This is a genomic window from Paracidovorax oryzae ATCC 19882, from assembly GCF_000687165.1.
GTDB lineage: Bacteria > Pseudomonadota > Gammaproteobacteria > Burkholderiales > Burkholderiaceae_C > Paracidovorax > Paracidovorax oryzae.
In genome coordinates this window covers 55,578-113,248 of sequence record NZ_JMKU01000020.1, presented here as the reverse complement: position 1 = coordinate 113,248, position 57,671 = coordinate 55,578, and the positions used below count along the sequence as shown (strand labels likewise).

Genomic DNA, 57,671 nt, shown 5'->3' with positions numbered 1-57,671 from the left:
CGGCCTGGGCCTCCCGGCACACCACCGCGCCGGCCATCTGCAGGTCGAGCCCGAACTGGAGGTACTTGCTCCCGCTCTCGTAGTAGAGGATGCCGGGATGGTGGGGCTCGCAGAAGATGCGGAAAGGATCAAAGCCCCCGGACACCATGGTGCCGTCGATCACCAGCCAGCGGTGGCTCCAGTCGCGCCCCTGCAGCGCCCGGGCCAGCCCCTGGAAGTCGAACCGGGGCAGTTGCCCGATGTTGGCCATGGGATCGGCGAACACCACGCGGCTGTCGGTGCGCTCGACGCATTCGACCAGGGTATCGACGCCCCAGTCCGGGGCCACCTCGACCTGCACGTTCGGCAGCGCCTCCAGTTGCTCCAGCGCCTCGAAATAGAGGTAGGGCACGCGTGCGATGCGCAGGGCGCCGCGCTCCTGCCCGAACACCTCGCGCACCAGGAAGCTCTCAATCGTGGAGTACGCCGCCTGCCCGCTGGACGTCAGCAGGGCGCAAAGCCGCCCATGGTCGAAGCCCATGGCCTGCACCATCGCCAGCTCCAGATCGCGCAACGCCACCGAGCCGTAGCGGTCGTAGTTGACCGATGCAAGATGCTGCTCCGCGGGATCGAGGAACATGACCTCCGCGCTCTGGTCCGTGCTGGCGCTGCACCAGGCCAGAGCCGACCGGGCCAGCGCGAACTGCTGCAGCAGAAGGCGGTACCGGCCGGCGACCTGCCGGCCGGAGAGCCCGGGCTCGCGGCAGGCATCGATCATGAGGCGCGTGGCCTCCAGTGCCCGGGCCATGAAGGGCTGGACGGCGGCGTCCTCCTCCAGCCCCTCCTTGCGGACATAGTCGCCATGCCGCTGCAGGACGTCCTCCAGATCCGCGAGCGCCGATTCCACATGGTTGACCAGGTTGCGCCAGAGCGGCGCCAGGGTGCCGTCGACTTCGCCCTGCGCTGGCTCGGCCTCTGGTGTGGCGAAGGCACGGTCGCCCGGCACGTCCACCGGCGACGCCGCCCCCTTTCCCATGTCCAGCTCGATGCCGAGCGAAATCGAGCGCAGCCCGTTGAGCTTGCGCAGCGCGGGGTCTGAAATGTCCGTGCTCAGCACCCTGGCCAACTGGGGCACGGAGACATTTCCCCCGCTCAACACCAGGAGCACGTCCCCTTCCAGGTCGTCCATGCCGCCGTGCAGCAACGGCGACAGCCCGATCACTCCCGCGCCCTCGGCCAGCAGGCTTTCCTGGTGGAGCAGGGTGAGCATGGCGGCCTTGATCTGCGCTTCCTCCACGCAATGGAAATGGGGGTCCAGCGACTGGATCACCGGCCACAGCCAGTTGTCGGGCCCGTGTTGGATGGCCAGCCCGTCCGCCACGGTCGGCATGGCCGCGCCGAGCATCTCCGGGCCTGAGAACCGGCGCCCCTGCAGCCGTCCGAAGACCGAAGGCAGCACCGCGTGCAGCCGGGCACCCGGCCAGTACCGGGCAGCCATGGCGCCAAAGCCGCTCAGCAGCCCTCCGCCGCCGAACGGGACGATCAGATGGTCAAAGCCGGATGGGCGCTGCGCCGCGATTTCCGGCACCAGCGATCCCTGGCCGGACACTACGTCCGGGTGATCGAACGGAGAAATATAGTGGCCGCCCGACTGGCGGGCTTCCTGCAGCGCGGCGGCATAGGCATCGGCGACATCGCGGCCCGTCTGGACGACCCGCGCACCGGCGTTGCGCAGGCGCCGGATCTTGACCTCCGAGGCCGCCATCGGGACATAGATATTCGCCTGCAGCCCGAAGTGGGCAGCCACAGTGGCGATCGCCAGTCCATGGTTACCGGCGGACGCGGTCAGCACGGGAACCCCGCGAGGAATGCGCCGCAGGGCATTGAAAGCCCCACGGATCTTGAAGGATCCCGTGCGTTGCAGGCACTCCATCTTGGCCCAGACACGGCGCCGGCCGCTACCCAGCCATTGCAGCTCGGTCAGCGGAGTGCAGACGGCGAAGCCGCGGACCGCGTCGGCATCCTCCGATGCCCGGTGCTGCAGGGCCTCCAGCTCGGGATCGACGGCAAACGAAAAAAATCCACCTTTCAAATTAAACTCCCGGAGTTAATAGATATTTAAATCATATTCATATAACCCCGAAAAAATCAGATTGGACGGATTTAAAAGCTCAAATTAAAATTAATCCTCGGATTAATACAAAAATTGCAACACAATATTATTATTGCGTCGCGGCGCTCAGCCGCCCGCCACCATCTGCAACTCGCCCGGCTGGGGAAGAACCAGCACATTGCCCGTGCCGGCAATGAGTCCGTGCTCGCGCAGGTGCCGCAGCACGCGCGAGAAGGTTTCCGGCGCGATGCCGAGCTGAGCGGCGATAAGGCGCTTGCGCTGGCTGAGGGTGACGCGCAACGCGCCGCCGTCGCCGGGCTCCGCGTGGCGCAGCAGCCATTGGGCGCATCGGGCTTCCGCATCCTGCGCCAGGCGGCTCACGGCCAGTTCGGTCTGCTGCAGGTAGCCCGCGGCCATGTCGCGCACCAAGCGCTGCACCGTGTCCGGCAGCAGCGCCACTTCGTTGCGGAACGCTTCCAGGGGCACGCGGCGCAGCTGCACGCGCGAATCCGCCACCATGTCCACGGGGCAAGGCTGGCCGAGCAGGGCTGACGCGGCATCGAGCCAGAAAGGCCCGTCCACCGCACCGAGCTGGTGCCTGAGCAGCCCCTCCTCGCGCACTCCGAAGACGACGCGGCCACTGTCGAGGTGCAGCACCGAGGCAGACTGCTGGCGGCGCTGGCGCAGCACCTGGCCTGCGGCGGCCACCTCGCACGGCACGGAAGGATCGGTGGAAGGGATGGGGAACATGGAGCGCACTGTGGCGCGCCCGCGCCTGCGGCGTGTTGAGCGAGGTCAAAAGCGCCGCGCGCCCCCTGCCGCAAGGTGAATGCGAGTGCCCATCCTGCCGGCACGGTAATTGCACGTAACGAATGGCAACCTCCGGAGAGGGCGCGCCGCGGTCCGCCGTGGTGCATCCATCCGATCCTTTCTCTTTGTTTGTCTTTGTCGTTGTGGACAGGAGTCTTATGAAAAAAAACCTGATCGCGCTGGGCGCCGCGCTGCTGTGCGCCGCCGGTGCCCACGCCCAGAGCTCGGTGCAGCTCACCGGGCTGTCGGATATCTACGTGGGCTCCATGAAGATGGCCGGCGACGCGGACCGCCGCTCGGTGGTCAACAGCGGCGGGCTGACCACCTCGTGGTTCGGCTTCAAGGGCACGGAGGATCTGGGCGGTGGCCTGAAGGCCAGCTTCCAGCTGACGTCGTTCCTGCAGGCCGACACCGGCACGCAGGGCCGCTTCACCGGCGACACCTTCTTCTCGCGCGATGCCAACGTCAGCCTGTCGGGCGACTTCGGCTCCGTGCTGCTGGGCCGCTGGATGGCGCCCAACTTCCTGCCGTCGGTGGTGGGTAACCCGCTGGGCGATTCGTTCACGTTCTCGCCGCTGATCCTGCACATGAACGTGCCCCTGTTCAACGGCACGGGCTGGGCCGCGACGACACCGGCCGACACGGGCTGGAGCAACCAGATCGTGTACAGCACGCCGAAGATCGGCGGCTTCACGGCGAACATCCAGTACCAGTTCGGCGAGCAGGCGGGCAACAACAGCCGCAAGAACGTGGGCGCGAACTTCTTCTACTTCGGCGGCCCGCTCACGGTGACCGGCTTCTACGAGCGCGACCAGATCGCCAACCCCGGCCAGGGCGCCTACCTGGGCACGACCAAGAAGGACTGGATGCTGCTGGGCGCCTACGACTTCCAGGTGGTCAAGCCCTTCCTGAGCTATGGCGAGACCAAGGCGGACAACACCGACAACAAGGCCAAGACCATGCAGGTCGGCGCCTCCATCCCCACCGGCCCGTCGGGCAAGGTGCTGGTCGAATGGGTGAAGACCGAGATGACGCAGACCGACATCGACCGCAAGACTTTCACCGTCGGCTACGACTACTTCCTGTCCAAGCGCACCGATGTCTATGCGATGCTGATGAACGACCGCATCACCGCTCAGACCAAGGGCAACAGCTTCGGCGTGGGCATCCGCCACCGGTTCTGACCCGCGGTTTCTCCAGGGGAAAAGAGCGCGGGAAGCGATTCCCGCGCTCTTTTTTCATTGCATGGGGCGCCCGCTGCGCAGGCGGTCAGATCTTGCGCGAAAGGTCCCACATGGCATCGACCAGCAGGTCGATGTCGCGCGCGTCGTGCCAGAGGTGGGTCGAGACGCGGATGCCGTAGTGGTTGGACGGCGCGCCGATGACGGGGAAGTCGGCGCTGCGGATCACGAAGCCCTGCGGGTAGTCGCTCAGCATGCGCGAGACGAAGGCATTGGCCTTCTGCGCGTTCATCACGTCCGCCTTGTTGGGGAAGGGATTGAAGGACGTGAGCGCGGACAGCAGCTTCGGGTCGTCCTTGGGCGAGTACAGCGCGTCGATGCCCCAGCGCTCGGCGATCTTTTCCTTGAGGTAGGACGAGAGCGTGAGGTCGTAGGTCTCGATCTTCTTGCGCCCGATGCCGTCCCACTGCGCGCAGGCCTGGGCGAGCGCCATGAACATCGGCGTGTGCAGGCTGCCGCAACTGGTGATGGTGGCGGCGATGTCGTAGGTCTCGGTGCCGTTGGTGGTGCGGTCTTTCGCGGCGTAGGAACTCGTGTGGACCGGATACCACCTGGGCAGCGGCAGCGGGTTGGAGGCACGCATCTTGTTGCGCACGATCAGGATGCCGGTGGAGCCCGGGCCGCACTGCCACTTGTGCCCGGCGCCGGACATGAAGTCCATGCCCAGTTCCGCATAGTTGTAGGCCATCATGCCCGGCAGGTGCGCACCGTCCACGATGCTGATGAGGCCGTGCGCCTTCACCACGCCCATCAGGTCGGCGATCGGCAGCATGGTGCCGGTCTTGTAGGTGGGCGACGACCACATCATCGCGCGCACCCGCTTTCCCTGGGCCTTGAGCGCGCGGATGCGTTCGTCGAACAGGTTCACATAGGTGGCCGCGGTCTGGTTGTTGCCCACGGGCATCTCGATGCGCGAGACCTCGATGCCGTAGCGGTCCGTGGCGATCTTCAGCGGCGTGTCGCCGCCGCCGTGCTCGTGGTTGGTGGTCACGACCACGTCGCCGCGCTGCCAGTCGATGCCGAGGATGGCATGGCACATGCCCGACGAGGTGTTGGCGGAGAAGGCGAGTTCGTCCGCATCCACGCCGAAGCCCGGCGCCACCTGCTTGCGCAGGTCGAGCAGGTTGCCGTAGCCGCTGCCCGAGTCGGCGGCCTTCTTGCGGTTCTCTCCATCGAAGACGTCGAGCACCAGCTTGGGCATGGAGCCGCCGGTGCCGATGTTCATGTAGGTCTTCTCGGGCTTGAGGACGAACATGTCCTGCACGCCGGTCCAGAAGGCCTCGTCGCGCACGAGCTGCTCGCGCAGCGCCTCGGCGGCGGTCTGCGCGCCGCTGCTGCCGCAGGCGGCGACCAGGGGGCCGAGCGTGGCGGCGCCAGCGCCGTAGCCCATCATGCGCAGGAAGTCGCGGCGCTTGGCGCTCCAGCGCGCCAGGCCGGCGGCCTCGGGCTGCATGGGGACATCGCGGGCAGCGCCACCGGCCGCCACGGGGGAGGTTTCGATCATGGGAGTGCTCCTGGAATGGGGGACTGCGGGCGCGTTCAGCGGCGCCCGACGATGGCGGCGATCTCGATCTTCACGTCGCGCGGCAGCCGTGCGACTTCCACCGTGGCGCGCGCGGGCGCCGCGCTGCGGAAGTACTCTCCGTACACCTTGTTCATGGCGGCGAATTCGCCCAGGTCCTTCATGTACACGGTGGTGGACAGCACGTCCGCATACGACAGGCCCTGGGAGCGCAGCTTGGCGCCGATGAAGTCGAGCACGGCGCGGGTCTGCTCCTCGATGGTCGCGCCCTGCACCGCGTTGCCGGCGGCGTTGAGGGGCAGCACGCCCGAGAAGTACAGCGTGTTGCCGTGGGCCACCATCTGCGAGTAGGGCCCGATCGCGGGGTAGATCTGGGCGGTGGAGAGCACCTCCCGCTGGGCGGGTGCCGCGCAGCCCGCCAGCAGCACGGCCGCGAGCGCAGTGCCGCACGGCGCCAGGCCCCGGGACAGGGGATTCCGAATATCCATGACATTCCTTCCGTTCAACGACGCAGACGTGGCATGGAAATACCTTTCCATACCGCAACGCGGCCCTCCGCAATATTCGAACCGGAGCGGATCGAATATCGATGGAAAGGAGGGGCGCGAAGGAATTCTGTGCGGGCGCCGGCCGGAACGAAAGCACATTTTTCCCTTACGCAGGATTACGCAGAACGGTTTGCGCAGTACTACGCAGGTCATTGCACGGGACGTGGGCACGGCACGCATCCTGCTGTCCATCCAGGAGGCATCCCCCAGGTGCATCGCGGTTTTCCGATGCACCACCGGCGGGCGCACCGGCACATCCAGGTACGTAACAGCACCGGCACGGGGAACCGCCTCACCACGGCGGTGCGATTTATCCTTTCTCGATCACCAAGGCAATGCAAATCCCTGCTGTATTCCCGAAACCCCATGTGCCATGCATTTTCACGGTACTCATCCGTATTAACAGGTTGTCACCGTGAGATGGAATACCGGGCATCACCCCCATAGCCGCCGATGCACTTTGCCGGTATCAGGCGAAATACTTCTCCCCACTTCGCGAGACAGACCATGCAACTGCGGCTGAAACTCCTGCTGCTATCCACCCTGCCCATCCTGGTGGCCCTCGGTTCCGTGGCCGCGACAGCACGGCACCAGACGCTCCGGCTGGCGCAGCAGGAGCGCGAACTGGTGGAGACGGCCTACCTGCACAGCAAGGAGACCGAACTGCGCCATTACGTGCAGCTCGCCCAGAGCGCGCTCGCACGCATCGCCGCCGAAGAGGCCGACCCCGTGGAGCGCCAGCGGCAGGCACTGGCGCTGCTCTCGCGCATGCAGTTCGGCCGGGACGGCTACTTCTTCGTCTACGACCGCGAAGGCAACGTGCTGCTGGACGCGCGGCACATGGGCCTGTCGGGCGTGGACCTGTGCGATCCCGGCGACCCGCGCAGCGAAGCACCGGCGAACCGGATCCTGGCGACGGCGCGCCAGGGCGGCGGGATGGTGCGCTATGACTGGCAGAAACCCTCTTCGCAGCTGATGGCGCCCAAGCTCGCCTATGTCACCACCCTGCCCGGCTGGGAGTGGATCCTGGGCACGGGGCTGTACCTGGACGACGTGCAGGAGACGCTGCGCCACATCGACCGGGCCGCGCAGGAGAACATCGACGGCACGCGGCAGCGCATCTACGGCATCGCCGCGCTGTGCATCGTGCTGATCGGGCTCGCGGGCCTGGCACTCAACCTGAGCGACCACCGCGTGGCCAGCGCCAAGCTGCGCCGGCTCGCGCAGCGGGTGGTGAGCTCGCAGGAGGAGGAGCGGGTGCGGGTGGCGCGCGAGCTGCACGACGGCGTGGTGCAGGTGCTCGTGTCCTCGAAATTCCTGCTGGAGACGGCGCAGGTGCAGTGGGCCGCGCGCGCCGCCCACGCCCCGCGCGACATGCTCGACCACGGGCTGGAGCGCCTCAACGATGCCCTGCTGGAGATCCGGCGCGTGTCCCACGGCCTGCGCCCCGCACTGCTGGACGACCTGGGGCTCGCGCCCGCGCTCGCGCTGATGGCGCAGGAGGTGGAGGAGCAGGGAGCGTTCAGCGTGCGCTTCGTGCTGCGCGGGCCGGCCGGGCCCCTGCCCACCAGCCACGGCACGGCACTGTTCCGCATTGCCCAGGAGGCGCTCACCAACGCCCGCATGCACGCGGGCGCCACCCATGTGGAGGTGGCGCTGCGCTTCACGCGCTGGCGGGTGAGCCTCTCGGTGCGCGACGACGGGCGCGGCTTCGACATGCAGCGCGTGCAGCGCGACGGCCAGGGCGGCATCGGCCTGCGCAACATGCGCGAGCGCATCGAAGGCCTGGGCGGCCGCTTCGCCATCGCGTCGGGCCGCGGCGGCACGCGCATCCTGGCGGTGCTCGACCGCCGGGAGGCCACCGCCGCCGGGCCGGCTGCCGGCATCGAACCCTACCAGGTGCCCGCATGAACGCCGAGCCCGGCCGGGATCCGATCCGCGTCCTGCTGGTGGACGACCATCCGCTGGTGCGCGACGGCGTGCGCATGCGCCTGGAAGCCACGCCCCACATCCGCGTGGCCGCCGAGGCGGGCGGCGTGCAGGAGGCCCTGGAACTCGCCGCCGCCGTGGCCCCGGACATCGTGCTGACGGACATCCGCATGCCCGACGGCAGCGGCATCGAGCTGGCCGCCGCGTTCCGCGAGCGCTTTCCGCTGGTGCGCGTGATGGTGCTGTCGATGCACCAGGATGCCGAATACGTGCGCCGCGCCGTGGGCCTGGGCGTGCGCGGCTATGTGCTCAAGGATGCGCCGGCCGGCCAGCTGGTGCAGGCCATCGAGACGGTGCGGGCGGGCGGGCGGCATTTCAGCGAAGGCGTGCGCGCGCTGGTGGACGGCGGCCAGCCGGCGCTGCCGCAGGCACGGTCGCTCACCCCGCGCGAGGCAGCGGTGCTGCGGCTGCTGGCGGAGGGCCGCTCCAACAAGGACATCGCCGAGCGGATGGGCACTTCGGTGCGCACGGTGGAAACGCACCGGCTCCACCTGCGGCGCAAGCTGCGCATCGACGGGCAGGCGGCGCTGGTGAAATACGCGGTGGCCTACGCGGACCTGCCCACTTAGCGGAATCCCCACCGTGGCACGGAACATGTCACTCCGATGTCATGGGCCGGGGATAACTTCGCGACAATTGTGTATGACTGTAACGACCGCCCCCGTCCATGACAGCGCTTTACAGGCGGTGCTCGCTTCGCTGTCGCCCGCGGTGCGGGACGGCGCGGGCCCGCTCGTGCGGCTCATGCGGGGCGGCGGGCTGTACTGTGTCTTCCAGCCCCTGGCCGATCTGCGCGAGGGCAACGTCTATGCCCACGAGGCCCTGATCCGCGGCCCGGCAGGCACGCCCCTGCACACGCCCGACCGACTGCTGGAGGCCGCGCTCTCGGAAGGCGTGCTGCAGGAGTTCGAGCTGCTGTGCGTGGCCATCGCCCTGCGGCAGTGGGGCGCGTCCGGCGGCGCCGGCCGCCTGTTCGTGAACATCAGCGCGGACGCCCTGGTGAGCGGGGTGTCGCTGTGCCGCGGCATGACCCTGGCCGGCGCGGCCCGGGCCGCGGGCGTGTCGGCGGAGAACGTGGTGCTGGAGATCACCGAGCACGAGCGCGTGGGCGACATGGCCTCGCTGCGCGAGGCGCTCAAGCAGGTGCACGCCTGCGGCGCCCGCATCGCGCTCGACGATTTCGGGGATGGCCGCTCCAGCCTGCGGCTCTGGTCCGAGACGCGGCCGGACTTCGTGAAGATCGACAAGTACTTCGTGCGCGACATCAGCGCCCATCCCGGGAACCTGCAGATGCTGCAGGCCATCAAGGGCATCGCCGACGTGTTCGGCACCACCCTGATCGCCGAGGGCATCGAGACGCAGGACGACCTGCGGGCGCTGCGCGACCTCGACATTCCCTACGGCCAGGGCTACCTGCTGGGCCGGCCGGCGCCCGGGCCGCGCGGTCGGATCGAGGCGCCGGCCCTGGACGCCGTGCGCGACCGCCGCGTGGCCATCCTGCCGCACCGCGGCCAGAACGCGCGCCCTGGCATCCTGCGCAACCTGCTGGTGGTGCATGCGCCCACGGCCACGGCCGAGACCAGCAACGACACGGTGGCCGGCTTCTTCAAGGCGCATCCCGAACTGCATGCCCTGCCGGTGCTCGACGGCGCCCGGCCCGTGGCGCTGATCAACCGCCAGCAGTTCATGAACCACTACGCGACGCTCTACTTCCGCGAGGTGCACGGGCGCAAGGCCTGCGCGGCCTTCGCGAACCCGGCCCCGCGGGTGGTGGAGCTCGACTGCGACGTGGACCAGCTCGTGGGCATCCTGACATCGCAGGACCAGCGCTACCTGAGCGACGGGTTCATCGTCACCGACAACGGCCGCTACGTGGGCCTGGGCACGGGCGAGCAATTGGTGCGCAGCGTGACCGAGGCCCGCATCGAGGCGGCGCGGCACGCCAATCCCCTCACCTTCCTGCCGGGCAACATTCCCATCAGCCTGCACATGCAGCGGCTGATCGACAGCGGCACGGAGTTCGTGGCCTGCTATGCCGACCTGAACCACTTCAAGCCCTTCAACGACTACTACGGCTACTGGCGCGGCGACCAGATGATCCGCCTCGTGGCGAGGCTGGCCGTGGCGCACTGCGATGCGCAGCGGGACTTCATCGGTCACGTGGGCGGGGACGACTTCATGCTGCTGTTCCAGAGCGGCGACTGGCTGCAGCGCTGCCAGCGCATCGTGGAAGACTTCGCGCGCGAGGCGTTCCAGCTGTTCGACGACGCCGCGCGCGCCGACGGCGGCATCTGGGCGGAAGACCGGCACGGGGTGAAGCGCTTCTTTCCCTGCACGACGCTGGCGATCGGGGCGGCGCGCGTGGTGCCGGGCACCATGCGCCACGCCGAGGAAGTGGCCAATGCCGCGGCGCTGGCCAAGCACGAAGCCAAGGGCTGCGCGAGCGGGCTGGCGTGGCGCACGGCGGAACGGTCCGCTCCCCAGGCGCACGCCAGCGGGTCCATACCGCTGCGCGCCTGGCAGGGATCGGACGCCACGGCCGCAGCGTCCGCCTGAGCGGCGGGTGCGGCCCGCCAGCGGTCAGCGGGCCGGCGCGCCGCCCTCGAACCAGCGCCGCACGAGATCCCGCTCGGCATCGGTCATGCCGGTGGCATTGTTCATGGGCATGAGCTTTTGCACCACCGCCTGCTGGTAGATGGCCTGGGCATGCTGCGCCACGGATTCGGCGGAATCCAGGCGCAGGTTCTTCATCTGCACCTGCTCGCCGTGGCACATGTAGCAGCGCTGCGCCAGCACCGGCTGCAGCTGGGCGTAGCCCACGGGCGCGGCGGCGGCCGCGGACGATGGCGCCGCCGGCACGGCGGGCGCCTGCGACAGCCGCAGCCCGGCGATGGTGCCGACGATGACGGCACAGCCCACCAGCGCATAGGGCAGCGGGTGCGCGTTGCGGCCCAGCTTCCAGCCGTGGCGCATCACGAAGAACTGGCGGATGGATGCGCCCGCGAACATCATCAGGATGAGGATGAGCCAGTTCTGCGGATGGCTCCAGGTGAAGCTGTAGTGGTTGGACAGCATGCAGAACAGCACCGGCAGCGTGAAGTAGGTGTTGTGCACGCTGCGCTGCTTGCCGCGCTTGCCGTGGACCGGGTCCACCGGCTGGCCGGCCTTCATCTGCGCGATCACCTTGCGCTGGCCCGGAATGATCCAGAAGAACACGTTGGCGCTCATGCTGGTGGCGATCATCGCGCCCACCAGCAGGAAGGCGGCGCGGCCCGCGAACCAGTGGCAGGCCAGCCAGGAAGCCGCGCACACCAGCACGAAGACCAGCGCGCCGACGATGGCATCGCCGTTCTTCCTCTGGCCGAAGACGCGGCAGATGGCGTCGTAGAGCAGCCAGAACACGGCCAGGAACGCCAGAGCGACCACGACGGCGGTGGCCGGCGCCCAGTCCATGCGCGACTTGTCGATGAGGTAGGTGCTGGCGCTCCAGAGGTAGGACACGGTGAACAGCGCGAAGCCGCTGATCCAGGTGCTGTAGCTTTCCCAGAAGAACCAGTGCAGGTGCTTCGGCAGTTGCGGCGGCGCGCCCGCGAACTTCACCGGGTGGTAGAAGCCGCCGCCGTGCACGGCCCAGAGTTCGCCGCTCACGCCCTGGCGCTTCAGGTCCTCATCGACCGGCGGGGTGAGGCTGGAATCGAGGAAGACGAAATAGAACGACGACCCGACCCAGGCGATGGCGGTGATGACATGGACCCAGCGCAGCAGCAGGTTGGCCCAGTCGAGGAGATAGCTTTCCATGGTGGCTCTCAACTTCGTGCGCGGCCCGTTGCATCGGGGGCGGCCGCGCGGCAACCTGCTCACCACGGCGGGCGCTCTGAGCAGCGGGAAGGCCGCGCACCGGATGCACGCCCTCCCCCGTGGGAGCGACGGCATCGCCTTGCACCGCTGCGACCTGTGGCCCGAGTGTATGCAGGTTCCGTTCCCGGCGCGACGGGAGAGGCCCGGATGGCGTCACCCGCGCGGCAGGGGCGGCAGGGTGGCGAGCAGCTGGGCCGCCACCGATACCGCGATCACTTCCGGCTCCTTGCCCGCGATGCCCGGCAGGCCGATGGGACAGGTGACGTGCGCCAGTTCCTGCGGCCCGAACCCCCGGGCTTGCAGCCGGTGCGAGAACGTCGCCCACTTGGTGCGGCTGCCGATGAGCCCGACGAACGGCAGGTCGCCCTGCGCGCGCTGCCGCGCGAGGCAGGCGGCGACCACGTCGAGATCCTCCGCGTGGCTGAAGCTCATGACGAGCACGCGCGAGCCCGGCGCCAGTCCCGGCACGGCCGCATGCACGGGCTCGGAGTGCTCGCAATGCGCCCCGCCGGCCTCGGCATCCGGAGGGAAGACCCCGTCGCGGCTGTCGATCCAGGTGAGCTCGAAGGGCAGCGGCGCCAGCACGCGCGCCAGCGCATGGCCCACGTGCCCCGCGCCGAAGAGCGCCACCGGCGCGCGTGCGGGCGCCAGACGCCGCGCGAGCGCCTCGCGGTCCGGCGCTTGCACGCGGGTGAAGCGCAGGTGGACCACCCCGCCGCAGCACTGGCCCAGGCTCGGCCCCAGGGCGAACCTCGCCACCGGGGGCGCGGCCTGGGCCGGCGCGGCCAGGCGCGCCAGCGCCTCGCGCATGGCATCCCATTCCAGCCGGCCGCCGCCGATGGTGCCCAGCAGTGGCCCGTCGGCGAACACGGCCATCCACGCGCCGCGCTCCCGCGGCACCGATCCCTGGATAGACTCCACCTCGACCAGGCACGCCGGCCGTGCGGCCAGCCCCTGGAGCAAGGCCTGCAGGGCGGACGTCAACGCCATGGCGCGCCCCCGCGTTGGGCCCTGCATGGCCTGGCGCATGCCCGCCACTTTTTCCAGCAGCCCGCCACGGACCACCGATGAAGCCTTCCACCCCCTCTTCCCACGGCCCGACGGGTGCCGGACGCCACTGGCTGCTGGCCGGCCTGATGGCGGCCGTCGCCTCCCTCGTGGCCGCCTGCAAGTCGGGGCCGGAGACGGCCCCCGCGCCCGACGAAGCCAGCGCCCCTGCCGCCGAGGCATCCAGCGGCGTCAAGGGCCCGGAGCCGGCCACGCGCGGCTCGGCGCGCACCTCGGCCGCGGCCAATCCGCGCGCCTACCGGCAGGACGCCGCCACGCACCTCTACGGCCTGAACCAGGCGCGCATCTACAAGGGAAAGCTGCCGCCCCTGCTCTACGCCATCGGCACGCTGCAGGTGGACATCGACCGCAACGGGCAGGTCACCCGCCTGTCCTGGATGCGCGCACCGCGCCACGCGCCGGAGGTGATCGCGGAGATCGAACGCACCGTGCGCGCCGCGGCCCCCTACCCCGTGCCCGAGCGGATGGGCCGCGTGACCTACACCGACACCTGGCTCTGGCACAAGTCGGGCCGGTTCCAGCTCGACACGCTGACCGAGGGCCAGCTCTGACGCCTGCGGGCCCGGCAGTTCAGGAGCCACGGTAGGTCGAGTAGCTCCAGGGGCTGACCAGCAGCGGCACGTGGTAGTGCTGGTCGGCATGGGCCACGCCGAAATCCAGGCTCACGCGGTCGAGGAAGGTCGGCTCGGGCAGCGCCACGCCGCGCACGCGGAAGTACGCGCCCACCTCGAACGACAGCCGGTAGGTGCCGGGACGCAGGCTGGCGTTGTCGAAGAGCGGCGCATCGGTGCGGCCGTCCTGGTTGAGCACCAGTTCCTTGAGCAGCCGGGCCTGGCCGCCCGCGGTGTCGTAGAGCGAGACGGCCATGCCCGCGGCCGGGCAGCCGTGCATGGTGTCGAGAACGTGCGTACTGAGGCCCATGGAGCATCTCCTGTTATCCGGGATGCGCCAGTGTATGCAGGCTCCATGCCTGCGCCGGCATTCCGGCAGGGCCTGTAACGAACCGTGACGTGACTTGCGGGACACCCGCTCTACACTGTCCGCCCCTGCCGGCGGCGTTCCGCGCCGGCAGGCATTACAACGACAGGAAAGGGCTTCGACCGATGACTTCCCCCCGCCTCCAACGCCCCTGGCTGCTTGCTGGAAGCAGCGTGCTCGCGCTGCTGGCCATCGCGGGCTGCGCGAACCTCCCCGGCGCGGCGGCGCCTTCCGCGGACACCGCGCAGGCCCCGGAAGGCGCCCCCCAGCAGACGCCGGCCGCACGCGCGGCGGGCCGCGCCTACGACATGGACATGGATGTCTTCCATCCGGTCGTGGCGCGCAACGGCATGGTGGCCACCGAGCAGGAACTGGCCTCCAAGGTGGGCCTGGACATCCTGCGGGCCGGCGGCAACGCGGTCGATGCGGCCGTGGGCGTGGGCTTCGCGCTGGCCGTGGTGCTGCCCAACGCCGGCAACCTGGGCGGCGGCGGCTTCATGATGGTGTACGACGCGAAGAGCGGCAAGAGCGTGGCGCTGGACTTCCGCGAGATCGCGCCCCGCAAGGCGAGCCGCGACATGTACCTGGACGATAAGGGCAACGTGATCGACGGCAAGTCGCTCTACACGCACTACGCCGTGGGCGTGCCGGGCACGGTGGCGGGCCTGGAGCATGCGCTCAAGACCTGGGGCACCCAGCCGCTGTCGAAGGTGATCGCACCCGCGATCGCGCTGGCGGACAAGGGCTTTCCCGTGAGCCTCACGCTGGCCAAGACGCTGGCGCAGGAGCGCGACAACATGGGCCGCTGGCCCGCCACGCGGCAGATCTTCTGGCGCGGCGACGCACCCCTCAAGATCGGCGACCGGCTGGTGCAGAAAGACCTCGCCCAATCCCTGCGGCTCATCTCGCAGCAGGGCGCCAAGGCGTTCTACCAGGGCCCGATCGCGCGGCGCATCGCGGCCGAGATGGCACCCTATCCCGGCGCCCTGAGCCTGCAGGACCTGCGCGACTACGAGGTCGTGGAGCGCACACCCGTGCGCGGCACCTACCGAGGCTACGAAGTGGTCACGATGCCCCCGCCCTCGTCGGGCGGCGCCCACCTCGTGCAGCTGCTCAACATGCTCGAGCCGATGCCGCTCGCCCAGTGGGGCCCGGGCAGCGCCCAGACACTGCACATGATGGCCGAGAGCATGAAGCTGGCCTACGCCGACCGCTCCGAATACCTGGGCGACCCGGATTTCGTGAAGATCCCGCTCAAGGGACTGACCTCCAAGGCCTACGCCGCCTCGCTCGCGAAAACCATCGACCCGAACAAGGCACGCCCCGCCAGGGACATCAAGCCGGGACAGCCGCAGCCCTACGAGAGCGACCAGACCACGCACTTCTCGGTGGTGGACAAGGCCGGCAACGCGGTAGCGGTGACCTATACGCTCAACACCAACTTCGGCAGCGGCATCGTGGCCAAGGGCACGGGCATCCTGCTCAACAACGAGATGGACGACTTCGCCGCCAAGCCCGGCGTGGCGAATGCCTATGGCCTCGTGGGCGGCGATGCCAACGCGGTGGCCGGCGGCAAGCGGCCGCTCTCGTCCATGACGCCCACGCTGGTGCTCAAGGATGGCAAGCCGGTGCTCGTCACCGGCAGCCCCGGCGGCGCGCGCATCATCACCACGGTGCTGCAGACCGTGGTCAACGTGATCGACTTCGGCATGAACCCGGCCGAGGCCGCGGCCGCCCCGCGCATCCACCACCAGTGGACCCCCGACGAGCTGCGCATCGAGAACGGCTTCTCGCCGGACACGCTGTCCATCCTGAAGTCGCGCGGCCACAACCTGGCCCTGAAGCCCTCCATGGGCCGCACGCAGACCATCCAGCGCAAGGACGGCGTGCTGTTCGGCTATTCCGATCCGCGCAATCCGGACGGGCTCACGCTGGGGTACTGATCGCGGCCCGCGCCCACCCGCCGTCAGACCACGGGCCGCATCGGGTGGGCGAGGAAGAAGCGCAGCATTTCCGCGCTGGCGTCCACGCCGTCCACGTCGGTGAATGTGCCCTGCCCGTCGCCGCCGGACCACGCGTGGCCCGTTCCATGGAGTTCCCACAACTCGGCGCCGCAGCGTCCCGTGCAGTCCTCATAGACCGTCCGGGTGAACCGGCGCCCTCCCGCCGAGACACCCGCCGCCGTCCGGGGCAGCATGGCCCGCAGGGTTTCGCTCTCGTGGGCTTTCACCGCCGCATCGATCACGGCGCCGGCATTGCCGGGATGCACGGTCGTGTCGCCATCGCCGTGGAACACGATCGCCGGCACCGCCCGGGCGCGGCCCGCGCGACCGCCGGGCGCCGGGTTTCCGCTGCGCATCACGGACAGCGCCGACATGGCATCGTTCGCGGCACCTGCACGCAGGCCGGAATGCACCCCCACGGCGGCGAAGACGTCGGGGTAGCTGCAAGCCAGGATGTCCGCCATGGCCCCTCCCGCCGACAGTCCCGCCACAAACAAGCGGGACCGGTCCATCCGGTACTCCTGCGCGATCGAGAGCGCCAGCGCAGCCAGCACGGCGGGTTCGCCGCCGTCCCGGCCCTGGTGCTGTGGCTTGAACCAGTTCCAGCACCGGTGTGCGTTCTCCCATTGCGCCTGCTCCGGGTACAGCACCGCCACCCCTGCGTCGCGTGCATGGGCATGCATCTGCGTGCCGGCCGCGAAATCGCCGGCATCCTGGGTGCAGCCGTGGAGCATGACCACCATCGGGCAGGGCGGCGCGCCCTCGGCGCGCGGCGGAAGACACAGCCAGTAGGCGAGCGTTCGGCCCCGGTGCGTGAACTTGCCGCGTATCCATTGTTCGGGGTCCATGCGGTCCGGCCCGGCATCCGGCAACGGGACCTGGCGTGCGCGCCGCATGGACTCGGCGGTGATGGTGGGAAATTCAGTCATGCGGGCCCACTATGGACGGACCGCCTCCGCTGCAGTGCAGCAATTACGCCCATCCCGGCGTGCTCGCCGTCCTACGCAGCTGTCCGCCGCAGGCGGCATGGCCGCGATGGCAGTGCCCCTAGGGCCTGTTAACGCTATGCAAGGGGTCGCGAAGCTCATCACAGCCCGCCGATCAAGGCGCGCGACGCCGTGCGTGTGTCCACACGCACAAGGAGCGCAACGCCGGGGGGCGGGCTGTGATGGGCTTCCCTTCGGGTTGCTTCGCGAAGGGGCCGTTTGCGGCGTTGCCCGTGCTTGCAAGGCCCCGGCCTTGCTACGCCCAGGCGCCTTGCACCCAGCCCTTCGCGAAGCAACGCGATCCCCTTGCATAGCGTTAACAGGCCCTAGAGCACCAGCAGCGCGCGGAAGTCGTTCACGTTGGTGTGCGTCGGCCCGGTAACCACGAGGTCGCCCAGGGCGGCGAAGAACCCGTAGGCGTCATTGCGCGCGAGATGGTCGTCCACGCGCAGCCCCGCCCGGGCCGCGCGGACCAGCGTGTCCGGCCCGACGAAGGCGCCGGCGTTGTCCTCCACCCCGTCGATGCCGTCGGTGTCGGCGGCCAGCGCCCACACCCCCTCCTGTCCCTGCAGCGCACGGGCCAGCCCCAGGCAGAACTCGCCAGCGCGGCCACCGCGGAGCGCCGGGTGGCCGTTCGCGCACCGTCACCGTGGTCTCGCCGCCAGAGAGGATGGCGCAGGGCCGGGCGAACGGCTCTCCGCGCCGCGCCACCGACCGGGCGAGCGCCGCATGCACGGCCCCCACGTCGCGCGATTCGCCCTCCATCTCGTCCGAGAGGATGTGCACCGCCAGGCCCGCGGACCGCGCCGCCGCGGCCGCCGCCTCCAGCGACTGCCGCGGCGTGGCGATCAGGTGCACGTCCGGCGCCTGGCCCTCCACGGGCTTGGGCGTTTCCAGCGAGCCGGCCTCCAGCGCCGCGCGCACGGCCGGCGGCAGGGCGATGCGGTGGCGGTCGAGGATGCGCAATGCGTCCCCGCAGGTGGTGTCGTCCGGCACGGTGGGGCCGCTGGCGATCACGGCCGGGTCGTCGCCGGGCACGTCGCTGATCGCGAGCGTCACCACCCGCGCCGGGGCGCAGGCGGCGGCCAGCCGGCCACCCTTGATGCGCGAGAGGTGCTTGCGCACGCAGTTCATGTCCGCGATGCCCGCACCGCACTCCAGCAATGCCCGGTTGATGCGCTGCTTGTCTTCCAGCGCCAGGCCCTCGGCAGGCAGCGTGAGCAGCGCGGAGCCGCCGCCGGAGATCAGGCAGACCACGAGATCGTCGGCGGTGAGCCCGTGCGCCAGGTCCAGCATGCGCCGCGCCGCCGCCTCGCCCGCCGCATCGGGCACCGGATGCGCGGCTTCCACGATGTCGATGCGCGCAGGCACCCCGTCCGGCCGCGGCGGCACGTGGCCATAGCGCGTGACGACCAGCCCGGACAGCGGCGCCCGCGCCGGCCACAGCGCCTCCATCGCGTGGGCCATGGCCCCGCCGGCCTTGCCGGCGCCCAGCACCAGCGTGCGGCCCCGGGGCGGGGGCGGCAGGTACTCCGCCATGCGCCGCGACGGCAGGGCCGCCTGGACGGCCATGTCGTAGAGATGGCGCAGGAAGCGGACGGGCTCGGTGGCGGGATCGGGTGCGGGCAACGAAGCAGCAGCAGACGGCAGGTCGGGGAAGGTCATGCGCAGATTCTGGCGCAGGCATGCGGTGCGGGGGCGGCGTGGCGCGCACCACCGCGATGCGGGAATGCCCTGAGGCGGGGCCCGAATTTGGTGCACAAAAAGTGCATACAAAAATCCGGTCCGCCGCTATCATGGGCCGGATGGAACCCTCCACCACCAGCGCCATCGTCGCGAGCCTGACCAAGGCCATCGTGGAGCACCGCCTGCTGCCGGGCGCCAAGCTGGCCGAGCAGAAGCTGGCGGACCACTTCGGCGTGTCGCGCACCCTGGTGCGGCAGGCGCTCTTCCAGTTGTCGCAGAACCGGCTCGTCACGCTGGAGCCGGCGCGCGGGGCGTTCGTCGCGGCGCCATCGGCCGAGGAGGCGCGGCAGGTGTTCGCCGTGCGCCGCATGCTGGAAGCCGAGATGACGCGCGCCTTCGTGCGCGAGGTGACGCCCGCCCGGGTACGGGCCCTGCGCGAGCACGTCGCGCGCGAGAAGCAGGCGGTGGACGAGGCCGACGTGCCGGGCCGCACCGAGCTGCTCGGCGATTTCCACGTGCGCATGGCGGAGCTCATGGGCAACGAGGTGCTCGCGCAGATGCTGGGCGAGCTGATTTCCCGCTGCGCGCTCATCACCCTCATGTACCAGAGTGCCGACGAGGCCGCGCATTCGCACGAGGAGCACGGCCACATCGTGCAGGCCCTCGCCGACCGCGATGCCGACCTGGCCGTGCGCCTGATGGACGAGCACCTGCGCCACGTGGAGGCCAGCCTGGCCTTCGACCGCGCACACCCCGCCAACGAACTGTCGCGCGCGCTCTCCTGATCCCCCCTGCCGCCCCTTTTTTCCCAACGCCGCCACCGCCATGACCGCACCGCCGCTCTACGACGCCACCCTGCCCTACCCGCGCGACCTCGTGGGCTACGGGCGCAATCCGCCGCATGCGCGCTGGCCCGGGGGCGCACGCATCGCCGTGCAGTTCGTGCTGAACTACGAGGAAGGCGGCGAGAACGCCACCCTGCACGGCGACGCGGGCAGCGAGCAGTTCCTCTCGGAGATGTTCAACCCGGCCAGCTACCCCGACCGCCACATCAGCATGGAGGGCATCTACGAGTACGGCTCCCGCGCGGGTGTCTGGCGCCTGCTGCGCGAGTTCGAGCGCCGCGGGCTGCCGCTCACCGTCTTCGGCGTGGCGACGGCGCTGCAGCGCCACCCGGAGGTGACCGCCGCCTTCGCAGAACTGGGCCACGACATCGCCTGCCACGGCCTGAAGTGGATCCACTACCAGAACGTGCCCGAGGACGTGGAGCGCGCCCACATGGCCGAGGCCATGGACATCATCCGGCGCCTCACGGGCGAGCGCCCGCTGGGCTGGTACACCGGCCGCGACAGTCCCAACACCCGCCGCCTGGTGGCCGACTACGGCGGCTTCGCCTACGACAGCGACTACTACGGCGACGACCTGCCTTTCTGGATGAAAGTGCGCAAGACCGACGGCACCGATGCCACGCAGCTCATCGTGCCCTACACGCTCGATTGCAACGACATGCGCTTCGCGCTGCCGCAGGGCTACTCGCACGCCGACCCGTTCTTCCAGTACATGAAGGACACCTTCGACGCGCTCTACGCCGAAGGCGACCCGGCCGGTGACGACCGCCCCAAGATGATGAGCATCGGCATGCACTGCCGCCTGCTGGGCCGCCCGGGCCGCATCACGGCGCTGCAGCGCTTCCTCGACCATGTCCAGCGCCACGAGCACGCCTGGGTGTGCCGCCGCATCGACATCGCGCGCCACTGGGCCGCGACCCATCCCTGCCCGGAGGTGACGCCATGACCCTGACCCTCGACCAGCTCAACGCCGCGCCCGCGGACGAAGCCGCGCGCATGCTGGACGGCCTGTACGAGCATTCGCCCTGGATCGCCGAGGCCGCGCTGTCCGCGCGCCCCTTCCGCACGCTGGCACAGTTCAAGTACGCCCTGGTGCGCGTGCTGGACGCCGCACCGCGCGAGGCGCAGCTGGCCCTGATCCGTGCCCACCCCGAGTTGGCCGGCAAGGCCATGGTGTCGCGCTCGCTCACGGCCGAATCGACCGGCGAGCAGTCCCGCGCAGGGCTCACGCACTGCACGCCGGAGGAATTCGATCGCCTGCAGCAGCTCAATGCCGACTACAACGCGCGCTTCGGTTTCCCGTTCATCCTGGCCGTGCGCGGCCCGCGCGGCACCGGGCTGCCGCGCCAGGAGATCATCGAGACCTTCGCGCGGCGCCTGGACAGCCACCCGGACGCCGAATTCGCCGAGGCGCTGCGCAACATCCACCGCATCGCCGAGATCCGCCTGAACGACAAGTTCGGCGTGGAGCCCACACTCGGCAACGACGTCTGGGACTGGCAGGAGAAGCTCGCGCAGCACAGCGACCCGGGCTTTGCCGAGAAGGGCCAGCTCACCGTCACCTACCTGACCGATGCGCACCGGGCCTGCGCGCAGCGCATCAGCCACTGGATGCGGGACTGCGGTTTCGACGAGGTCGAGGTGGACGCCGTGGGCAACGTGGTCGGGCGCTACCACGCAGCCACGCCCGCCGGGCAGAAATGGCTCATGACCGGCAGCCACTACGACACCGTGCGCAACGGCGGCAAGTACGACGGGCGCTTGGGGGTGTTTGTGCCCATGGCCTGCGTGCGCGAGCTGCACCGCGCGGGCCGCCGCCTGCCCTTCGGCATCGAGGTGGTGGGTTTCGCCGAAGAGGAGGGCCAGCGCTATGCCGCCACCTTCCTCGGCTCGGGCGCGCTGATCGGTGACTTCCGCAACGAATGGCTGGACCAGCGCGACGCCGACGGAGTGACCCTGCGCGAAGCCATGCAGCATGCCGGCCTGTGCATCGACGACATCCCGAAGCTGCGGCGCGACCCGGCCGCCTACCTGGGCTTCGTGGAGGTGCATATCGAACAGGGGCCGGTGCTCAATGAACTCGGCCTGCCGCTGGGCGTGGTCACCTCCATCAACGGCAGCGCGCGCTACGTGTGCGAGATGCTGGGCGTGGCGAGCCACGCCGGCACCACGCCCATGGACCGCCGGCGCGATGCGGCCACCGCCGTGGCGGAACTGGCGCTCTACGTGGAGCGCCGCGCCGCCCAGGACGGCGACTCGGTGGGCACCATCGGGCAGTTGCAGGTGCCCGGGGGCTCCGTCAACGTGGTTCCCGGCCGCTGCACGTTCAGCCTGGACCTGCGCGCACCCACCGACGCGCAGCGCGACGCGCTCGTCGCCGACGTGCTGGCCGAACTGGAGGCAATCGCCGGCCGCCGCGGCCTGCGCCATACGGCCCGGCGCTCCATGCAGGCCAGCGCCGCGCCCAGCGCACCGGCCTGGCAGCAGCGCTGGGAAGCCGCGGTCGAGGCCGCGGGGCTGCCGGTTTTCCGGATGCCGAGCGGCGCCGGCCACGACGCGATGAAGCTGCACGAGATCCTGCCGCAGGCGATGCTGTTCGTGCGCGGCCAGAACGGCGGCATCAGCCACAACCCCCTGGAAAGCACCACGAGCGACGACATGCAGCTCGCCGTGGAGGCGTTCTCCCATCTCCTGAACCAACTCGCCCAGGAAAAGAACCCATGAGCAGCAGCACCTACGCAGACATCGACGCCTGGATCGACCGGCACTTCGACGAGGAGGTGCAGTTCCTGCAGGCCCTCGTGCGCGTGCCCACCGACACGCCGCCCGGCAACAACGCCCCGCATGCCGAACGCACCGCGGAACTGCTGCAGGGCTTCGGCTACGCGGCGGAGAAACACGCCGTGCCCGAGAGCGAGGTGCGCGCCTACGGCATGGAGTCGGTCACCAACCTGATCGTGCGCCGCCCCTATGGCGCGGGCGGCCCGACGGTCGCGCTCAATGCCCACGGCGATGTGGTGCCACCCGGCGAAGGCTGGACGCACGACCCCTACGGCGCCGAGATCGTGGAGGGGAAGATGTACGGTCGCGCGACGGCCGTGAGCAAGAGCGACTTCGCCTCGTTCACGTTTGCGGTGCGCGCGCTCGAGGCCGTGGCCCGCCCGGCGCGCGGGGCGGTGGAGCTTCATTTCACCTACGACGAGGAATTCGGCGGCGAACTCGGCCCCGGCTGGCTGCTCGCGCAGGGCCTGACGAAGCCCGACCTGATGATCGCCGCGGGCTTCAGCTACGAAGTCGTGACGGCGCACAACGGCTGCCTGCAGATGGAAGTGACCGTGCACGGCAAGATGGCCCATGCCGCCGTGCCGCACACGGGCGTCGATGCGCTGCAGGGCGCCGTGCACATCCTGAACGCGCTCTACCAGCAGAACACCGCCTACCGGCAGGTCACGTCGAAGGTCGAGGGCATCAAGCACCCCTACCTGAACGTGGGCCGCATCGAAGGCGGCACCAACACCAACGTCGTGCCCGGCAAGGTGGTCTTCAAGCTCGACCGCCGCATGATCCCGGAAGAGAACCCCGTGGAGGTGGAAGCCGCGATCCGCCGCGTGATCGACGAGGCCGCCGCCGGCTGCGAGGGCATCCGCGTGGAAGTGCGCCGCCTGCTGCTGGCCAACGCGATGACCCCGCTGGCGGGCAACCGCCCCCTGGTGGACGCGATCCAGCGCCACGCGGAAGCCGTGTTCGGCGAACGCCCGCCGGCCGTGGGTACGCCGCTCTACACCGACGTGCGGCTCTACGTGGAGCGCGGCATTCCGGGCGTGATCTACGGCGCCGGCCCGCGCACCGTGCTCGAATCGCACGCCAAGCGCGCGGACGAGCGCGTGGAGCTCGAGGACCTGCGGCGCGCCACCAAGGTGATCGCGCGGGCGCTGCACGATTTGCTCGCCGGCTGATTCCACGCCGGCACGATCCAGGGGCCCGGGCGCTCGATAAACTACGCGCCAGGAGGCGCCCTGGCTGTGGACATCATTCTGGCTACCGAGTCGATCAGGTATCCGCTGACCGGTGTCGGCCGCTACACGCAGGAGTTGGCTCGGCAATTAACCCAGCTTCCGGAAATCGGATCGCTGCGTTTCCTGCATGGCGGGCGCCTGCGCGATAGATTGCCTGGCATTGGCACAGGGACCTCGGCACTACCATGGCTGGCCGACAACCTGTCCCGCGTCGAACCCGTAGCCAATGGCCTGCGGCACCTTTCCCGCATGGCCAAGGCCCGGGCACTCCGAGGTTCGGAGCGTGCACTGTTCCATGGTTGCAACTACTACCTGCCGGTATTCGACGGGCCCTGCATAGCCACCTTCCACGACGTATCGGTCTACCACTGGGCAAGTTGCCACCGCGCTGACCGTGTGCGCTACATGCGCCGGGAACTGGCGCGGTCCCTGGAACGGGCGCAACTGATCCTCACGGTTTCAGAGTTCTCGCGCAGAGAAATCGCCGCCCAGTTCGGTTGGCCGCTGGATCGGATACGGGCGATCCCGTTGGGATGCAGCGACGTCTTCCGGCCACATGCGAGCGCCGAGTTGGAATCCCCTCTGCAAGCCCTCGGATTGCGTCAGGACGGATATTGCCTGTTCGTAGGCACCGTCGAGCCCAGGAAGAATCTCGGCACCCTGCTGGATGCCTACTCCCTGCTACCTGACAGGCTGCGCAGGCGCTGGCCGCTGGTAGTGGCCGGCCATGGCGGATGGAACAGCCATGCCGTGCACGTCCGCATGCAGCACGCCGAACGGGCCGGCTGGCTGCGGTACCTGGGCTATGTCGACGACGCGCGCCTTCCTGCCCTCGTGTCAGGCGCACGGCTTTTCGCGTTTCCTTCGCTGTACGAGGGGTTCGGATTGCCCGTGCTGGAAGCGATGGCCAGCGGCACCCCTGTGCTGTGCTCGGATACATCGGCGCTGCCCGAGGTGACCGGCAATGCCGCAGCGCTCTTCAACCCTCTCGACGCGGACGCTCTCGCGGCCCTGCTCGCCCGCGGGCTGGAGGATGTGCAGTGGCGCAGAGACGCCAGCGCGGCGGGGCGCCAGCGCGCACTCCAGTTCAGCTGGCGCCGGTGCGCAGAACTCACCGCGGACGCTTATCGCGATGCATTGCCAACCTGATCTGGCACCCTCGACGGTGGTCTGCAGTGGAGAAATCATCCATCCCGTGCCGGCCCTGAAGAGGGACATTCCATGAAGCCCGGGAGCCAGTGGGGCGACGGGATGGCGCTAGCCATGACCGTGCTGAAATGCGCCGACGGTGCCGTGGTGCTGGTGAGCGGATTGCTGGCCTACGCCATTCGCGTTGGCCAGGCGGAACTGCCGGATGCGCCGCAATATTTCTATGCACTGCTCGCCAGCGTCCTGCTGACGCTGCTGGTTTTCGTGCAGCTCGCGCTCTATCGCAGTTGGCGCCTCGCGGTGCCGACCATGATGGTCGGGCGCGTGCTCCTGGGGTGGGGCGTGGTGCTCGGCGCGCTGGCCTCGCTGAGCTTCCTGAGCAAGACCGGACCCAGTTTTTCGCGGCTGTGGTTTCTGTACTGGGCCGTTCTGGGAATCTGTGGATTGATCGGTGTCCGCCTGCTGCTGGACCGGGCGCTGCGCGGACTGCACCGTCGAGGCATCGGGACCCGGCGCATTGCCGTACTCGGGCCGCAGGAGCGTGTGGATCTGGTCGCCGAACGCATCCGGAACGGACCGTGGTCGGGACTGGAACTGATGGCGGTGCCGGCGCACTTGCATGCGATCGATCTGGCCGCACTGCCGGCTTGGCTGGAAGAACACGGCGTAGCCGAAGTGTGGCTGACGTGGCCCATGCGCGAGGAAATGCTGATACGCAACAGCGTGCGCCACCTGGGCGCCAGTTGCGTGCACGTGCGCTGGATTCCGGATATCTTCGCCTTCCGCATGATCCACCATGGCATGGCCGAACTGGCGGGTACACCCCTGCTCGAACTTTCGGTGCGCCCGCTTTCGCGCAGTTCCCGCCTGCTCAAGGCCTGGCTCGACATATCGGTCGCGACGCTGTTGCTGCTGCTGGCGGGGCCCGTGATGCTCGTGCTCGCGGCCGGGGTCAGGCTGTCCAGCCCAGGTCCCGTCATCTTCCGCCAGTTGCGGCAGGGGTGGGACGGCCGTCCGTTCGAGGTATGGAAATTCCGCAGCATGTACCTGCACGATACGGACCGCTTTCCGCAACAGACCGCGCGCGGCGACCCGCGCATCACGCCGTTGGGCGCCTTCATGCGCAGGACCAGCCTCGACGAACTGCCGCAGCTCTTCAACGTGCTGCAGGGCCGGATGTCGATGGTCGGTCCGCGCCCGCATGCCCTGGCGCACAATGCCCAGTACCAGGACCTGATCCCCAACTACCTGCAGCGCCACCGGGTCAAGCCGGGCATCACCGGCTGGGCCCAGGTGAACGGCCTGCGCGGCGAAACGGACACCCTGGAAAAGATGCGCAAGCGCGTCGAATTCGACCTGTACTACATCCAGCATTGGTCGCTGTGGCTGGACCTGAGCATCATCGCTCAGACTTGCGTGATCGTCCTGTTCGACCGCGATGCATTCTGATCCAGTCCCTTCGCATACAGCACCGACAGGGCCAGTGCGGCATGCAGCGAGAACGGGTAGAACGGCAGGTAGAAGTCGAACACGCACAATCCCAGCAGCAGCCAGAGCCAGGCCAGCGCCCAACGGCGCGTCCCGCCGCGCGACCGCAACAACGGAGACCACAGCGCATGGAGCAGGCCCGCGCCGGCCAGCAGACCGCATAGCCCGGTTTCCGACAGCGCGGCCAGCACCAGGTTGTGCGCATGCAGTTCACCGCGCAGGAAGCGGCCGCCGGTGTAATCCGGCACCAGGAACTGGAACACGCCCGGCCCCAGGCCAAGCCACGGATGGCCATACCAGGCGTCGGCGGCGCCGGCCCATAGATATGTCCGTCCCAGCGACAATGCCGTGAGCCATCCCTCCCGTGCAGCGGCACTGGTGATTTCGGCGTAGCGCAGCCACAGCACCAGGCTGCCCACCAAGGCCAGCCCCAGGAGTGCGACCGCCGCCAGGCCGCGGTGGGCACGCGTCGCACCAACACGCGGCAAGGCCCACCATGCCAGCAGGAAAGCGACCGGCAGCAGGGCATTGCGCACCTGGGTCAAGGCCAGCGCCGCTCCAGCGCCCAGCAGGGCCATCGCGAGTGCCACGCGGCCCAGTTCACCGCGGCGCCACAACTGCAGCACCAGCAGCGCCACGATCACCGCGGTCGCCGCCAGCATCGCCGGATGCTCATACATGCCCGTGATCCGGGGCAGGTACCTGAAGGTGTCCTGCGCATGGAATGCCAGCGAGATGCGCAGCGCAGGAGGCCACTGCAGGAGCACCAGCCCGCCCAGGGCCAGGTTGATCCACAGCGCGATCAGCGCGGCGAGCGTCGCCGCGCGCGGCCAGCGCGGGCAGGCCACGGCCAGATTGAGCATCGCCCACAGGGCCAGGAGGGCCGTGCCGTAGCGGACCGCGAAGCGGAACGCCAGCACCGCATGTCCGGACGCCGACGCAGATGCCGCCAGCGCAACGGCGCATGCAGTGATCGCCCCCAGGGGAATGCGCAGGGAAAGCGGTACGCCATGGTGCCACAGCGCCCACCCCGAAATGGCGAGCATGCCGGCAAGCAGCGACACCGACCCGAGCGACAGCTCACCGCCGGCATGGCGGCCCGGGATCACCACCTGCTGGAGGCAGAACAGCAGGTAGGCCGCCAGGATGGCAGCCACGGGCAGGACGCCCGATGTCGCAGGGCTTCGCCTCATCGATCCCAGGGCTTGATCGCCTGCGAGCGGTGGCGCCGGATCAGCCGCGCACGCAGCAGCAGCACGAGGAACACGGCATTGGTCCGCAGATACCGTCCCGCCAGGCGTCTAGGCTCCATGGCCAGCCGGAACAGCCACTCCATCCCCATGCGCTGCATCCACCGCGGCGCCCTGGGCAGCATTCCGGAGAGCACATCGAAGGAGCCCCCCACGCCCATGGCAAGCGCCACGCCGAGTGCGGGCCAGTACCGCTGCAGGAACAGCTCCTTGCGCGGAGAACTCATGCCGATGAACAGGTAGCGCGCACCCGAGCCGCGGATCTCCTCGACGATCCGCGGTGCATCGGCATCGCTGAAATATCCGTCCCGCGCGCCGGCGATCCACAACCCCGGACAGGTCGCAGCAAGGCGGCCCGCCGCGGCCGATACCACCTCGGGACGGGCGCCCAGCAGGAATACGCCGGCCCCGGATCGGGCGGCCTGGGCACACAGGTCCTGCATCAGGTCGATGCCCGCCCGCCGCGGTGGCGGCACGGCGCCCAGCCAGCGCAGGCCGATGCCGATGCCACTGCCGTCGATGTGGACCAGTTCGGCCTCCTCCAGCGCCTGGTGCAGCAGCGGCTGCGCGCGCGCATCGACCAGCTTGGCCACGTTCAGCCCCTCGATGCGGATACGCTCATCCCCCTCCGCGGCGGCCTGTGCGCGCTGCAACAGTTCTTCTGGCGCGAGCATGTCCAGGGGACAGCCGAAAAAGCGCAAGCGGGATGGCAGGGCGCTCAAGGAGCCGCCCCTTGGACGAGCGCACCGTAGAGCGCGAGCACGCGGGGCCTCAGGCCTTCCCAGGTGAAGCAAGTACGGACCCGCTCCACGATGGAGGGATCCACCCGGTGCTGCCGCTGTTGTCCGACGCGGGTGGCGAGCGCCGCCACGTCGCCCGGCGGATACAGCGCGCCGGTCAGGCCCGCCTCTTCCAGGATCGAGCGGTTGCCCGGAATGTCGCTGGCCACGACGGGACAGCCGAGCAGCAGCATCTCGATCAGCACTGTCGGCATGCCCTCCACGGCCGACGGCATCACGAAAACGTCCGCGCCCGCGGCCATCGCCGCGACGGAGGCATCGGCGACGAACCCGTAAAAGCGCACGCGCGCGGCCACTCCGAGCGACCGGGCGACCTCCTCCAGCCGGCCCCGGTCCGGGCCACGCCCCACCACATGCAGTACCGCCGCCTCCATCCCCGGATGCGCCAGCACGGCGACGGCATCGTGCAGGCGCTTGACGGCATCCAGCCGCCCCACGGACAGCAATGCGGGAGCGCCTTCCAGCCGGGGGGCATCGTCGGGAGACGCGACCAGTTCGGCCTCCAGTACGGCATTGGGCAGCACCACCGGGCGCCGCGGCGCCATGCCGCGCCGGCGAAGGTAATCCACCCAGTGGCCGGACAGCAGCACCACGCGGTCCGCGCCACGCAGGAGCAGACGCTCGACCACCAGGTCCCAGGCCCACTTGCGCAGGCGCTTCCCCGGCCCGGAATCGTCGTCGTAGTAGCAATGGGGCGTGTAGACCAGGCGCCGGCCACGCAGCCATGCGATCGCCGCGGCCAGGCCGGTAACCGGAACGCGCGCTCCATGCACATGCACCACATCCGCCCAGCCGACCTGGCGCCACAACCCGCCGGCACCGGTCTGCACGGCCACGTACCCATGTGCATTGCCGCCCTGCGCCTGCGGCGCGGCCACCCGCAGCGCGTTGCCGCCCCGGGATGCCAGCACGGCCAGTCCATGGATATGGCGAGCCACGCCGCCGCCGCCGGCATGCGGCGCGAAATCCTTGTACACATGCAATATCCGCATCCGGCTCATCCCCCTGTTCCTCCGGCCGGCTGCCGCCCCAGCGCTCCGCCTGGAGCCCCGGGGGCTGGCGCCTCCCCGGGCGACGCTCCGGGCACCGCGGCCCTGGCGGCGGCGGCATGGCGCAGCACGCCGCCGAGCAGCAGCCAGAATCCGCCGGCTCCCGAAACGGTCAGCCCGTTTTCCGATGAAACGAAGGTGGTCATGATGCCGCAGAGCAGCCAGAAAGCCGCCAGCACCACGGGGTCGCGCTGCAGCCGGTAGGCTACCCACAACCGGCGCAGGCACCAGCCCACGATGGACAGGAACAGCAACGCGCCGGGTATGCCGATCTGGTAGGCGATGCTGAACAGCGAGCCTTCTCCGCCACCCAGGTCGGCCAGCGATTGGCGGGCCGCCAGCGCACTCTGGCGCCCCACCCCCCCGCCCAGCAGCAGCACCTGGTGCAGCTCGGCCAGGTTGCGCTGCAGCGCCACCCAATGGCCGATCGTGGAGCCGTCGCGGAAGTTCACGGAAGCCACCACGATGCCGACGGAAGCGGCCGCCAATGCCGCGAGCACCACTCCCGCCAGGAAGAGCCGCGCGGCCGCGGACCGGACCAATCCCTTCGATGTCAGAAGGTAGCCCATCACGGCGACGATGCCGGCCAGCATCGCTCCACGGGTGCCGGACATCCACACGCCGGCCAGCAGGCAGCCGCACGCCAGCAGGGCGCGCCACGGCCAGCGGCGCTGCCACAGCGCCAACGCGGCCAGGGCCGCAGTCACCAGGAACTGGCCCTGGGCCAGCGGCGCGGCCGGCAGGCCACCCGCGCGGCGCTCCCTGGCCTCGCCGCCGAAAAAGTTCCAGGGCAGGCCGGTTTCGCTGTCGGTGCCATCGGGCTGCACGCCCTTGATATTGAAAAGATACTCCGGCAGCCGCACGCCATGGACCCAGAAGTCCGTATGGGCCACATCCCATGCCCCGAAGGCGGCACTGGCCACGCCCAGCCAGACCAGGCAACGCACGGCAAGGCGCAGGTCCTGTGGATGCGGCATGCAGACATGCCCGGCCAGCAGGAACAGCATCGGCACGAGCACGATGCCCAGGGACCCGAGCACGATGCCGGCCGGCAGGCCGTGCAGGTATCCGGCCGGCGCATGCGCGGCAGCGAGGGCGCAGAAACACAGCACTTGCACCAGCAAGGCCCGGGGCATGCGCACGGTGAGCAGGCACAGGCCTGCCAGCACCACCACCACAGCGTCGCGGGCGGGCCGCAGCAGCGCGGCCTCCGGCCACGCGCCGCCGCCGTACAGCCAGGCCACCAGCAAGTCGCCCGCGTGGATCGACACGATGAACAGCACCAGTCCCAGCCGCTTCATGGCTCGCCTCCCAGGCGCCGCGGCCATGCGGGATCGGCGGCGAAGCTGCGCTGCAGCCACAGGTGCTGCCGCTCCAGGAAAGCGGTGCGTGCCCCGGCCTCATGGCACAGGTTGCGGACAAGAACCCCCAGGGCGCCCGGGTCCGCCACCTGCGCCGATGGGCGCCCCACCGCCTGGGCACCGGCAGACCCGGGCGCGGTCCAGTCCATGCCGATCACGTAATGGCCGCGGACCGCCGCGTCCATCAGCGCGGAAGAGCAGAAGCCCGCCACCACGGCCGGCGGGCCGTCCGCCACCAGCGCCGCGTGCGGAGGCGGCCGGCACAGCGGGGCCAGCTCCGTCCCCTGGTAGGGATGCCCCCGGCGCACCTCCTCCGGATGCAGCAGGATCTGCAGCGCGAGCCCTCCCGGCCGGTCCCGGGCGAGCTGCCGGGCCAGGGCCAGGAAATCCTCCGCGAGCGGCCGTCCGTAGATCGGCGTGTGGGTCTGCGAAACCAGGCACAGGGCCGTGGGCGCCTGCGCCACGGCGGCAGGAGAGAGCATGCGCGCCGGGCCATAACCCAGCGCTTGCGTGGCGACGCCGTGCCGGGAGTACACCTCGGCGCTGCTCGGCCCCCACAGCAGATGGCGCTGCGCATGCACCGGAAAGAACTCATCGGTGGGCAGGCCATGCTGGACGCACACGCTGCGCCAGCGGGCCCCGCAGGCACGCTGCGCAGCCACGGCATACACATCGAAATCGTTGTGCAGCAGCAGCGTTCCGCACGCGCCGGCATCGAATGTCCGCTCCCAGGCGCCACGCCAGAGGCGCTGCCGAAACACGCAGCAACGCACCAGCCAGGGCGATGCCACCAGTACGCCTTCCCGCACCGGCCTCAGCCGCCATGCGCCGAGCGCGTGCCGCCAGGCCTGGGCGGAAGGTCGCGCAGGCACCTGGCCAGCGACCTGTCCGCGCAGGCGCGGATGGACAACCACCGCGCAGGTGATGCCAAGCCGAACCAGATCGGCCACGCACGGCGCCAGCGCGCCCCAACCGTTGGCGCCCGGCAGCGTGGCCAGCGCCACCCAGCCGGCCAGTGGAGCCGGGCGCTCCGGCAACCGGCCGCAAAGCCACGCATCGCGCGCGGCCGCGAGCAGGGCGCGCAGCACGGCCATCCACCCCCGGCCTGCGAGGAAATAGGCCTCGTGGCGCGTGTCGGCGGCTTCTTCGCCGTATTGGGCAAGCAAGGCCTGCCGGAATTCAGGAAACCGCATTGCCCTCCTCCCGCACCATGCGCCGATGGATCCGCCAGCGCTGCAGTTCGCCAAACAGCCCACTGCCGAACAGGCGCACGACCGCACGCTTGAGCAGGCGCCCCAAGCGGTCCTGCGCACCCCAGCGCACGCTGTCCAGGCGCGCATCCAGATGATGGATTTCCTCCGCGGACGCAGACTCCATGGGAACGGGAGCGCCCCCCGTTTGCGGGCGCCGCAACTGCACCCACAGGTTTTCCGCCAGCACCCCGCCACCCTGCCATGCGCCGCAATGGACCACATCCAGTCCGGCAGCCACGGCCAGCCGCCGCAGCAGCGGCGCGGAAAAATAGCTGAGGTGCGCAGGATGCACGTAGTTGCGCGAACGCCAGCCGCTCATCACGTCCGGCACCTCGATCCAGGCCTGCCCGCCCGGTGCAAGGATATGCCCCAGGTCTTCCAGAAAAGCCCGCGGGTCCAGCAGATGCTCCAGCACATGGAATGCGACCACGGTATCGGCTTCGCCGCCGGCCAGTGCCTCCCAGCTCGGCAGGAAACGCACTTTCGCGCCATCAAGCAGGCGATCCCGGTGCGCCAGGTCGGGCTCGCTGGCCGACAGCTGCAGATCCGGCCGCTGCGCCGCTGCCACGCCAAGGAACGCCCCGAATCCCGACCCTACCTCGAACAGGCGTGCGCCGTGGGCCAATGCAGGAGCGATGCGCGCCAGCCGCTGCCGGGCGATGGGGCGGTCGCCGCGCCAGGCAAAAAATCGCTCCTCGCTGCGCCATGGCACCTCCGCCGGGAACAGCCTGCGGTAGTCGCCCGCGTAGAACCGTGCCAGCGATTCGCCGGTGAAATCCGGAGCCAGATACGCTGCGGCGCACCCGCCGCAGCGGCGCAGCTCCTGACCGCTGCCGGCATACACTTCGGGCCAGACGGAGCGCTGTGCGCACGTCGCACCGCAGCAGCGGCAGCGGCCGTCATCCGGTGCCCACTCCGATGCCATCATGGTCTTCCCCCTGGCTGGCGGCTACGCATACACGCTCCCGTACCAGAGCGCGACCGACACCGCAAACCACAGCGTGCTGTGGGCACGGCCACCGGCCAGCTCGCGGCGCAGCCGCGGCAGGTCGAGGAAATCGCCCAGGCCCTGCGGAAGCGACGCCAAGATGTCCTGCAGGGGCATGCGGTCCACCAGGAACTGCTCGGCGTGGCCGAAACCCGTGCTTTTGCGCTGGCCGACGATACGCGCCGGCAGGTCGGCGGAAAAGGCCTCCCGCAGCAGCGCCTTGCCATGGTAGTCGCCCATGCGCCGGTGCGCAGGCGTTGCGAGCGCACGCTCCACCAGGCGGTAGTCGAGGAACGGCGCCCGCACCTCCACGCCCGCATGCATGCTGTTGCGGTCCGTCATACGCAGCACCATGGGCAGGTTGGTGGCCAGCACGTCGGCGCGCAGGCGGGCCTGCGCATCGCCCCGCCGGTCGGCCCGCAGTGCCTGCAGGCGTGGCGCCTGCGCGTGCCACAGGGCGGCAGACATGCTGGCCACGCTCGGCCGCTGCCGCCGCAGCAGCGCGCCGAGCGGCCGGGCCGGGAGATCCCAGGCCAGGCGATTGAGCAGCAGCCGCGGGTCCACCGCCCCGCCCGCCAGCAGCCGCGCCAGCGTCGGAAGCCTGAGGCCGTGCAGCGCGCTGCGCGCGGCCAGGGCCAAGTAGAGCCGCACATAGCCGCCGAACAGCTCGTCCGCGCCCTCCCCGTTGAGAACGACCTTGTAGCCCGCATCGCGGATGGTCCGGTACATGCGGAAACTCGCCAGGATGGATGGGGTGCAGAAAGGTTCCTCCTGCGCCTGCACCAGTGCCAGCAGCTCGTCCACACCGGGCACCGCGTGCGCGCGGTGCACATGGTGGCGGTCCGCGTGCCCCCATCCGGCCATCGAGGCGGCCGCCGCTTCGACTTCGTCGAAGCCGGCGTGCGCCCCGTCGCGGTAGCCATACGTGAAGGCGCCCCCGAAGCAGGTGCGGGGCGCAGCCCCGGCTTGCAGGCCGATATGCGTCAGTATGGAGCTGTCGAGCCCTCCCGACAGCAGCGTCACGCTCGGCACATCGGAGCGCAACCGCAGGCGCGTGGCGTCCTGCAGCAGGGCACGCACCGCCCCGGCATCGAGCGGCGGGACCTCACCGGGGGCGGGCCACCGGTGGTAGGAACGCCGCGTGGTGCGTCCCGCAGGCGATACGCGGAAGAGCCACCCGGGAGGCACCGCCTGGATGCCTTCGTAGAAAGTCTCACCGCAATGGTCGGACAGGCCCGCCACCAGGAAATCGAAGATCGCCCCCGGATTCGGCGCGGGGTGTCCGCCCAGCGCGGCGGCGATCGCACGGATCTCGCTGCCCAGCACCAAGTGCCCACCGTCGTGGTGCAGATAGAGCGGCTTCACGCCGAGGCGGTCGCGGCAATAGACCAGGTCGCCCGTCTCCTGCTCCAGCAGCACCACCGCCCACATGCCGTTGCAGCGCGGGAAGAACCCCTCCCCCCAGGCGCGCCAGCCGTGCAGGATCACTTCCGTGTCGCTGTCGGTACGGAACCGGTGGCCGAGCCCTTCCAGCTCCGCGCGCAGCTCCAGGAAGTTGTAGATTTCGCCGTTGAACACCACCACGTTGCCGGTGTCCGGACAGCGCATGGGCTGCGTCGCCGCGCTGCTCAGGTCGATGATCGACAGGCGGCGATGGCCGAGCACGGTCGGCGCGGGCTGCTCGGCGCACCACAGGCCCTGCGCATCCGGCCCCCGGCGCGCGAGCGCCGCGAGCGCCCGCTCCGCACGGTCCTGCAGCGCCGCGCCGGCCACGAAGCTGCGCAATGCCACTACGCCGCACATCGCAGGCTCCAGGCACACGGGGCCGCGAGTCCCCATGGGAAGGCGGTGGCGACACGGGTCATGAAGGACGACTTCCCGAGGCCCGCAGCAGGCCGTGGCAGCGCCAGGCGGCCCATGCCGCGGGCAGAAGCAGCAGCAAAGCGGCCGGCGCCACTCCGCCGGAACCGGCCCACGGCACCCCCGCCAGGAGAAGCGCCAGCAGCGCCGCCCAGCCTCCCGCATTGGGCCGCAGGCCGCACAGCCACAGGCTGGCCGCCATGATCCCCAGCACGCCCACCAGCCGGCCCCACAGCAATGGCACCGGCGCGGACGCTGCCGCCGCGGCCACCTGCAGCAGTGTGCTGGCCGCCAGGCACCACACGAACACGCGCAGCAGCGCCTGCTCGCGGCGGCGCCCGATCAGCAGGGCCGACAGCACGCTGGAAAAAAGCACGATCGCGCCCGCAACCAGCACCGGCATGACCCACGGCAGCCACTCCCGTTGCTCTGCATTGCCCCATCGCGCGGCAGCCGGCCAGAGCAGCAGCGCGGCGGGCGCCGACAGGCCAAGCACCAGGGACATCAAGCCACAGGCCCAGCGCACGCCGGTATCGGTGTGCGCCTCGGCCAGCAGCAAGCGGTTGAACTGGTTGAAGACCCCGCCCGCGCCATTGAGCAGGTAGCCCAGCAGCAGATAGGCCGGAACGAAAGCGGGTGCCGCCGAGGCCAGCAGGAACGGCGTCAGCCGGTCGTGCAGCGTGCCGGCGATGCCCAGCGCAGAAAGCCGCAGGGCGGACCCGAGCATGCGCCCTCCCCCCACCGCCGGCAGAAGCAGGCGAAGCGGCGCCCCGGACACGGCGACATTCACGGTGGCCTGCACCAGGTAGCCAAGGCTCACCGCGATGCCCGCGCCCATGCCGCCTTCCCAGCCCGGCGCACCGCGCAATGCCAGCCATGCAAGGGTCGCCGCCGGCACCGCGACCTGCTGGACACCGAAGCCGGCCAGGCGCCGCCCCTGTGCCAGCAGGGGCGCCGAGTAGCCAGCCAGTCCCAGCAGCGTGGCGGGCAGCACCGCAAGCAGATAGGCGAAGCCCTCGCCCTGCCCGCGCGATGTCCACCAGGCACCCGCCACCCAGGCCAGGTCCAGCACCAGCGTGGCCGCCAGCCGGTGGCACAGCGCCTGCCGCCAGCGCAGCGCCCAGCCCTCCGAGGCGGGATCCTCGCGCAGGAACAGCGATGCGTAGCCGAGGTCCGCAAGAAACAGAACGGTCAGGAGCCCGAGGTGCGCCAGCCCGACATCCGCATAACCCTGCGTTCCGAAGTGGCGCAGCAGCATCCACTGGAACAGCAAGGTGAAGCCCTGCCCTGCCATGTACGACACCGCGCCGGAAAGGAATCCCGCGCGCATGCGGGCGGACGCGCTCATGGGCGTGAAGGCGGCGTGAATTGCGGAACATGGCAGAGAAAGGCACGCGATGCCGGACCATAGGCGAACCACGGCTCGAACTCGATGCCGGAGCGCTCCGCGCATTCCCGCAACGCCCGGCGCTCGCCGCGCTGCCGGTCGGCCCGGAACAGGTCGTAGTCGTCGCACAGCAGTACGCTACCCTGAACCAGTCGCGTTTCGATCAGCGCGAGGGCGTCCCGTGCCGAGACATACAGATCGCAGTCCAGGTGCACGATCGCCGCCTGAGTGCTGCCGATGGCTCCGGCATTGTCAGAGAACAGTCCGGGCACCAGCACCAGGTCCGGAGCACGCAGGCCTACCGCCGCACACCGCGCCACGGCCTGGGACTGTGCTGCCAGAAAGCTGCCTGTGGCCAGGGTGTCCTCGCCTTCGTCGTTGGCCGGCATGCCCGCGAAGGTATCGAAGCCGTGGAACCGGGGCGGCCGGGAGAGAAAATCGAGCACCGTCCCCTGACGGCGGAACGGCAGTCGGACATTGCGCTCCATGCGCTCGCGCTGGTGACGGTAGCACAGCCAGGCATGGGCCAGGCTGTTGCCGCGGTACACGCCGAACTCGTAATAGTCGCCTGCAAGCTGGGTGGCATGCACGTAGGCCCAGGCCCGGTAGAGCGCGCCCAGAGCGTCGTTGCGGTGCAGGTTGGCCCCCACCCGAAGACGTCGATAGGCAAGCTTGAAGCGTTCGAGGGGCCTCAGGGACAAAGCAGGACTCCTTGGTTCGGGCAGGGCCGCATTTCGCCCGTTTCGCCATGGAGACGACAGGGAGCGCAGTTCCGCGCACCGCTACGGCTCCAGGAAACCGTCCTTGGCGAAACAGGCAGTGCGTCCAGAATAATCACATGCTTGGCCAGCGGGCTCCGTCGCGACCAGGCGCCAGCGTCCGCTGCAGCGCCTCGCGCAGGGTGCAGCGGGTCTTCCAGCCCAACAGCGCAGCCGCCTTCGCTGGATCACCGAGTTGGTGGGCCCGATCATGGGGCCGCTTGCGCCGCGGGTCCACCTCCACGCGGGGCATTCGTCCCAGCAGCGCGCCGATCTCCGACACCAGTTCGCCCACCGAATGCTCCACGCCCGAGCACAGATTGAACACGTCGAATGCCACCTCGCCGCGAGAGTCATCGAGCAATGCTGCCAGCCCCTGCGCGGCTTCGTCGGCATGCATGTAGTCCCGGCGCGGCTCCAGGTTGCCCAGCCGCAGCAGCGGCTCCGCCGACGGGTCGGCGTTGATCTGCGCAAGAACGTCGGGAATCAGGTGCGCGTTCGGATCATCGTGCGCAATGCAGTTGAACAGGCGCGCGACGCGGCCGCGGCGCCCGGCGCCCAGGCCGCACCACAGGCGCAGCTGGCCCTCGTTGCACAGCTTGGACAGCGCATAGTTGTCACGCGCCTCCGTGGGACTGCGGTCTTCCGCCAGCGCTTCGCAACCCCAGGCGTACACCGCGCCGCTGGAAGCGATCACCACCTGCCGCACATCCACCTCGCCCGCCGCATGCAGCACGCTTTCGGTTCCCACCACGTTCACCTGCAGGCAGTGCATGCGCCGGGTCTCGCAAGTAGGAATGTGGTGTACGGCGGCCAGGTGCACCAGCGCATCGGCCCGGAGGTCGCGCAGCATCGACGTGACCGCGGCGGTGTCGCGCACATCCGCCACCGCTGCGGCCTCCAGCCCCGGAGGCATGGCCATGCCACTCGACAGATCGTCCAGGCCCGCGACGATGTCACCGCGCTGCTGCAGCGCGGCCACCAGCCGCCGACCGATCATTCCGGCCGCGCCGGTCACCAGCACCCGCCTCACGCGCGCTCCCCCTCTGAAGCGCCTGCCGGCAGCCTGCGCCGCAGACGCTCCGGCAGCCAGCCGAAGAGCGGATCCCGCCGGGCTGACCAGTCACCCGGCCTCGCGCCCGTGCGGCGCAGCGCCACATAGCTCGCCAATGCCAGGGACAGGGCGAGGAGCGTGCCGGCGAACACCGCCGCAGCGACGAAGGAAGGGCGCCGCGATGGCAGCGGTGAAACCGGCAGCGCCGGCGAAGCCTTGTAGCGCAGCTGAGCGGCCCTGGAAAGCGACTGCTCCAGGTTCATCCGGATCTCGCTGCCGGCCTGCCGCTGCGCCGTGTTCTCCGCGGTATCGGCAGGGAACAGGCCGGCCAGGCACTGCTCCATCCAGCGGGCCAGTTCCTTGCCCGAGGACTGCCCATCCAGGCGCGCATCGACACGATCCAGGAAGCGCTGCTTCCACTCCAGTTGCTCCAGTTCGCGCACACCCTTGCGCAGTTGCGACCGGGTATCGGACATGGAGGATTCCAGCGCCACGATCTGGGACAGCGGCGACAGGTACCGCCCACCGCCGTCGCCCACCGACACCACCGTGTTCACTTCACTGCGGCGCAGCTCCGGATACTGCAGCAGCAGCCGATTCATGTCCTCCACCTGCTTCTGGCCCTGCTCGATGGCGAACTGCCGCCGGATCTGCTCGATCTGCAGCTGCGAGCGCTGCTCCAGCACTTCCTGCCGCAACCGGTCCAGGTATTCGCGCAGGTCGCCCCAGAGCATGACCTGGCGGATGTGCGATGCGATCACTGCGAACTGCTGTGCCGCAGCAGCTTCGTCGGGCACATTGAGCGATACCTCCAGCCCCAGCGCCCCGATTTTCTTGGGATCGATGTTGATCTGCTCCCGGATGTCGTCCCGACCCACCGTGCTGCGGTAGCCCACCCGGGTGCTCCAGTAGCGCGGCTGCTGGAACAGCCTTTGCAGCCTGGGAGCCGCGCCGTCGGGCAGGGAAGCATCGGCCAGCGAGGCCGCCACCAGTTGGCGGTCCGACAGCATGGGCTGCAGCCTGCGCCACTGGTCGAGCGACATCTGCGGGGTCTCCAGCAACGCGGTGGCACCGTAGAGCGGATACCGCAGGGCCAGCCCACCGGCCACCAGCGCAGCCAGCAGCGCGAGCGGAACCAGCAGCATGCCGAAGTCGCGGTAGAAGCGCAGCAGCTCCAGCAGCAGGTCACCCAGCGATACATCGCCGCTTCGCTCATGCACTTCGTTCATCGCTGGTATCGGGTCAGTGGCGGAGTCTCGTGACGCCAGGGATGGCATCGGCATGTCGCCAGCCTGCGAGGCACGCGGAACAGCCCACGCGGCGTCGGCGGATGTCACAGGTTGTACCATAGGCGTGCAGAGGCGTCAGGAAACTGCGGGGCGCCAGGCCCTGCGCAAGCCGAAGTACAGCACTCCGCCCAGCACCGCTTCGGTCGCGATCACCACAGCGGCCGCGCCCCGCACGCCATGGTCCGGAACGATGAGGAAATTGAGCACCAGGTTGGTGACCGCTGCCAGCGTGGCCCCCACTGCATAGCAGCGCTCACGGTCCATGGCGATGGCGGCCTGGGTCAGGACATAGTTGGGCAGCACGATCACGAAGGCCAGGAACAACCATCCCACCAGCGAACCACCCTCTGCACGGTATGCATCCCCGTACAGCAGGCCGACCAGCCACGGCCCCAGCAGCATGCCTGTCGCGGCAAGGCCCGCGCCCAACGCGACTGCCGCCAGCAACGTCCTGGCATAGAGCCGCCTCGCAGCAGCGGCATCCGGGCGGGCGAGTCGCAGACGCCGGAAAAAGAACAGCGCCAGGGGAGAGGCAAGCAGCAGGATCCCATCGAAAAGCCGGGCGGCCACCGCATACTGCCCCACGTCTTCGGGAGACACCCACCAGTGCAGCAGCACGATGTCGCTGCGGCGGTACAGGGATGTGGCCAGGTCGATCCACAGGAAACCGGCAGCGGCGCGATACACGGGCCAGCGGGGCCAGCATGGCCGATCGTGCCAATCCCCGCGCGAAAGCGCGTAGGCCAGCAGGAGGGCACCTGCCCAGGCACCGAACACCACGGACGGGCTGGCCCCCAGCAGCCAGACGGCGGCGGCGATCGCCAGCGCGCTGAGCACGCGCCCAGCCGCCTGCCAGAGCGCTTCGCGGAACCATTGGCCTGCGGCCTTGAGTTGCACTGCAACCAGTTGCGCCAGCGTGACTGCAGCGAAGCACAGCACGGCCCACGCGAGGGCAGGATCGGCGCCGGCCACAGACAGCAGGAGGCTGCCGCATGCCATTGCGGCGGTGGCCAGCAGCAGGTGGCCCCTCGCCATTCCGGGCAGCACGGCAGAGAAACGGGCGAGCGAAGGACTCGGGGCCACGCGTTCGCGCATCACGAGGGTGCGCAGGCCGGCATCCTGCACCAGCGCCAGCAGCGTCGCCAGGTTCAGCAGATAGGCATAGCGGCCGAACCCCGACGGCTCCATGCACCGGGCCAGCCATACCGACAGTGCCAGGGACACGGCCGCGACGAAGACAACGGACAACCACTGTGCCGACAGCGCGCCCGCACCTGCACGCCAATGCGCCGGAAGCAGCCGGCCCCATGCGCGCATCTTGTCCGGCATGCTCACCGCGCACCCGTCCAGTGCGGGGCCACGTCATCCCACCGCCCTTGCACGCGGACCCGTCCCCGCTCCAGCAGCACGACACGGTCCACCCGCTCCAGCAGGGCGAGCCGGTGGCCGATGACGACCACGGTCACATCGCCGTGCAGCCGCTCGATGGCCTCGCGCACGCGCGCTTCGTTGTCGTGGTCCAGCGCGCTGGTGGCCTCGTCGAGGATCAGCAGCGCCGGGCGCTGCAGCAGCGCGCGTGCCAGCGCGATGCGCTGCCGCTCGCCGCCGGACAGCTGCACGCCGCGCTCCCCCACCGCCGTGTCCCACCCCTGCGGCAGGGCATGCACGAACTGCGCGCAGGCCTGTTCCAGGGCGCGTCGCAATGCCTCGTCATCGGCGTCGGGCGCGGCCAGCAGCAGGTTGCTGCGCACGCTGCCATTGAACAGGAAGGTATCCTGCGACACATAGGCGACAGCACGCCGCCAGGCCCGGCGTGCACGGTCGTCCAGCGGCACGCCATCGATTTCCAGCGCTCCCTCGTCCGGGCCCAGCAATCCGCACAACACGTCCGCCAGGGTGCTCTTGCCGGCGCCGGAGGCGCCGACGATGGCAGTGGTCGTCCGCACAGGAAACGCCAGCGAGACATCGTCCAGCGCCCGGACCTCACGGCCTTCGTAGCGCACTCCGACGCCGCGCAGGGCGATCGCTGTCCGTGCGGCGGGCACCGCCTCCTGGGCACCCTCTTCCGGCTCGGCCCAGGCGCGGGCCTCGGCCAGTTGGCGCTCCACCCCGGCGAAGGCGGGCGCCGCGTGCAGCCACATCTGCTGTTGCTGGTGACCCATCGCCAGCAACGGCAGGAGTCGTGCGAACACCAGCACCAGCGTTAGCAGCTCGGGGACCGGCACCGTCCACACCCGCAGCCCCAGGTACACATAGGCCGCGAGCAGCAGCGCTCCGGCGCTGTGCAGCAACGCCTTCGACAGGCTCAACCCCGTGGCGAAACGCAGTTGCTGGTCGCGCAGCCTGCCCGCGTCGCCGGCGATCCAGGCCTGGTAGCGTGCCTCCGCCCCCAGGATCTTGGCCAGCCGCAGCCCGGCCAGGCTGTCGTGCAGGCTGGCATGCAGGCGCTGGCTGGCCACGGTGAGCTGCCGCCCCAGGGCCAGCACTCCGCGCCGGTGCCCGGCCAGCAGGGCCAGCAGCAGCGCGCCGCCCAGGCCGGAGGCAAGCGCCAGCTTCCAGTGCAGCGCGAAGGCGGCCAGCAGGTACACCGCGGCGGTGGCGAGCGACGCCAGCATGCCCATGCCGTGGCCCAGGCCGATGCCGATGCGCGCCACATCGCTGAGCATGAGGTTCGCTTGCTCTGCCGTGCGCTGCGCAACCACCCAGCGCCACTGCGCGCCGAGCAGTGCCGCGAAGCTGGCCTCGCGCAGCCGGTCCGCCACCTGCTGCTGCAGCCGCGCAGCGGTGCATTCCCGCGCATACTGGATCGCGTTGCGCAGCAGGACCAGCGCACAGAACAGTGCCAGCAGCGACAGCGGCGTTCCCGCGGGCAGGCCCAGAGATGCCGTGGCGTGGACGACGCCCCGCACGGCAATGCCCAATCCCTCCACCGAATCGCCCTGCAACACCCCCAGCAGGGGCACCAGCAGCAGCACGCCGATGCCCTCGGTGGCGCCTGTCGCCAGCATCAGCAGGAACAGCGCCAAGCGCGGGCGCGGCGGCGCCCAGGCCAGGAGCCGGGCCAGTGCCTTCCAGGCCGCCATCACGCGGCCCCGGCGCGCACCACGAAGCACCCTGTGCGAGCGAAGCGCCCGGCACCGGCGCCCCCGGTCACGTACACGCCTTCGGCGATGACCCACGCATGGGCCTGCAGATGCGACGTTTCCGAGCGCGCCACACCGAAGCACACCACGTGGGTGATCCCGAACATTCCCAGAAGACAGCGCGCCGCCAGCGCCTGGGCCAGGCAGTTAGACTGCCACGGGGTATACCGTGAGGCCAGCTTCAGCGTACGGCCGATCCGCAGTGCACGGCACCGCGCGCGTTCGCCGGCCGGCTGCAGCGGCGGCAGCTCCGCGACGCCCTCACCCAGCCACGGCGACAGGCGCCGAAAGCCCAGGCAAAGCACCGCAGCACGCGCCAGGCCCAGCAGCAGCCAGGCCGGCAGGAACAGGCTGCGCTCGAACCGCGGCAAGCGCAGCCACGCGAACAAGCGCCGAAGTGGCTGCATATCAGACATGCGGAAGACCCGATCGGAATATCCGGCGGCCGTGCGACCACCGTGGAAGTGAACCGCATTAAAGCGGATATGGGGAACGCGTACAACGCCACCGGCAGAACCTGGACACGGCCCCCCGCTCCTCACCGGAGGCATCACCTGCGTCGGCGCCTGGCCAGATGCCCTCGCACCAGACGCAGCACGCGCACGACCGGGTAGGCCCAGCCCAGATAACGCGGCAGCTCCAGAGCCGCGCGGTCATCATCGGTGGGCGCCATCAGGAAGGGAATCAACTGCAGGCGGCCGCGCCAGCTCGACTGCAGGGACCACAGGCGCAACCCGTAGCGGACCATTCCCATGCGCGCGGCCAGGTCGGCGCCGCGGTCCGACCCGAGCGAGTCGAGGTGTGGCAGCAGCGCCTCGGCGAGAGGGCGTCCCGCGCGCATGAGCGCGGCCTGGTAGTGCAGCTCGGGCGGCACCGGAACGCCTAGCGTGGCTTCGACGAGCAATACGGACATAACCAGTTGCCGTTCGATGCCCAGTTCACGGGCCAGTACCGACGTGGCAGTCCAGTCCAGGGTGGTGCTGCGCATCGCCTGAGCCATGTCCACCAGCCAGAAGGCACGGTGCCAGTTGTGTTTGGTGCCGTGGAAAGCGGCGTACGCCACCGCGGCAGCCGGAGCCAGCGTAGCGACTTCGGTGTTGCCCAGCGTCACGGTGGTGATATGCCGCTCCCACAGCGCCGCCCCCTGCAGAGGGAACTGCCGGAGCCGGTTGGCCAGGCGCAGGTGCAGTTCCAGCACCACACCCGTGCGGGAGTGCCGCAGCGGAAGTGCATGGTTGACGATGCTGTAGCGCTGCAGATCGCGCGCCGCGGCGGGATCGATCACATGGCCCAGGCGCTGGAGCACCTGCAATGCACGGGGGGAATCCACCGGTTCGATCAACAGGTCGATGTCGCTGGCCTCGCGGCGATGCGGCGCGCCGAACAGCGCCGCATAGCCCTGACCTTTCAGAATGCAGTGCCGTATACCGGCCCCGCGCAACGCGTCGACGATCTCACGCAGCGATGCCGTCTGCTGCAGCGTGCGCAAGGTCACGCTGCGCTGCCGTGCGCGCAGCACCGCGCGCAGCGGCTCGGGCAAACCGGCGTCGATCGTGTCGGCAGGGGGCAATGCGAGCGCCAGGCGGTGCCGGGCCAGCGCCTCTGCGAAAGCGCCCGCATCCACCTGGTCGCAGCCGGCGCATGCGCCGGCCTCCTGCCGCCAAAGGCGCAGCAGGCAGGCGAACGCAGGAGACCATGACGCCCGGGCGCAGTCCACGGAGTCGCTCAGCGGACCTGGCATGTGTGCCACCGGAGGATGTACGGATCGGCCATATCAGTGTCCGGAGGCAACACCGGGTCCGTAGCCCAGCCGCTGCATCACCGCCTCGTGCTGAGCGGCCAGGCGCTCGGCCTGCCGCGGCTGCAGTGCGGTGCGCCACGTCCCCACCCGGCCTTGCCGGAAGAAACGCCGCTGCTCCTGCACGCGCTCGATGAAGCCTTCGCGTTCCTCGATGCCGCTCAGCGTCTCGAAATCACTGGCCTGCACGCTGCGCGCCACGCTGTCCCTGTCCGCCGGCAGTCCCAGGAACTGCGCGAGCCGGCCGGCTTCGCCCAGGGGATCCGTCAGGAGCGCTTCATACCGCAGCAGCAACCGCGGGCCCGGCGCCTCATCCAGCCAGGAGAGCACGTGCCCCGACCACGAACCGAAGCACTGGGGCGCCTGCGATTGGAAGGATGTGACGCTGCGACCCATGGTCAGCTCGCCATCGGCCATCCGGTCGATGGCCGTATCCACGTCCACGCCCATATGGTCCGCCCAGGACAGCGCCACGTCGCGCGGGTCGCGCACGATGTAGACCGTTCCCAGGGTCGCCTCCGTCGGAAACAGCGCGGGCATGTAGCGGTCATGGACCTTGAGCACGCGCACATGCCGGGCGCCCTGCTCGCGATGCGCCTGGGCCCGCAACGCCCCCAGTTCGGAGGCCAGCATGTCTTCGCTTCCGACGTCGATGCAGGCCTCCAGCCACGCGCGCGCCGCGGCGTTGGGCACCGTATCGCCCAGCCTGTTCAGTCGGACCGGCTCGCCGCCGGCCTGCAGGCTGGCGATCAGGCAGCGTACCCAGGTGTTGCCGGACTTGGGGTACGAGGCAATCCAGAAAATGCCGGAGCGCGTCATGTCCCGAAGTGCGCTTCGATCAGGTCGGCCGTGGCATCCAGCGCATCGAAAGAGCGCGGGCGCCACAGCGTCCAGACGGGTACCACGCGGCCGATCGAGGCGGCCTGGGCGAACAGAGGGGCGCGCAGGCCCATGCGCGCCGCCACCCGTGGTCTCGACAGATGGCCGTGCAGGGACGGCACCGCGGCAGCGGGCGAAAGCCGCTGCAATTGCGGGCCGGGCCCTTCGCGCAGCATCAGCACGGCATCCAGGGGCGCTGCCAGGGGGTCGAAACCCGACTGCGGGCGCAGGTCGTACTTGTCCATCCCGTCGCGCACCTGCGGCACTCCCTCACCGGGAATCCGCAGCGCGTCCATGGCTTCGCGCCAAAGCTTGAGACGGGGAAATGCCGGCAGCACCTCGATGCGGTCCCCGGCGCCAGAAACATTCAGCACAGTGAGGTCGTCACCGAGCAGACCGTGCCCGCGCCGCGACAGCGTGGCCGCCAGCGTGGATTTGCCGGCACCGCTGTGGCCGGCAATGGCCAGCGTGCGTGCGCCGACGCGCAGGCACGCTGCATGCAGCGGGAACAGGCCGCGCTGCAGACACAGGTAGGTCAGCGCCGAACCGAGGAGGAACAAGCGCCAGCCGGCGTCCTCGGGACGCAGCCGCTGCACGCGGATGGTTCGGCCGTCCTGGACGAGAATCCGAACCAGGTCAGGAATCTGCATGAGGACCGCGCCGCTCCCGGCCACCTCCAGCCAGGGCGTTCCCGGTGCGCCGGCATCGAGCCGGCCGGGAACCTCGCCCTCCTCGATGGCCACGTCCTCCGGCGCATCCGCATCCGGCCATGCGGGAAGCTCCGGCAACGCGATGGCGCTGCCCACGTGCCATCCGCACAACCGGTAGTGGTAGCGGCTCACGCGCGGCGCCCCGCCTGCGGCCAGGCCGTCGCATGGGCGCCCGTCATCGGCGGATCTCCACCGCACCAGCCTCCTGCAGCTTGCCGAGCAGGCCGGCCACGTCGGCCTCGATCACCGCCCTGTCACCCGCATAGGCTTCGACCAATCCATCGCACAGCACCGAGAATAGGCACGGCGGCGCAATACGCGACCAGACGTCGCGACCGACCGGGTCCAGCACAACGTACGACCCGCTTCCAGCGATCATGAGGACCAGTTCTTCCCCCATCTCGGCGGCAAGGCAATCGGGCACATGGGCGATCAGGGCATCCGGTTCGACGTTCATGCACGGCATCTTTCGTTGGGAAGGCGGACATCGTCCAGGGAGCGTTGGACCGGGAATTCTATCGGCGAGGCCGTAGTGGCGGCACGTCGAGACGTCAAGTGTCCCGCGGGTCCGCGCGGCGCCGGAACACGGCCTCGTCGTCGGCCTGGTCGGGCAGCCGGCGGTTGTCCCGGCCGAACAGCGGCGTGTCCGCACGTGCCGCTGTCGGCACCCGCAATGCCAGGTCAAACCAGCGGGCAGCCGTTGCATCGCGCATGCGGAAGTTGGCGTGGCGCAGCACCAGCAGGCCGCCGGGACGCAGACAACGGGCGAAATCCTGCAGTTGCGCGTCGAAATCCTCGAATCGGATCAGGTGATCGCAGCGCGTGCCGCGGTGCATGGCGAGGTCGCCGCGGCGCAGCACGGCCAGACAGAAGATCGCGTCGTAGGCAGCCTCGGCTTCCCCCGCCGTGCTGCCGGCCACGAGGAACCGCATGCCGGGATCCGGCCGCTGCTGAAGACGCTGGCGGCATACCGCGATATGCCCGGAATGGATATCCAGCCCGGTGATCGTGGCATCCGGAAAGTAATCGCGCAGGCTCGCCACTTCCTCTCCGGTCGAGCAACCGAACGACAACAGCCGCGGCGCCGCGGTTCCGGCCATTGCCTGTTGGACGAATGCGAACAAGTGCGGGTAACGGTCGGACGAAGTGGTGCCGTAGTCCTGGAACAAAGGAGTCGGCGAGGTGAGCCGAAGCCAGGCGTAGCGGCGACCCTCGCGATCACGCATGGCCCGGTACAACAGGCGCAGGCCGATACTGTCCAGCAATCGGCGCCAGCGCAAGCGCGGCCGACTCATGCCCGCCATGCCCGCGCGCTTACGCGCTCGCCGGCGCGTGTGCAAAGCCGGGCAGCAAGAGAGCGGGGCGATGGGTTCGGCATCGGGTCGGCAGCAGCAGGGAGCCATCGTGACGCGGGGGGATGCAGTCTATGATACGAGAGGTGCGTCGCAGTTGGCGCAGCAATGACTCTCCGAGCAAAGGACACCGTAATGGACAACGAGACATCCTCCGATTCCGGCGAATTGCCCGTGCAGACGGGCCGCAAGGCCTGGACTGCCCCGGTGGTTTCCTTTCTCTCGATCGATGACACCGCAAACCAGACCTTCTCCGGCAACGACGGAACGGGTACGGGAACCGGATCCTGAGCGGCTTGCCCCTGCGCAGGCTGCGCTGATCGAAACATCCAGTGAGCGATTTCGCCGGCATCTGGCACCTGGATGGCCGCCCCGTGGGCCCGGACCTGGTCGAGCGGCTGGGAAGGGCGCTGGATGCTCGCGATATAGGCTCCCCGCACATCTGGCACGGCGGGGACATTGCTGTCGTGCATCGACAGCATTGCTTCACCGCCGAGGATGCGGTCGAAGCGATGCCATGCGTCGGTTCTTCCGGGGCGGTCTTGGCCGCAGACGTATTGCTGGCGGCGCGCGGCGATCTCGTGCGCGCGGTGGGCCTGCCGGCCGCGCCCTCCTTGCCGGACGGTCACCTGTTGCTCGCGGCACTGGAGCGCTGGGGAGCTGCTGCGCTGCCGCGCTGCCATGGCTCCTTTGCCCTGGCACTGTACCGCCCACAGCAACGGCGCCTGCTGTTGGCCCGCGACCCGGTGGGACAGCGTGCGTTGTTCGTCCATCGCGGCCCCCGGCTGATCGCGTTTTCCACCCGTTTGCGGGCCTTGCTGGAACTGCCCGGGATTCCCACGGAACTGGACGAGCAGGCGCTGGCAGATCAGCTGGTGATGGACCGCTGCCGGCCGCGGCGTACCATCTACCGCGCCATCGATCGGGTACTTCCGGGACACTTCGTGGAAATGACCCCGGAAGCAACCCATGGCGAACGCTGGTGGTCCTTGCCCGAGGCAGGCTCGCTGCAGTTGGGTAGCGATGCCGAGGTCGAGGCTGCGGCGGCCGAGGTGCTGGACCGCGCCGTGGCCGATGCATTGCGCGCACAGGGGCCGGTGGCGGCCTGTCTTACCGGCGGACTCGACAGCGGCTCGGTGGCGCTGTCGGCGGCACGGCACCTGGCGCCTGCGCGGCTGCTCGCGCTCACCCGGGTTCCGCAGGGAGCGACCGCCGTCACGAACAGTACCCATTATTACGACGAATCGCCGCGTGCCCGCCTGCTGGCTGCCAGCCATCCCGGGATCGACTGGCATATGGTCGGAGACGATGCCGGGGACTGGGGTGAATACGACATCGAGCGCTGGTGGCAGGCACACGGCCAGCCGATCCGCGCGCCCTTGAACATCGCCTGGTTCTTCCCCCTCGACAGGTTCCTGCACGCGCGCGGTGGAAAGGTTCTGCTTGGGGGGGAGATGGGCAACTCCTTCTACAGTTTCAGCGGCCTGGCCCGGCTTCCGCAGTTGCTGCGCGATCGCCAGTGGCGCACGCTGGCGAAACAGACGCGCGCGCTGGCCCGTGCTGAGGGGCTGACCGTGCGCAAAGCCGCTCAGCGCTACGTGCTGCGCCCGTTCGCGCCAGTGGCGATGCTGCGTTACTGGCACCGCCTGCCGACCGCGTTCTGGACGCAGTATGCGGCGCTGCATCCGCAATTGGCGCGCGAACTCGGCATGCACCGGAACCCGAACCAGAGCCGCTACCGACTCCGCCTGGGCGGGGGTCAGCATTCGATACGCACGCTGCGCGAATGGTTGATGGGTGATGCCGCCGCGATGGATGGATGGGGGACGCTGCGGGCCATCTCGGGTGTGGATTTCCGCATGCCGCTCGCCGATCGGCGGGTCATCGAATTCTTCGGCAGCCTGCCGCTCGACCAGTTCCTGCGCGACGGTGTCAGCCGCTCTCTTCCGCGACGCCTGCTGGCAGCTCGCGGCGCGCCACCGGAAATCCACGCCAACCGGCAGATGGGAGTGCAGCACGGCGACTGGTTCGCGCACCTGAACTCACAGCGCGACGCCCTGCAGCGGCAGCTGGACGCGCTGCACGACTCCGGGTTGGCCCGCCGCGTGCTCGACCTGCCCCGGCTGCAGGCACTGATGGACAGTTGGCCACGCGATGCGCAGGCCGCCGAGCCGAGACGCGAAGCGTATCTGCAGATGCTGGTGTACGGCTTGCAGACAGGCAGCTTTCTGGCATGGCGTGAACGCTGTGGGTGACCGCAGCCAGGCCGCGACTTCAGTCAGGAACCAGGGCGGACGCCCCTGAAGCCCTCCGCGGCCGCTGCATGGAGCGGCACCCCTTTTTATGGTGCTCTCAGGCCACACCCGAGGGATTACCCCCAGCGTGCCCAGCCATTTCCTGTCTACATTTTTTGTATGCAAGTTCAGCGCACAAGTTGACGCGTGCGCCTCTCCAGGAAATCCTCGATGCACTTTCTCTTCCGCACCCTGTTCGGCCGCGTCGTGCTGGCCCTCGTGGCCGGCATCGCCGCGGGCCTCCTGTGGCCACATTGGGCCGTGCAGCTCAAGCCCCTGGGCGACGGGTTCATCAAGCTCATCAAGATGCTGATCCCGCTGGTGGTGTTCTGCGTGGTGGTGCACGGCATCGCCGGCACGGGGGACCTCAAGCGCGTGGGCCGGGTGGGCATCAAGTCGCTGATCTACTTCGAGGTGGTCACCACCGTCGCGCTGGCCCTGGGCCTGGTGCTGGCCTTCGTGTTCGAGCCCGGCGTGGGCATGAACGTGGACCCGCGCGCGCTGGACGCCTCGGCGCTCAGTGCCTATACGGACACGGCGAACAAGCTCTCGGGCGGCGGCTTCAGCGACTTCCTGCTCAAGCTCATCCCCACCACCGCGGTGAGCGCCTTCTCCACCGGCGACGTGCTGCAGGTGCTGCTGTTCTCGATCGTCTTCGGCTGCGCCCTGGCGCTGGTCGGCGAGCGCGGCGCCCGCGTGGCCGGGCTCATCGAGGATTTCTCGGTGGTGCTGTTCCGCGCCATGGGCCTCATCATCCAGCTCGCGCCCCTGGGCGTGCTGGGCGCCATCGCCTTCACCGTGGGCAAGTACGGTGTCGGCTCGCTCAAGCAGCTCGGCATGCTGGTGGGGCTGTTCTACCTGGCCGTCGCGCTGTTCGTGGTGGTCGTGCTCGGGCTCATCATGCGCTTCTCGGGTTTCAGCCTGTTCAAGCTGCTGCGCTACCTGCGCGAGGAACTGGCCGTTGTGTTCGCCACCACCTCGTCGGACAGCGTGCTGCCGCAGATCATGGCCAAGCTCAAGCACATGGGCGTGCGCGACTCGACCGTGGGGCTGGTCATTCCCACCGGCTACTCGTTCAACCTGGACGCGTTCTCCATCTACATCACGCTCGCGGCCGTGTTCATCGCCCAGGCCACCAACACGCCCATCAGCATGACCGACCTGCTGACCATCCTCGCGATCTCGCTCGTCACCTCCAAGGGCGCGCACGGCGTGCCGGGCTCGGCCATCGTGGTGCTGGCGGCCACGCTGCACGCGATCCCGGCCATTCCCGCCATCGGCCTGGTGCTGGTGCTCTCGGTGGACTGGTTCATGGGCATCGCCCGGGCGCTGGGCAACCTGGTGGGCAACTGCGTGGCGACGGTCGCCATCGCTGCCTGGGAAGGCGACATCGACCGGGAGCGCGCCCGGGCCGTGCTGGACGGCGAGGACGTGCCCCCGGTGGCTTGAACGGCCGGGCCGCATTTTTGCAACAGTCCGGCGCATTCCGTAAACAAAAGAAACCTTCTGCGGTGTAATCGAAGCGCTTTTCTGCCCGAAGGTTTCCCATGCTCCAGACACTGCGCTCCAAGATCCTGTTCATCAGTACCGCCACGGTCGTGTGCGCGCTGGCGGTCACCGGGGCTGCCACCTACACCATCACCCGCGCGAGCACGTTCGAGACCATCGAGCAGGACCTGAACGCGATCGCCGCCGGCAACGCCATGGCGGTGGACCAGTGGGTGGCCGCCAAGGGAACGGCCGTGCAGGCGACGGCGGCGGCCATCGAGCACGGCGACCCGCAAGGCTACGTGCCGCTGATGGGCAAGGCCAACGGCTTCCCCATCACCACCGTCGGGTGGGAGGACAAGACCTTCTTCTCCACCACCAAGACGGCCCCGGGATACGACCCCACGGCCCGCCCCTGGTACAAGAGCGCCGTGCAGGCCGGCAAGCTGGCCGTCACCAAGCCCTACGGCGACTCGACCACCGGCGTGCCCTACGTGGCCTTCGTGGCGCCCATGCTGCGCGGCGGCAAGCTCGAGGGCGTGCTGAGCGGCGCGGTGCCGCTCGACGGGGTGCGCGAGGTGGTCTCGGCCATCCGCCCCACGCCCGGCAGCTTCGGTTTCGTGGTCAACAGCGACGGGCAGGTCATCGCGCATGCCGACGCCAAGCTGGCGCTCAAGCCGGTCACCGAGATTTCTTCCGTGCTGACGCCGGCCACCATGGCGTCCCTGGCCACGTCGGACAAGCCGCTCGAGGTCGAGATGGGCGGCGCCGCCAAGCTGCTCAAGGGCCGTGCCGTGCACGGCACGGACTGGACGCTGATCGTGGCGCTGGACAAGGCCGAGGCCACGGCCGGCCTGCGCAGCGTGCTGCACACCCTGGCCATCGCGATCGTGCTGCTGGCCCTGGCCGCGGCCGGCGTCGCCGCCCTGCTCACCGCCACCTCCTTCCGCCGGCTCTCGCAGGTGCGCGACGCCATGGACCGCATCGGCTCCGGCGGCGGCGACCTGACCCAGCGCCTGCCCGTGTCCGGCCGCGACGAGGTGGCCCAGATCGCCTCCTCGTTCAATGCCTTCGTCGAACAGATCGGCACGGTGCTCAAGGACGTGCGCCACGGCGTGGAATCGATGAAGACGGCCACGGACGAGATTCGCGCCGGCAACCAGGACCTCTCCAACCGCACCGAGGGCTCGGCGAGCGCGCTGCAGGAAACCTCCGCGTCGCTGTCGCAGCTCACCGGCACCCTGCAGCAGTCGGCCGAATCCGCCGCGCAGGCCACGCGCCTGGCGAACGCCGCGAGCGCCTCCGCCCTGAAGGGCGGCGAGGTGGTGGCCAGCGCCGTCCACACCATGGACGACATCTCCAGGGCCTCGTCCAAGATCGGCGAGATCATCGGCGTGATCGACTCCATCGCCTTCCAGACCAACATCCTGGCACTGAACGCGGCGGTGGAGGCCGCGCGGGCCGGCGAGCAGGGCCGCGGCTTCGCCGTCGTGGCCGGCGAGGTGCGCAGCCTGGCACAGCGCAGCGCGGAGGCCGCCAAGGAAATCAAGTCGCTGATCGACGCCTCGGGCGCCAGCGTGCTCACCGGCACCGAGCGCGTGCGCGCGGCCGGCGAGACCATGGGCGAGATCGTGGACGGCATCCAGCGCGTCACCCAGATCATCGGCGAGATCAACGGCTCCATGGCCGAGCAGAGCTCGGGCATCGCGCAGATCAACCAGGCTGTCGCCGAGATGGACCGCGCCACGCAGCAGAACGCGGCACTGGTGGAGGAATCCACCGCCGCCTCCGGCGTGCTCAACGACCAGGCGCACCACCTGTCGCGCACCGTGGCGGGCTTCACGCTCGACGAGCACTCCGCGCCGGGCTCCCACGCACTGGCCCTGCCGCGCTGAGCGCGGCCGGCCTCCCCCGACGGCACCGATGGGCATCAGCCAGAGCCAGATCGCACAGCAGGTCGTCGAGTCCATCCTGGCACAGAAGCTCGCGCCCGGCGAGCGACTCGGCGAGCAGGACCTGGCCGACCTGTTCGGCGTGAGCCGCACCATGGTGCGGGAAGCGCTGATGCAGCTGCAGGCGCGGGGTTTCGTCGAGGTGCAGGCACGGCGCGGCTGGTACGTGGTGGAGCCGTCGGTGGAGGATGCGCGCGACGCCTTCTCCGCGCGCCGCATCATCGAATCCGGCATCCTGGCCGACGCGGGCCGCCCGCTGCAGCAGACGGTGGTGCCGCGCCTGCGCGCGCACATCGACGAGGAGCGGCGCGCGATCGAAGGCGCGGATGCCGCGACGCGCGCCTTCCTGCTGGCGGACTTCCACGTCTGCCTGGCCGAGGCGCTGGGCCACCGCACGCTCAGCGACCTGCTGCGCGACCTCACGGCCCGCACCACGCTGGCCGCATCGCTCTACCAGTCGCAGCACGGCGCCAGCCAGTCCTGCGAGGAACACGCGGCCATCGTCGAGGCCCTGGAGGACGGGGACACCGCCCTGGCCCGGGAGCGGATGCTGGCGCACATCGGCCACGTGGAAGACGCGCTCGACCCGGGCCAGCCCCTGGTGCGCGACCGGCTGCGCGAATCGCTCGCCCCCCTGGCCGCCGCGGCCCGGCCCGCGGCGGACTGACAGCCCTCCTCCACCCATCTCCTGCACCCTGCACCGCCCGCTGGCAACCGGGTAAGCACCGAGCCGCATGTGCTCTTCGGGCCTTTGAATGCATCCATTTTTTGTATACAAACTCGCATGCATTCCGGGAAGCCAATACAAGGAGAAAACCCCATGCAATCCGCCACCAGCCCGGCGGGCACCGCAGGCCACGCCGCGGTCGCCCAGCCCGCCACGTCCACGACCGCGTCCGCGGCACCTGCCTCGCCCCACGCCGGCAACGCGCTCATCAAGCCCGGCTATGACCCGCGGCTGACCAACGAGGACCTCGCCCCGCTCAGGAAACAGACCTGGGGCCAGTACAACATCTTCGCGTTCTGGATGTCCGACGTGCACAGCGTGGGCGGCTACGTCACCGCCGGCAGCCTGTTCGCGCTGGGCCTGTCCAGCTGGCACGTGCTGGCGGCGCTGCTGATCGGCATCGTCATCGTGCAGTTCTTCTGCAACCTGGTGGCCAAGCCCAGCCAGGTGACGGGCGTGCCCTACCCCGTGATCTGCCGCGCCTCGTTCGGCGTGCTGGGCGCCAACATCCCGGCCATCATCCGCGGGCTGATCGCGGTGGCCTGGTACGGCATCCAGACCTACCTCGCCTCCAGCGCCTTCATGATCCTGGCGCTGCATTTCTACCCCTCGCTCGACGCCTATGCCGACGTCACGCGGCATGGCTTCGCGGGCCTGTCCACGCTGGGCTGGGTGTCGTTCATGGTCATGTGGGTGCTGCAGGCGCTGGTGTTCTGGCACGGCATGGAGGCCATCCGCCGCTTCATCGACTGGGCCGGCCCGGGCGTCTACGTGGTGATGGCCATCCTCTGCGGCTGGCTGGTCTGGAAGGCCGGCTGGAAGAACATCGACCTGAACCTGGGCGGCGTGCGCTTCCAGGGCTGGGACGCGGTGCCGGTGATGCTCTCGGCCATCGCGCTGGTGGTGAGCTACTTCAGCGGGCCGATGCTCAACTTCGGCGATTTCTCGCGCTATGGCAAGAGCTTCGACGCAGTGAAGAAGGGCAACTTCTGGGGCCTGCCGGTCAACTTCGTCTTCTTCTCGCTGCTCACCGTGGTCACCACCGCCGCCACGCTGCCCGTCTTCGGCGAGCTCATCACCGACCCGGTCCACACCGTGGGCCGCATCGACTCCACCACCGCCGTGGTGCTGGGCGCGCTCACCTTCATGATCGCCACCGTGGGCATCAACATCGTGGCCAATTTCGTGTCGCCCGCGTTCGACTTCTCCAACGTGGCGCCGCAGCACATCAGCTGGCGCACGGGCGGCATGATCGCCGCCGTGGGCTCGATCTTCATCACGCCCTGGAACCTCTACAACAACCCGCAGGTCATCCACTACACGCTGGACATCCTGGGCTCGTTCATCGGCCCGCTGTTCGGCATCCTGATCGCCGACTACTACTTCGTGCGCCGCCAGCAGGTGGTGGTCGATGACCTCTACACCATGGACACGCAGGGCCGCTACTGGTACCAGGGCGGCTACAACCCCCGCGCCGTGATGACCATGGTGCCGGCCGCGCTGGTGCCCATCCTGTGCGTGGTCGTGCCCGGCTGGCGCGGCGCCGCCAGCTATGCCTGGTTCATCGGCATGGGCCTGGGCCTGGTCATCTACCTGGCATTGAACCGGAAACAGAACTGAAACCCGAGAAAGCACCTGCAGCACCCATGCGCATCAAGATCATCAATCCCAACACCACCTGGAGCATGACCGAGAAGATCGGGGCCTGCGCGCGCGCCGTGGCACGGCCGGGCACCGAGATCATCGCCGTCAGCCCCGCCATGGGCCCCGCGTCCATCGAGAGCCATTACGACGAGGCACTGGCCGTGCCCGGCCTGCTGCAGGAGATCGCCCGCGGCGAGGAGGACGGCGTGGATGGCTACGTGATCGCCTGCTTCGGCGATCCCGGCCTGAAGGCCGCGCGCGAACTGGCCCGCGGCCCGGTGGTGGCCATCGCCGAGGCCGCCATGCACCTGGCGAGCATGGTGGGCACGCGCTTCTCGGTGGTGACCACACTGGGCCGCACCATGGGGCAGGCCTGGCACCTGGCCGAGATCTACGGCATGGAGCGCTTCTGCGCCAACGTGCGCGCCTGCGAGCTGCCGGTGCTGGAGCTGGAAGTGCCCGGCTCCGACGCCCGCGAACGCATCACGCAAGAGTGCCGGCGCGCGCTGGCCGAGGACGGCTGCGACGCCATCGTGCTGGGCTGCGCCGGCATGGCCGACCTGTGCGAGCACATCGGCGGCGTGCTGGGCGTGCCGGTGATCGACGGCGTGGCTGCCGCCACGACGCTGGTCGAATCGCTGGTGGCGCTGCGACTGTCCACCAGCAAGCACGGCGAGCTGGCCCGGCCGCTGCCCAAGGCCATGGCCGGGGCGCTCGCAGGCTTCGCGCTGGGCGAGGCTCCCGCGGCCGCGGCACCGCCCCCCGTGCCGGCACTGCGGCGCGCCTGACCGCGGCGGCGCCGCTTGCCGCGACAATCCCGCCATGCCCCGCGCCGCCCCCACTTCCGCTCCCGCCGCCCCACCCGCGCCCCACCGCACAGCCATTGCCGCGCCCGCACCGGCACGCAAGGCGCGGGCGCCCCGCCCCCCCGCACCGGCGCAGCGCGCGGACGCACCCGCAGCACCCGCCACGCCGGAAGCCGCGCAGGTCTCCATCGAAGGCATTGCGCGCGACCTGGCGACCGCCATCGTCGAGAAGCGCCTGCCGCCCGGCACCTGGCTGCGCGAGGAAGCGCTGGGGCGCATCTATTCCGTGAGCCGCACCAAGGTGCGCGCCGCGCTGGTCATGCTGGCCAAGGACCGGCTGATCGAGACCATTCCCGACAAGGGCTCGTTCGTGAGCCGGCCCAGCGTGCAGGAGGCACGCGAGGTCTTCGCCGTGCGCCGCATCCTGGAGAGCGAGGTCGTGCGGCTGTTCGTGGCCCGGGCGAAGCGGGCCGACTACCAGCTGCTGGAGCAGCACATCCGCTTCGAGCGCACGGCGCTCAAGGCCGGCCCCGCCACCGGCAGCGTGCAGGAGAAGCTGCTGGGCGACTTCCACGTCGCGCTCGCCGAGGCCGCGGGCAACCGCACGCTCGCCCAGCTGGTGCAGGAGATGGTGGCGCGCAGCTCCCTCATCGCCATGCTCTACCACTCGTCCAACGACGCGCACTGCTCCTCCGGGGAGCATGCCGAGTTCCTGCGCGTGTGCCGCAGCGGAGATGCCGAAGCGGCCGTCGCCTGCATGGTGGACCACCTCGACCGCATCGAGGCCAGCCTGGAGCTGGACAGCGAGCGCGCCGACCGGCAGCTGGACCTGGTGAAGGCCCTGCTGGCCTGACAGCGCCCGCGCGGGTTTTCCATCGTGGCGGCAGGCACCGGAATTGCATACATTTTTTCCATACAGCCGTGTATGCAGTCCAGCCGCCGAGGATCCCCGCCATGCCTTCCCACCCCACAGAAATCCATCCCGTGGACCAGCGCCTGCCCGCCGGCCAGCTCGCCGCTCTGGGCCTGCAGCACGTGTTGGTCATGTACGCCGGCGCGGTCGCCGTGCCGCTCATCATCGGCCGGGCGCTCAACCTCACGCCCGACCTCGTGGCCAAGCTCATCTCGGCCGACCTGTTCTGCTGCGGCCTGGTCACGCTGATCCAGGCGCTGGGCGCCACCCGCTGGTTCGGCGTGCAGCTGCCGGTGATGATGGGCGTGACCTTCGCGGCGGTGGCGCCCATGGTGTCCATGGCGCAGGCCACCGCCGGGCCTGCGGGCGCGGGGCTGATCTTCGGGTCGGTGATCGGCGCGGGCGTGGTCTCCATCCTGATCGCCCCGCTCATCAGCCGCATGCTGCGCTTCTTCCCGCCGGTGGTGACGGGCACCATCATCGCGGTCATCGGCATCAGCCTGATGCGCGTGGGCATCAACTGGATCTTCGGCAACCCGGTGGGCCCCACCGCGCCCACCGTGGTCAACCCCGACCACGTCAAATGGCTGGCCGAGGCCCAGGCAGCGGCCGGCGCGCCGGGCTCCTCGCTGCC

General features: G+C 69.7%; 48 protein-coding genes and 1 pseudogene (2 of these 49 cut by a window edge). 21 read left to right on the top strand and 28 right to left on the bottom strand.

What is annotated here, in order from left to right; all coding sequences use genetic code 11:
• Together T336_RS0116355 and T336_RS0116350 are read right to left on the bottom strand one after the other, a co-directional pair.
• Positions 1-2,071 carry the 5' portion of a pyridoxal-phosphate dependent enzyme gene (locus T336_RS0116355; protein WP_209435978.1) on the bottom strand. 506 nt of this gene lie to the left of the window's left edge, so the window shows 2,071 of its 2,577 coding nt (coding positions 1-2,071); its start codon is at positions 2,069-2,071; its stop codon lies beyond the left edge, outside the window.
• A 147-nt stretch (positions 2,072-2,218) separates the two neighbouring features.
• A complete protein-coding gene (locus T336_RS0116350; protein WP_019703614.1) occupies positions 2,219-2,842 on the bottom strand; it encodes a Crp/Fnr family transcriptional regulator in 624 nt (207 codons plus the stop codon).
• Positions 2,843-3,060: 218 nt separating this feature from the next.
• On the opposite strand from T336_RS0116350, the gene T336_RS0116345 reads away from it, so the two are divergent.
• Positions 3,061-4,086, top strand: coding sequence for a porin (locus T336_RS0116345; RefSeq protein ID WP_019703613.1), 1,026 nt, complete (start codon positions 3,061-3,063; stop codon positions 4,084-4,086).
• A gap of 85 nt (positions 4,087-4,171) precedes the next feature.
• Here T336_RS0116345 and T336_RS0116340 read toward each other — a convergent pair whose 3' ends face one another.
• Positions 4,172-5,647, bottom strand: coding sequence for an aminotransferase class V-fold PLP-dependent enzyme (locus T336_RS0116340; protein WP_035226275.1), 1,476 nt, complete (start codon positions 5,645-5,647; stop codon positions 4,172-4,174).
• 35 nt (positions 5,648-5,682) lie between these two features.
• Positions 5,683-6,153, bottom strand: a complete 471-nt coding sequence (locus tag T336_RS0116335) for a Rid family detoxifying hydrolase (RefSeq protein ID WP_026433376.1) — start codon at positions 6,151-6,153, stop codon at positions 5,683-5,685.
• A gap of 567 nt (positions 6,154-6,720) precedes the next feature.
• Here T336_RS0116335 and T336_RS0116330 point away from each other — a divergent pair.
• From T336_RS0116330 to T336_RS0116320, 3 genes are all read left to right on the top strand, one after another.
• Positions 6,721-8,124, top strand: coding sequence for a cache domain-containing protein (locus tag T336_RS0116330; RefSeq protein WP_026433365.1), 1,404 nt, complete (start codon positions 6,721-6,723; stop codon positions 8,122-8,124).
• Positions 8,121-8,771 (top strand): response regulator, encoded by a 651-nt coding sequence (locus T336_RS0116325; RefSeq protein WP_019703609.1) that lies wholly within the window; start codon positions 8,121-8,123, stop codon positions 8,769-8,771. The genes T336_RS0116330 and T336_RS0116325 overlap by 4 nt, the downstream gene beginning before the upstream one ends.
• 73 nt (positions 8,772-8,844) lie before the next feature.
• Positions 8,845-10,758 carry an EAL domain-containing protein gene (locus T336_RS0116320; protein ID WP_026433364.1) on the top strand — a complete coding sequence of 638 codons (1,914 nt, stop codon included), beginning with the start codon at positions 8,845-8,847 and terminating at the stop codon, positions 10,756-10,758.
• A 24-nt stretch (positions 10,759-10,782) separates the two neighbouring features.
• On the opposite strand, the gene T336_RS0116315 is transcribed toward T336_RS0116320, so the two are convergent.
• Positions 10,783-12,000, bottom strand: a complete 1,218-nt coding sequence (locus tag T336_RS0116315) for a urate hydroxylase PuuD (protein WP_026433363.1) — start codon at positions 11,998-12,000, stop codon at positions 10,783-10,785.
• A 213-nt stretch (positions 12,001-12,213) separates the two neighbouring features.
• Complete coding sequence (xdhC, locus tag T336_RS0116310) at positions 12,214-13,050, bottom strand: xanthine dehydrogenase accessory protein XdhC (RefSeq protein WP_026433362.1); 837 nt, start codon at positions 13,048-13,050, stop codon at positions 12,214-12,216.
• 146 nt (positions 13,051-13,196) lie between these two features.
• On the opposite strand from xdhC, the gene T336_RS0116305 reads away from it, so the two are divergent.
• Entirely contained in the window at positions 13,197-13,679 is a 483-nt protein-coding gene (locus T336_RS0116305; RefSeq protein WP_019703608.1) for a hypothetical protein, read from the top strand.
• A 19-nt stretch (positions 13,680-13,698) separates the two neighbouring features.
• On the opposite strand, the gene uraH is transcribed toward T336_RS0116305, so the two are convergent.
• Positions 13,699-14,049, bottom strand: coding sequence for a hydroxyisourate hydrolase (gene uraH / locus T336_RS0116300; RefSeq protein WP_019703607.1), 351 nt, complete (start codon positions 14,047-14,049; stop codon positions 13,699-13,701).
• A gap of 182 nt (positions 14,050-14,231) precedes the next feature.
• Between uraH and ggt the strand changes: the two genes are divergently transcribed.
• Positions 14,232-16,049: a gamma-glutamyltransferase gene (ggt, locus tag T336_RS0116295; protein WP_051647264.1), complete on the top strand. Its 1,818-nt coding sequence runs from the start codon at positions 14,232-14,234 to the stop codon at positions 16,047-16,049.
• Between the two features lie 23 nt (positions 16,050-16,072).
• Here the strand turns inward: ggt and T336_RS0116290 are convergent, their stop codons facing one another.
• Both T336_RS0116290 and T336_RS25305 read right to left on the bottom strand, forming a co-directional pair.
• Positions 16,073-17,038: an extracellular catalytic domain type 1 short-chain-length polyhydroxyalkanoate depolymerase gene (locus tag T336_RS0116290; protein ID WP_026433360.1), complete on the bottom strand. Its 966-nt coding sequence runs from the start codon at positions 17,036-17,038 to the stop codon at positions 16,073-16,075.
• Positions 17,039-17,421: 383 nt separating this feature from the next.
• Positions 17,422-18,760, bottom strand: a pseudogene (locus tag T336_RS25305) (glycerate kinase type-2 family protein).
• 131 nt (positions 18,761-18,891) lie between these two features.
• Between T336_RS25305 and T336_RS0116280 the strand changes: the two are divergent.
• The 6 genes from T336_RS0116280 to T336_RS25780 all read left to right on the top strand — a co-directional run bounded on the left by T336_RS0116280 (position 18,892) and on the right by T336_RS25780 (position 26,243).
• The gene (locus tag T336_RS0116280; protein WP_019703603.1) at positions 18,892-19,566 is read left to right on the top strand and encodes a GntR family transcriptional regulator; all 675 of its coding nucleotides are present in this window, start codon (positions 18,892-18,894) and stop codon (positions 19,564-19,566) included.
• Positions 19,567-19,606: 40 nt separating this feature from the next.
• Positions 19,607-20,575 (top strand): allantoinase PuuE, encoded by a 969-nt coding sequence (gene puuE / locus T336_RS0116275; protein ID WP_026433358.1) that lies wholly within the window; start codon positions 19,607-19,609, stop codon positions 20,573-20,575.
• A complete protein-coding gene (gene uraD, locus T336_RS0116270; protein WP_026433357.1) occupies positions 20,572-22,353 on the top strand; it encodes a 2-oxo-4-hydroxy-4-carboxy-5-ureidoimidazoline decarboxylase in 1,782 nt (593 codons plus the stop codon). The genes puuE and uraD overlap by 4 nt, the downstream gene beginning before the upstream one ends.
• The gene (locus tag T336_RS0116265; RefSeq protein WP_026433356.1) at positions 22,350-23,585 is read left to right on the top strand and encodes a M20 family metallopeptidase; all 1,236 of its coding nucleotides are present in this window, start codon (positions 22,350-22,352) and stop codon (positions 23,583-23,585) included. The genes uraD and T336_RS0116265 overlap by 4 nt, the downstream gene beginning before the upstream one ends.
• A 66-nt stretch (positions 23,586-23,651) precedes the next feature.
• Entirely contained in the window at positions 23,652-24,794 is a 1,143-nt protein-coding gene (locus T336_RS0116260; protein WP_026433355.1) for a glycosyltransferase family 4 protein, read from the top strand.
• A 72-nt stretch (positions 24,795-24,866) separates the two neighbouring features.
• Complete coding sequence (locus tag T336_RS25780) at positions 24,867-26,243, top strand: undecaprenyl-phosphate glucose phosphotransferase (RefSeq protein ID WP_026433354.1); 1,377 nt, start codon at positions 24,867-24,869, stop codon at positions 26,241-26,243.
• Here T336_RS25780 and T336_RS0116250 read toward each other — a convergent pair.
• The 19 genes from T336_RS0116250 to T336_RS0116160 form a co-directional block, all read right to left on the bottom strand.
• On the bottom strand, positions 26,201-27,439 hold the full coding sequence (locus T336_RS0116250) for an O-antigen ligase family protein (RefSeq protein ID WP_244883972.1): 1,239 nt from the start codon (positions 27,437-27,439) through the stop codon (positions 26,201-26,203). The two genes, T336_RS25780 and T336_RS0116250, sit on opposite strands and share 43 nt — an antisense overlap.
• Positions 27,440-27,471: 32 nt before the next feature.
• On the bottom strand, positions 27,472-28,233 hold the full coding sequence (locus T336_RS0116245; protein ID WP_501037339.1) for a WecB/TagA/CpsF family glycosyltransferase: 762 nt from the start codon (positions 28,231-28,233) through the stop codon (positions 27,472-27,474).
• A gap of 17 nt (positions 28,234-28,250) precedes the next feature.
• A complete protein-coding gene (locus T336_RS0116240) occupies positions 28,251-29,333 on the bottom strand; it encodes a glycosyltransferase (protein WP_209435977.1) in 1,083 nt (360 codons plus the stop codon).
• Complete coding sequence (locus T336_RS25295; RefSeq protein ID WP_035226262.1) at positions 29,330-30,682, bottom strand: O-antigen ligase family protein; 1,353 nt, start codon at positions 30,680-30,682, stop codon at positions 29,330-29,332. Before T336_RS25295 ends, T336_RS0116240 begins: the two co-directional genes overlap by 4 nt.
• Positions 30,679-31,935, bottom strand: a complete 1,257-nt coding sequence (locus tag T336_RS0116230) for a hypothetical protein (RefSeq protein ID WP_026433350.1) — start codon at positions 31,933-31,935, stop codon at positions 30,679-30,681. The genes T336_RS25295 and T336_RS0116230 overlap by 4 nt, the downstream gene beginning before the upstream one ends.
• Positions 31,922-32,923 carry a class I SAM-dependent methyltransferase gene (locus T336_RS0116225; protein WP_026433349.1) on the bottom strand — a complete coding sequence of 334 codons (1,002 nt, stop codon included), beginning with the start codon at positions 32,921-32,923 and terminating at the stop codon, positions 31,922-31,924. The genes T336_RS0116230 and T336_RS0116225 overlap by 14 nt, the downstream gene beginning before the upstream one ends.
• A 21-nt stretch (positions 32,924-32,944) precedes the next feature.
• A complete protein-coding gene (gene asnB, locus T336_RS0116220; protein ID WP_244883971.1) occupies positions 32,945-34,822 on the bottom strand; it encodes an asparagine synthase (glutamine-hydrolyzing) in 1,878 nt (625 codons plus the stop codon).
• A gap of 22 nt (positions 34,823-34,844) precedes the next feature.
• The gene (locus tag T336_RS0116215) at positions 34,845-36,191 is read right to left on the bottom strand and encodes a hypothetical protein (RefSeq protein ID WP_026433347.1); all 1,347 of its coding nucleotides are present in this window, start codon (positions 36,189-36,191) and stop codon (positions 34,845-34,847) included.
• Positions 36,188-36,931 (bottom strand): TylF/MycF/NovP-related O-methyltransferase, encoded by a 744-nt coding sequence (locus tag T336_RS0116210; RefSeq protein ID WP_026433346.1) that lies wholly within the window; start codon positions 36,929-36,931, stop codon positions 36,188-36,190. The genes T336_RS0116215 and T336_RS0116210 overlap by 4 nt, the downstream gene beginning before the upstream one ends.
• Positions 36,932-37,064: 133 nt before the next feature.
• Positions 37,065-38,021 carry an NAD-dependent epimerase/dehydratase family protein gene (locus T336_RS0116205; protein ID WP_026433345.1) on the bottom strand — a complete coding sequence of 319 codons (957 nt, stop codon included), beginning with the start codon at positions 38,019-38,021 and terminating at the stop codon, positions 37,065-37,067.
• Positions 38,018-39,271 (bottom strand): hypothetical protein, encoded by a 1,254-nt coding sequence (locus T336_RS25290; protein WP_035226258.1) that lies wholly within the window; start codon positions 39,269-39,271, stop codon positions 38,018-38,020. The genes T336_RS0116205 and T336_RS25290 overlap by 4 nt, the downstream gene beginning before the upstream one ends.
• 135 nt (positions 39,272-39,406) lie before the next feature.
• A complete protein-coding gene (locus T336_RS0116195; protein ID WP_026433344.1) occupies positions 39,407-40,660 on the bottom strand; it encodes a lipopolysaccharide biosynthesis protein in 1,254 nt (417 codons plus the stop codon).
• Between the two features lie 2 nt (positions 40,661-40,662).
• Entirely contained in the window at positions 40,663-42,414 is a 1,752-nt protein-coding gene (locus tag T336_RS0116190; protein WP_035226255.1) for an ABC transporter ATP-binding protein, read from the bottom strand.
• Positions 42,414-42,890: a lasso peptide biosynthesis B2 protein gene (locus T336_RS0116185; RefSeq protein ID WP_026433342.1), complete on the bottom strand. Its 477-nt coding sequence runs from the start codon at positions 42,888-42,890 to the stop codon at positions 42,414-42,416. The genes T336_RS0116190 and T336_RS0116185 overlap by 1 nt, the downstream gene beginning before the upstream one ends.
• Before the next feature lie 134 nt (positions 42,891-43,024).
• The gene (locus T336_RS0116180) at positions 43,025-44,191 is read right to left on the bottom strand and encodes a nucleotidyltransferase domain-containing protein (RefSeq protein ID WP_244883970.1); all 1,167 of its coding nucleotides are present in this window, start codon (positions 44,189-44,191) and stop codon (positions 43,025-43,027) included.
• A gap of 57 nt (positions 44,192-44,248) precedes the next feature.
• A complete protein-coding gene (locus T336_RS0116175; protein ID WP_026433340.1) occupies positions 44,249-45,091 on the bottom strand; it encodes a sulfotransferase domain-containing protein in 843 nt (280 codons plus the stop codon).
• Positions 45,088-46,059, bottom strand: coding sequence for a hypothetical protein (locus T336_RS0116170; RefSeq protein ID WP_244883969.1), 972 nt, complete (start codon positions 46,057-46,059; stop codon positions 45,088-45,090). The genes T336_RS0116175 and T336_RS0116170 overlap by 4 nt, the downstream gene beginning before the upstream one ends.
• On the bottom strand, positions 46,037-46,318 hold the full coding sequence (locus T336_RS25285) for a PqqD family protein (RefSeq protein WP_035226251.1): 282 nt from the start codon (positions 46,316-46,318) through the stop codon (positions 46,037-46,039). Before T336_RS25285 ends, T336_RS0116170 begins: the two co-directional genes overlap by 23 nt.
• A 94-nt stretch (positions 46,319-46,412) precedes the next feature.
• Positions 46,413-47,165 carry a class I SAM-dependent methyltransferase gene (locus T336_RS0116160; protein ID WP_209435976.1) on the bottom strand — a complete coding sequence of 251 codons (753 nt, stop codon included), beginning with the start codon at positions 47,163-47,165 and terminating at the stop codon, positions 46,413-46,415.
• Positions 47,166-47,348: 183 nt separating this feature from the next.
• Between T336_RS0116160 and T336_RS27135 the strand changes: the two genes are divergently transcribed.
• The 9 genes from T336_RS27135 to T336_RS0116115 all read left to right on the top strand — a co-directional run.
• Entirely contained in the window at positions 47,349-47,504 is a 156-nt protein-coding gene (locus T336_RS27135; protein WP_167333654.1) for a hypothetical protein, read from the top strand.
• Positions 47,505-47,545: 41 nt separating this feature from the next.
• Complete coding sequence (locus tag T336_RS0116150) at positions 47,546-49,468, top strand: asparagine synthetase B family protein (protein WP_026433336.1); 1,923 nt, start codon at positions 47,546-47,548, stop codon at positions 49,466-49,468.
• A 210-nt stretch (positions 49,469-49,678) separates the two neighbouring features.
• A complete protein-coding gene (locus T336_RS0116145; protein WP_026433335.1) occupies positions 49,679-50,956 on the top strand; it encodes a C4-dicarboxylate transporter DctA in 1,278 nt (425 codons plus the stop codon).
• Between the two features lie 98 nt (positions 50,957-51,054).
• Positions 51,055-52,890, top strand: coding sequence for a methyl-accepting chemotaxis protein (locus T336_RS0116140; protein WP_026433334.1), 1,836 nt, complete (start codon positions 51,055-51,057; stop codon positions 52,888-52,890).
• A 28-nt stretch (positions 52,891-52,918) separates the two neighbouring features.
• On the top strand, positions 52,919-53,614 hold the full coding sequence (locus T336_RS0116135) for a GntR family transcriptional regulator (protein WP_026433333.1): 696 nt from the start codon (positions 52,919-52,921) through the stop codon (positions 53,612-53,614).
• A 153-nt stretch (positions 53,615-53,767) separates the two neighbouring features.
• Positions 53,768-55,294 carry an NCS1 family nucleobase:cation symporter-1 gene (locus T336_RS0116130; RefSeq protein WP_026433332.1) on the top strand — a complete coding sequence of 509 codons (1,527 nt, stop codon included), beginning with the start codon at positions 53,768-53,770 and terminating at the stop codon, positions 55,292-55,294.
• Positions 55,295-55,320: 26 nt separating this feature from the next.
• Complete coding sequence (locus tag T336_RS0116125) at positions 55,321-56,106, top strand: aspartate/glutamate racemase family protein (RefSeq protein ID WP_026433331.1); 786 nt, start codon at positions 55,321-55,323, stop codon at positions 56,104-56,106.
• 34 nt (positions 56,107-56,140) lie between these two features.
• Entirely contained in the window at positions 56,141-56,977 is an 837-nt protein-coding gene (locus T336_RS0116120) for a GntR family transcriptional regulator (RefSeq protein ID WP_026433330.1), read from the top strand.
• A 101-nt stretch (positions 56,978-57,078) separates the two neighbouring features.
• Positions 57,079-57,671 carry the 5' portion of a nucleobase:cation symporter-2 family protein gene (locus T336_RS0116115; protein WP_026433329.1) on the top strand. Its footprint extends 904 nt past the window's final position, so the window shows 593 of its 1,497 coding nt (coding positions 1-593); its start codon is at positions 57,079-57,081; its stop codon lies off the right edge, out of view.

Bases quoted from the DNA above. Each gene is read 5' to 3' on its own strand.
- T336_RS27135 (WP_167333654.1), top strand. From the start codon at position 47,349: ATGGACAACGAGACATCCTCCGATTCCGGCGAATTGCCCGTGCAGACG.
- T336_RS0116325 (WP_019703609.1), top strand. From the start codon at position 8,121: ATGAACGCCGAGCCCGGCCGGGATCCGATCCGCGTCCTGCTGGTGGAC.
- T336_RS0116265 (WP_026433356.1), top strand. From the start codon at position 22,350: ATGAGCAGCAGCACCTACGCAGACATCGACGCCTGGATCGACCGGCAC.
- T336_RS0116215 (WP_026433347.1), bottom strand. From the start codon at position 36,191: ATGAGCGCGTCCGCCCGCATGCGCGCGGGATTCCTTTCCGGCGCGGTG.
- T336_RS0116160 (WP_209435976.1), bottom strand. From the start codon at position 47,165: ATGGCGGGCATGAGTCGGCCGCGCTTGCGCTGGCGCCGATTGCTGGAC.
- T336_RS0116130 (WP_026433332.1), top strand. From the start codon at position 53,768: ATGCAATCCGCCACCAGCCCGGCGGGCACCGCAGGCCACGCCGCGGTC.
- T336_RS25285 (WP_035226251.1), bottom strand. From the start codon at position 46,318: ATGAACGTCGAACCGGATGCCCTGATCGCCCATGTGCCCGATTGCCTT.
- uraH (WP_019703607.1), bottom strand. From the start codon at position 14,049: ATGGGCCTCAGTACGCACGTTCTCGACACCATGCACGGCTGCCCGGCC.
- T336_RS0116135 (WP_026433333.1), top strand. From the start codon at position 52,919: ATGGGCATCAGCCAGAGCCAGATCGCACAGCAGGTCGTCGAGTCCATC.
- T336_RS0116320 (WP_026433364.1), top strand. From the start codon at position 8,845: ATGACTGTAACGACCGCCCCCGTCCATGACAGCGCTTTACAGGCGGTG.
- T336_RS0116345 (WP_019703613.1), top strand. From the start codon at position 3,061: ATGAAAAAAAACCTGATCGCGCTGGGCGCCGCGCTGCTGTGCGCCGCC.
- puuE (WP_026433358.1), top strand. From the start codon at position 19,607: ATGACCGCACCGCCGCTCTACGACGCCACCCTGCCCTACCCGCGCGAC.
- T336_RS0116190 (WP_035226255.1), bottom strand. From the start codon at position 42,414: ATGGCGGCCTGGAAGGCACTGGCCCGGCTCCTGGCCTGGGCGCCGCCG.
- T336_RS0116280 (WP_019703603.1), top strand. From the start codon at position 18,892: ATGGGCCGGATGGAACCCTCCACCACCAGCGCCATCGTCGCGAGCCTG.
- T336_RS25295 (WP_035226262.1), bottom strand. From the start codon at position 30,682: ATGAAGCGGCTGGGACTGGTGCTGTTCATCGTGTCGATCCACGCGGGC.
- T336_RS0116350 (WP_019703614.1), bottom strand. From the start codon at position 2,842: ATGTTCCCCATCCCTTCCACCGATCCTTCCGTGCCGTGCGAGGTGGCC.
- T336_RS0116125 (WP_026433331.1), top strand. From the start codon at position 55,321: ATGCGCATCAAGATCATCAATCCCAACACCACCTGGAGCATGACCGAG.
- T336_RS25780 (WP_026433354.1), top strand. From the start codon at position 24,867: ATGAAGCCCGGGAGCCAGTGGGGCGACGGGATGGCGCTAGCCATGACC.
- T336_RS0116140 (WP_026433334.1), top strand. From the start codon at position 51,055: ATGCTCCAGACACTGCGCTCCAAGATCCTGTTCATCAGTACCGCCACG.
- T336_RS0116340 (WP_035226275.1), bottom strand. From the start codon at position 5,647: ATGATCGAAACCTCCCCCGTGGCGGCCGGTGGCGCTGCCCGCGATGTC.
- T336_RS0116175 (WP_026433340.1), bottom strand. From the start codon at position 45,091: ATGACGCGCTCCGGCATTTTCTGGATTGCCTCGTACCCCAAGTCCGGC.
- T336_RS0116195 (WP_026433344.1), bottom strand. From the start codon at position 40,660: ATGCCGGACAAGATGCGCGCATGGGGCCGGCTGCTTCCGGCGCATTGG.
- xdhC (WP_026433362.1), bottom strand. From the start codon at position 13,050: ATGGCGTTGACGTCCGCCCTGCAGGCCTTGCTCCAGGGGCTGGCCGCA.
- T336_RS0116185 (WP_026433342.1), bottom strand. From the start codon at position 42,890: ATGTCTGATATGCAGCCACTTCGGCGCTTGTTCGCGTGGCTGCGCTTG.
- T336_RS0116290 (WP_026433360.1), bottom strand. From the start codon at position 17,038: ATGACTGAATTTCCCACCATCACCGCCGAGTCCATGCGGCGCGCACGC.
- T336_RS0116120 (WP_026433330.1), top strand. From the start codon at position 56,141: ATGCCCCGCGCCGCCCCCACTTCCGCTCCCGCCGCCCCACCCGCGCCC.
- T336_RS0116145 (WP_026433335.1), top strand. From the start codon at position 49,679: ATGCACTTTCTCTTCCGCACCCTGTTCGGCCGCGTCGTGCTGGCCCTC.
- T336_RS0116315 (WP_026433363.1), bottom strand. From the start codon at position 12,000: ATGGAAAGCTATCTCCTCGACTGGGCCAACCTGCTGCTGCGCTGGGTC.
- T336_RS0116230 (WP_026433350.1), bottom strand. From the start codon at position 31,935: ATGCGGTTTCCTGAATTCCGGCAGGCCTTGCTTGCCCAATACGGCGAA.
- T336_RS0116240 (WP_209435977.1), bottom strand. From the start codon at position 29,333: ATGAGCCGGATGCGGATATTGCATGTGTACAAGGATTTCGCGCCGCAT.
- T336_RS0116225 (WP_026433349.1), bottom strand. From the start codon at position 32,923: ATGATGGCATCGGAGTGGGCACCGGATGACGGCCGCTGCCGCTGCTGC.
- T336_RS25290 (WP_035226258.1), bottom strand. From the start codon at position 39,271: ATGAACGAAGTGCATGAGCGAAGCGGCGATGTATCGCTGGGTGACCTG.
- T336_RS0116305 (WP_019703608.1), top strand. From the start codon at position 13,197: ATGGCGGCCGTCGCCTCCCTCGTGGCCGCCTGCAAGTCGGGGCCGGAG.
- uraD (WP_026433357.1), top strand. From the start codon at position 20,572: ATGACCCTGACCCTCGACCAGCTCAACGCCGCGCCCGCGGACGAAGCC.
- ggt (WP_051647264.1), top strand. From the start codon at position 14,232: ATGACTTCCCCCCGCCTCCAACGCCCCTGGCTGCTTGCTGGAAGCAGC.
- asnB (WP_244883971.1), bottom strand. From the start codon at position 34,822: ATGGGGACTCGCGGCCCCGTGTGCCTGGAGCCTGCGATGTGCGGCGTA.
- T336_RS0116335 (WP_026433376.1), bottom strand. From the start codon at position 6,153: ATGGATATTCGGAATCCCCTGTCCCGGGGCCTGGCGCCGTGCGGCACT.
- T336_RS0116330 (WP_026433365.1), top strand. From the start codon at position 6,721: ATGCAACTGCGGCTGAAACTCCTGCTGCTATCCACCCTGCCCATCCTG.